The organism is Pseudomonas sp. P4_C4 (assembly GCF_056402055.1).
In genome coordinates this window covers 56,558-112,862 of the sequence record NZ_JBFUID010000011.1, presented here as the reverse complement: position 1 = coordinate 112,862, position 56,305 = coordinate 56,558, and the positions used below count along the sequence as shown (strand labels likewise).

Annotated in this window: 53 protein-coding genes (1 of these 53 only partly in view); 30 read left to right on the top strand and 23 right to left on the bottom strand. The window is 55.9% G+C overall.

Annotated elements, in window-relative coordinates:
* Positions 1–68: 68 nt before the first annotated feature.
* Positions 69–599 carry a transcription/translation regulatory transformer protein RfaH gene (gene rfaH, locus AC1DXW_RS08750; RefSeq protein ID WP_477756982.1) on the bottom strand — a complete coding sequence of 177 codons (531 nt, stop codon included), beginning with the start codon at positions 597–599 and terminating at the stop codon, positions 69–71.
* A 648-nt stretch (positions 600–1,247) separates the two neighbouring features.
* Here rfaH and AC1DXW_RS08745 point away from each other — a divergent pair.
* The 20 genes from AC1DXW_RS08745 to AC1DXW_RS08650 all read left to right on the top strand — a co-directional run bounded on the left by AC1DXW_RS08745 (position 1,248) and on the right by AC1DXW_RS08650 (position 22,520).
* Positions 1,248–1,688 (top strand): low molecular weight protein-tyrosine-phosphatase, encoded by a 441-nt coding sequence (locus tag AC1DXW_RS08745; protein WP_115947597.1) that lies wholly within the window; start codon positions 1,248–1,250, stop codon positions 1,686–1,688.
* A 37-nt stretch (positions 1,689–1,725) separates the two neighbouring features.
* Complete coding sequence (locus AC1DXW_RS08740) at positions 1,726–3,954, top strand: polysaccharide biosynthesis tyrosine autokinase (protein ID WP_477759944.1); 2,229 nt, start codon at positions 1,726–1,728, stop codon at positions 3,952–3,954.
* Positions 3,955–4,400: 446 nt separating this feature from the next.
* Positions 4,401–5,714: a UDP-N-acetyl-D-glucosamine 6-dehydrogenase gene (gene wbpA, locus AC1DXW_RS08735; RefSeq protein ID WP_477759943.1), complete on the top strand. Its 1,314-nt coding sequence runs from the start codon at positions 4,401–4,403 to the stop codon at positions 5,712–5,714.
* Between the two features lie 79 nt (positions 5,715–5,793).
* Positions 5,794–6,744 (top strand): UDP-N-acetyl-2-amino-2-deoxy-D-glucuronate oxidase, encoded by a 951-nt coding sequence (gene wbpB / locus AC1DXW_RS08730; protein WP_477759942.1) that lies wholly within the window; start codon positions 5,794–5,796, stop codon positions 6,742–6,744.
* 7 nt (positions 6,745–6,751) lie between these two features.
* Positions 6,752–7,333, top strand: a complete 582-nt coding sequence (gene wbpD, locus AC1DXW_RS08725; RefSeq protein WP_477756725.1) for a UDP-2-acetamido-3-amino-2,3-dideoxy-D-glucuronate N-acetyltransferase — start codon at positions 6,752–6,754, stop codon at positions 7,331–7,333.
* Between the two features lie 3 nt (positions 7,334–7,336).
* Complete coding sequence (locus tag AC1DXW_RS08720; RefSeq protein WP_115947592.1) at positions 7,337–8,467, top strand: DegT/DnrJ/EryC1/StrS aminotransferase family protein; 1,131 nt, start codon at positions 7,337–7,339, stop codon at positions 8,465–8,467.
* Positions 8,461–9,825 (top strand): oligosaccharide flippase family protein, encoded by a 1,365-nt coding sequence (locus AC1DXW_RS08715; protein WP_477759941.1) that lies wholly within the window; start codon positions 8,461–8,463, stop codon positions 9,823–9,825. The genes AC1DXW_RS08720 and AC1DXW_RS08715 overlap by 7 nt, the downstream gene beginning before the upstream one ends.
* Positions 9,826–10,013: 188 nt before the next feature.
* Positions 10,014–10,352 carry a hypothetical protein gene (locus AC1DXW_RS08710; protein ID WP_477756950.1) on the top strand — a complete coding sequence of 113 codons (339 nt, stop codon included), beginning with the start codon at positions 10,014–10,016 and terminating at the stop codon, positions 10,350–10,352.
* Positions 10,349–11,539, top strand: a complete 1,191-nt coding sequence (locus AC1DXW_RS08705; RefSeq protein WP_477759940.1) for an O-antigen ligase family protein — start codon at positions 10,349–10,351, stop codon at positions 11,537–11,539. The genes AC1DXW_RS08710 and AC1DXW_RS08705 overlap by 4 nt, the downstream gene beginning before the upstream one ends.
* A gap of 101 nt (positions 11,540–11,640) precedes the next feature.
* A complete protein-coding gene (locus AC1DXW_RS08700) occupies positions 11,641–12,717 on the top strand; it encodes a glycosyltransferase (protein WP_477759939.1) in 1,077 nt (358 codons plus the stop codon).
* Positions 12,718–12,738: 21 nt separating this feature from the next.
* Positions 12,739–13,845 (top strand): glycosyltransferase, encoded by a 1,107-nt coding sequence (locus AC1DXW_RS08695; protein WP_477759938.1) that lies wholly within the window; start codon positions 12,739–12,741, stop codon positions 13,843–13,845.
* A 67-nt stretch (positions 13,846–13,912) separates the two neighbouring features.
* Complete coding sequence (locus AC1DXW_RS08690; RefSeq protein ID WP_477756640.1) at positions 13,913–15,037, top strand: glycosyltransferase family 4 protein; 1,125 nt, start codon at positions 13,913–13,915, stop codon at positions 15,035–15,037.
* The gene (gene galE / locus AC1DXW_RS08685) at positions 15,034–16,056 is read left to right on the top strand and encodes a UDP-glucose 4-epimerase GalE (protein WP_477756639.1); all 1,023 of its coding nucleotides are present in this window, start codon (positions 15,034–15,036) and stop codon (positions 16,054–16,056) included. Before AC1DXW_RS08690 ends, galE begins: the two co-directional genes overlap by 4 nt.
* Positions 16,057–16,477: 421 nt before the next feature.
* Entirely contained in the window at positions 16,478–16,648 is a 171-nt protein-coding gene (locus AC1DXW_RS08680; protein WP_477759937.1) for a hypothetical protein, read from the top strand.
* Between the two features lie 88 nt (positions 16,649–16,736).
* The gene (locus AC1DXW_RS08675) at positions 16,737–17,849 is read left to right on the top strand and encodes a polysaccharide biosynthesis/export family protein (RefSeq protein WP_477759936.1); all 1,113 of its coding nucleotides are present in this window, start codon (positions 16,737–16,739) and stop codon (positions 17,847–17,849) included.
* Positions 17,850–17,862: 13 nt separating this feature from the next.
* Positions 17,863–18,522 carry a YjbF family lipoprotein gene (locus AC1DXW_RS08670; RefSeq protein ID WP_477759935.1) on the top strand — a complete coding sequence of 220 codons (660 nt, stop codon included), beginning with the start codon at positions 17,863–17,865 and terminating at the stop codon, positions 18,520–18,522.
* Positions 18,519–19,286 carry a capsule biosynthesis GfcC family protein gene (locus tag AC1DXW_RS08665; RefSeq protein ID WP_477756808.1) on the top strand — a complete coding sequence of 256 codons (768 nt, stop codon included), beginning with the start codon at positions 18,519–18,521 and terminating at the stop codon, positions 19,284–19,286. Before AC1DXW_RS08670 ends, AC1DXW_RS08665 begins: the two co-directional genes overlap by 4 nt.
* The gene (locus tag AC1DXW_RS08660) at positions 19,283–21,361 is read left to right on the top strand and encodes a YjbH domain-containing protein (protein WP_477759934.1); all 2,079 of its coding nucleotides are present in this window, start codon (positions 19,283–19,285) and stop codon (positions 21,359–21,361) included. The genes AC1DXW_RS08665 and AC1DXW_RS08660 overlap by 4 nt, the downstream gene beginning before the upstream one ends.
* Positions 21,358–21,747, top strand: coding sequence for a VanZ family protein (locus tag AC1DXW_RS08655; protein WP_477756828.1), 390 nt, complete (start codon positions 21,358–21,360; stop codon positions 21,745–21,747). The genes AC1DXW_RS08660 and AC1DXW_RS08655 overlap by 4 nt, the downstream gene beginning before the upstream one ends.
* Before the next feature lie 329 nt (positions 21,748–22,076).
* Complete coding sequence (locus AC1DXW_RS08650; protein WP_477759933.1) at positions 22,077–22,520, top strand: mannose-1-phosphate guanylyltransferase; 444 nt, start codon at positions 22,077–22,079, stop codon at positions 22,518–22,520.
* 51 nt (positions 22,521–22,571) lie between these two features.
* Here AC1DXW_RS08650 and AC1DXW_RS08645 read toward each other — a convergent pair whose 3' ends face one another.
* Together AC1DXW_RS08645 and AC1DXW_RS08640 are read right to left on the bottom strand one after the other, a co-directional pair.
* Positions 22,572–23,198, bottom strand: coding sequence for a hypothetical protein (locus AC1DXW_RS08645; protein WP_477759932.1), 627 nt, complete (start codon positions 23,196–23,198; stop codon positions 22,572–22,574).
* Between the two features lie 74 nt (positions 23,199–23,272).
* On the bottom strand, positions 23,273–23,647 hold the full coding sequence (locus AC1DXW_RS08640) for a hypothetical protein (RefSeq protein ID WP_477757162.1): 375 nt from the start codon (positions 23,645–23,647) through the stop codon (positions 23,273–23,275).
* Positions 23,648–24,116: 469 nt separating this feature from the next.
* On the opposite strand from AC1DXW_RS08640, the gene tal reads away from it, so the two are divergent.
* Entirely contained in the window at positions 24,117–25,043 is a 927-nt protein-coding gene (tal, locus tag AC1DXW_RS08635) for a transaldolase (RefSeq protein ID WP_477755958.1), read from the top strand.
* A gap of 122 nt (positions 25,044–25,165) precedes the next feature.
* Here tal and rssC read toward each other — a convergent pair whose 3' ends face one another.
* From rssC to AC1DXW_RS08620, 3 genes are all read right to left on the bottom strand, one after another.
* Positions 25,166–25,648, bottom strand: a complete 483-nt coding sequence (gene rssC / locus AC1DXW_RS08630) for an anti-sigma factor antagonist RssC (RefSeq protein WP_477755957.1) — start codon at positions 25,646–25,648, stop codon at positions 25,166–25,168.
* Complete coding sequence (gene rssB / locus AC1DXW_RS08625) at positions 25,648–26,829, bottom strand: two-component system response regulator RssB (protein ID WP_477755956.1); 1,182 nt, start codon at positions 26,827–26,829, stop codon at positions 25,648–25,650. The genes rssC and rssB overlap by 1 nt, the downstream gene beginning before the upstream one ends.
* A gap of 391 nt (positions 26,830–27,220) precedes the next feature.
* Positions 27,221–27,910: an MlaA family lipoprotein gene (locus tag AC1DXW_RS08620; protein ID WP_477759931.1), complete on the bottom strand. Its 690-nt coding sequence runs from the start codon at positions 27,908–27,910 to the stop codon at positions 27,221–27,223.
* A 199-nt stretch (positions 27,911–28,109) separates the two neighbouring features.
* Here AC1DXW_RS08620 and AC1DXW_RS08615 point away from each other — a divergent pair, with 199 nt between their 5' ends.
* Both AC1DXW_RS08615 and AC1DXW_RS08610 read left to right on the top strand, forming a co-directional pair.
* Complete coding sequence (locus AC1DXW_RS08615; protein WP_477755954.1) at positions 28,110–28,730, top strand: HAD family phosphatase; 621 nt, start codon at positions 28,110–28,112, stop codon at positions 28,728–28,730.
* Positions 28,731–28,842: 112 nt separating this feature from the next.
* Positions 28,843–29,106: a DUF4404 family protein gene (locus AC1DXW_RS08610; protein WP_477755953.1), complete on the top strand. Its 264-nt coding sequence runs from the start codon at positions 28,843–28,845 to the stop codon at positions 29,104–29,106.
* 353 nt (positions 29,107–29,459) lie between these two features.
* On the opposite strand, the gene queF is transcribed toward AC1DXW_RS08610, so the two are convergent.
* Both queF and copI read right to left on the bottom strand, forming a co-directional pair.
* Positions 29,460–30,290, bottom strand: coding sequence for an NADPH-dependent 7-cyano-7-deazaguanine reductase QueF (gene queF / locus AC1DXW_RS08605; protein WP_477755952.1), 831 nt, complete (start codon positions 30,288–30,290; stop codon positions 29,460–29,462).
* 61 nt (positions 30,291–30,351) lie between these two features.
* Positions 30,352–30,888 (bottom strand): copper-resistant cuproprotein CopI, encoded by a 537-nt coding sequence (gene copI / locus AC1DXW_RS08600; protein ID WP_477755951.1) that lies wholly within the window; start codon positions 30,886–30,888, stop codon positions 30,352–30,354.
* Between the two features lie 155 nt (positions 30,889–31,043).
* Between copI and AC1DXW_RS08595 the strand changes: the two genes are divergently transcribed.
* Positions 31,044–31,724 carry a heavy metal response regulator transcription factor gene (locus tag AC1DXW_RS08595; protein WP_007995297.1) on the top strand — a complete coding sequence of 227 codons (681 nt, stop codon included), beginning with the start codon at positions 31,044–31,046 and terminating at the stop codon, positions 31,722–31,724.
* A complete protein-coding gene (locus tag AC1DXW_RS08590) occupies positions 31,724–33,073 on the top strand; it encodes a heavy metal sensor histidine kinase (RefSeq protein WP_477756118.1) in 1,350 nt (449 codons plus the stop codon). The genes AC1DXW_RS08595 and AC1DXW_RS08590 overlap by 1 nt, the downstream gene beginning before the upstream one ends.
* Positions 33,074–33,137: 64 nt before the next feature.
* On the opposite strand, the gene AC1DXW_RS08585 is transcribed toward AC1DXW_RS08590, so the two are convergent.
* The 3 genes from AC1DXW_RS08585 to AC1DXW_RS08575 form a co-directional block, all read right to left on the bottom strand.
* A complete protein-coding gene (locus AC1DXW_RS08585; RefSeq protein WP_414873149.1) occupies positions 33,138–34,382 on the bottom strand; it encodes a lipoprotein-releasing ABC transporter permease subunit in 1,245 nt (414 codons plus the stop codon).
* Between the two features lie 63 nt (positions 34,383–34,445).
* Positions 34,446–35,129, bottom strand: a complete 684-nt coding sequence (lolD, locus tag AC1DXW_RS08580; protein WP_218428817.1) for a lipoprotein-releasing ABC transporter ATP-binding protein LolD — start codon at positions 35,127–35,129, stop codon at positions 34,446–34,448.
* Between the two features lie 7 nt (positions 35,130–35,136).
* Positions 35,137–36,387: a lipoprotein-releasing ABC transporter permease subunit gene (locus AC1DXW_RS08575; protein WP_477759930.1), complete on the bottom strand. Its 1,251-nt coding sequence runs from the start codon at positions 36,385–36,387 to the stop codon at positions 35,137–35,139.
* A 94-nt stretch (positions 36,388–36,481) separates the two neighbouring features.
* Between AC1DXW_RS08575 and AC1DXW_RS08570 the strand changes: the two genes are divergently transcribed.
* A complete protein-coding gene (locus tag AC1DXW_RS08570) occupies positions 36,482–37,063 on the top strand; it encodes a PilZ domain-containing protein (RefSeq protein ID WP_477759929.1) in 582 nt (193 codons plus the stop codon).
* 14 nt (positions 37,064–37,077) lie between these two features.
* On the top strand, positions 37,078–37,800 hold the full coding sequence (locus AC1DXW_RS08565; protein ID WP_477756820.1) for a glycerophosphodiester phosphodiesterase: 723 nt from the start codon (positions 37,078–37,080) through the stop codon (positions 37,798–37,800).
* Positions 37,801–37,842: 42 nt separating this feature from the next.
* Here AC1DXW_RS08565 and sthA read toward each other — a convergent pair whose 3' ends face one another.
* The 9 genes from sthA to AC1DXW_RS08520 form a co-directional block, all read right to left on the bottom strand.
* Complete coding sequence (gene sthA, locus AC1DXW_RS08560; protein WP_007984277.1) at positions 37,843–39,237, bottom strand: Si-specific NAD(P)(+) transhydrogenase; 1,395 nt, start codon at positions 39,235–39,237, stop codon at positions 37,843–37,845.
* A 207-nt stretch (positions 39,238–39,444) separates the two neighbouring features.
* On the bottom strand, positions 39,445–40,467 hold the full coding sequence (locus AC1DXW_RS08555) for an FAD:protein FMN transferase (RefSeq protein WP_477759928.1): 1,023 nt from the start codon (positions 40,465–40,467) through the stop codon (positions 39,445–39,447).
* Between the two features lie 197 nt (positions 40,468–40,664).
* Positions 40,665–41,081 carry a hypothetical protein gene (locus tag AC1DXW_RS08550; protein WP_477759927.1) on the bottom strand — a complete coding sequence of 139 codons (417 nt, stop codon included), beginning with the start codon at positions 41,079–41,081 and terminating at the stop codon, positions 40,665–40,667.
* Between the two features lie 154 nt (positions 41,082–41,235).
* Entirely contained in the window at positions 41,236–41,679 is a 444-nt protein-coding gene (locus AC1DXW_RS08545) for a hypothetical protein (RefSeq protein ID WP_477759926.1), read from the bottom strand.
* Positions 41,680–41,730: 51 nt separating this feature from the next.
* Entirely contained in the window at positions 41,731–42,174 is a 444-nt protein-coding gene (locus tag AC1DXW_RS08540) for a hypothetical protein (RefSeq protein WP_477757136.1), read from the bottom strand.
* A gap of 670 nt (positions 42,175–42,844) precedes the next feature.
* Positions 42,845–43,288, bottom strand: a complete 444-nt coding sequence (locus AC1DXW_RS08535) for a hypothetical protein (protein ID WP_477756679.1) — start codon at positions 43,286–43,288, stop codon at positions 42,845–42,847.
* Positions 43,269–44,381, bottom strand: a complete 1,113-nt coding sequence (locus AC1DXW_RS08530) for a polymorphic toxin type 44 domain-containing protein (RefSeq protein WP_477759925.1) — start codon at positions 44,379–44,381, stop codon at positions 43,269–43,271. Before AC1DXW_RS08530 ends, AC1DXW_RS08535 begins: the two co-directional genes overlap by 20 nt.
* 115 nt (positions 44,382–44,496) lie before the next feature.
* Positions 44,497–44,982, bottom strand: coding sequence for a hypothetical protein (locus tag AC1DXW_RS08525; protein ID WP_477759924.1), 486 nt, complete (start codon positions 44,980–44,982; stop codon positions 44,497–44,499).
* Between the two features lie 216 nt (positions 44,983–45,198).
* Positions 45,199–46,662 (bottom strand): glyceraldehyde-3-phosphate dehydrogenase, encoded by a 1,464-nt coding sequence (locus AC1DXW_RS08520; protein ID WP_477756617.1) that lies wholly within the window; start codon positions 46,660–46,662, stop codon positions 45,199–45,201.
* A gap of 363 nt (positions 46,663–47,025) precedes the next feature.
* On the opposite strand from AC1DXW_RS08520, the gene mfd reads away from it, so the two are divergent.
* From mfd to AC1DXW_RS08505, 3 genes are read left to right on the top strand one after another with little or no spacing between them, the layout of a single operon-like run.
* Positions 47,026–50,475 (top strand): transcription-repair coupling factor, encoded by a 3,450-nt coding sequence (gene mfd / locus AC1DXW_RS08515; RefSeq protein ID WP_477759923.1) that lies wholly within the window; start codon positions 47,026–47,028, stop codon positions 50,473–50,475.
* A gap of 10 nt (positions 50,476–50,485) precedes the next feature.
* Positions 50,486–51,064 (top strand): CsiV family protein, encoded by a 579-nt coding sequence (locus AC1DXW_RS08510; RefSeq protein WP_477755305.1) that lies wholly within the window; start codon positions 50,486–50,488, stop codon positions 51,062–51,064.
* Positions 51,065–51,070: 6 nt separating this feature from the next.
* Positions 51,071–53,764 carry an SNF2-related protein gene (locus AC1DXW_RS08505; RefSeq protein WP_477759922.1) on the top strand — a complete coding sequence of 898 codons (2,694 nt, stop codon included), beginning with the start codon at positions 51,071–51,073 and terminating at the stop codon, positions 53,762–53,764.
* A 138-nt stretch (positions 53,765–53,902) separates the two neighbouring features.
* On the opposite strand, the gene AC1DXW_RS08500 is transcribed toward AC1DXW_RS08505, so the two are convergent.
* The 3 genes from AC1DXW_RS08500 to AC1DXW_RS08490 all read right to left on the bottom strand — a co-directional run.
* Complete coding sequence (locus AC1DXW_RS08500) at positions 53,903–54,640, bottom strand: S-methyl-5'-thioinosine phosphorylase (RefSeq protein ID WP_477755307.1); 738 nt, start codon at positions 54,638–54,640, stop codon at positions 53,903–53,905.
* A 12-nt stretch (positions 54,641–54,652) separates the two neighbouring features.
* Positions 54,653–55,663: a beta-N-acetylhexosaminidase gene (nagZ, locus tag AC1DXW_RS08495; RefSeq protein ID WP_477759921.1), complete on the bottom strand. Its 1,011-nt coding sequence runs from the start codon at positions 55,661–55,663 to the stop codon at positions 54,653–54,655.
* Between the two features lie 158 nt (positions 55,664–55,821).
* On the bottom strand, positions 55,822–56,305 hold the 3' portion of the coding sequence (locus AC1DXW_RS08490; protein WP_477755309.1) for a TetR/AcrR family transcriptional regulator. The gene runs 224 nt beyond the window's last position; only the last 484 of its 708 coding nucleotides appear in the window; its start codon lies beyond the right edge, outside the window — the gene reads right to left on this strand; the stop codon is at positions 55,822–55,824.

Genomic DNA, 56,305 nt, shown 5'->3' with positions numbered 1-56,305 from the left:
GAGCAACTGACCTTGTTGCCAGAATGGTATCTGCTCGTTGATTGGCTGGCCGGGAGCAACGCGCCGTGTCAATGCTTACTGATATCAACCAGGGGGATGCTGATTCTTTGCTCACGTTGCAGCAGTGTCATCAGGAGCAACACACGCTGCTCTCCCTCCATCGCCAGGAAGATCGCTTCCACATCGGCAAAAGGCCCCTCATTGATACGCACCCTCTCGCCACAGGCAAACCGAGCCTCCACAGGGGCTGCGCTATCGTGCTCATGAAGTCGGGCGATCAAGTCATCACCTACGGGCAGCGGCTTGCCTCCAAAACTGACAATTCGCAATACACCGCGGGTAGAACGCAAAGGCGCCCAGCTCTCACCTGAGCCTAGCTGGATAAACAGATAACCCGGAAACAGCGATTCGCGAACAATCCTCCTGCGCCCCTGTAAATCACGTTCGCGCCGGTGCGTAGGGCGAAAACAGGTATACCCCTGGTTAACCAGATTGATCTCTGCACGCTCGTCCTGGCTCGCCTTGCATTGAACCAAATACCAGGCGCTAGCAGTGAGACTCTCAGGCAAGGTCGTTTGGACCGCCGAAACACTATGGATGGACACAATCAGCCCCTTCTACACCTATGTGGCCAAGTAGCTCCGTGGCTTTCTCCTCGACCTTGCGACGGATTTCTCCCAAGGATGGAAACGCACCTGAGAAACGGAATTGGCCGATCATGGAAACTGCGTCCTTTAAAAACACACGAAACTTATTGGCAATAAACGAATGCCAGAGAACGCTTTATCCAAAGCAACCCCCTACACTTATCATCAAACCGCACCTCACGCTATTTAACACAGCCCAATACTGGACAACACAAAAAATTCGGAAATGTTAAAATTTGTCCGATATTAGTCGGTAATGTTATTTTGAGGGCTATTGATGTTATTTAATATCTGACTTTATATATTGATATTTTTTTTCCGCACGCAATTAATAATCACGTGGCATTTAATGGTTGAGTTTGTCGTGGGTTGCCAGTTATGATTTTTAGCACAGCAACTGTCAAGCACGCTCCAAGTCGAGATTCCAGCAGATCTGAGTCTTCGCAGTGAAAAGTTTCATCCAGTACGGTAATTCCTCACGGAAAGAGGCACACACCCAATAGCTGCAAGCCGTCACAAAAGTGCCATTGAAGAAGAACAGAATTTCAGTCTTTCCAATTGCACCATCACCGCAAGTGTGGAATTTCCAGGGAGGTTGCCTTGTTTAACAAGATTCTCATCGTTTGCATTGGCAACATTTGCCGAAGCCCTACTGCAGAACATTTGTTGCGGGAAGCACTGGGCCGGTCCGGGATCGAAGTCAGCTCAGCGGGTCTTGGCGCGCTACAAGACCACCCTATCGAGCCCACCGCCCGGGTCGTACTGGAAGAGCATGGCCATCTTCCAAAAGAGCACAAAGCCAATCAACTGACCCCCGCCACCATCAGCGAATCGGATCTGATCCTGGTGATGGAGCAGTCCCACATAGACCGTGTTCTCAAGATCGCGCCTGAAGCGCGAGGAAAGGTCTTCTTGCTGGGCAAGTGGCAGAACAACCGCGAAATCAGCGACCCCTATCGTCAAGGCAAACCTGCCTTTGTGCATGCATACGCGTTGATTGAAGAAGCAGTAACCGCCTGGGCAAGGCGTCTCGCACGCTAAACCACTCCTTGAATACCTGTTAAAAAAGAACCCACTTATGCAGCAAACTCCAGCATTAACCTCGCATGACGATGATGATGAAATCGACTTGATGGGCCTACTCGGAACACTGGTCGATCATAAATGGTTGATTGCCGGGATCACTGCTGCCTCTATGGCCGTTGGCACGGCGTACGCGGTGTTGGCCACTCCTGTTTACCAGGCAACAGCCTTGATACAGGTGGAGGCCAAAAAAAATGACATGCTCGGTTTCTCCGATATCAACAGCATGTTGGGTAAAGAGTCGCCTTCAGCCACAGAAATCGAATTAATCAAGTCACGCGCCATTATCGGCAAAGTTGTCGACAATCTATCGCTCGATATCACTGTCGAGCCGAACCGTTTTCCGGTGATCGGCGACTTTATTGCTCGTCATTTCAAACCGGACGATGTTAATACGGTTGCGACGCCCTGGTTTGGCATGAACAGTTTTGCCTGGGGTGGCGAAACCCTGAAAATATTTCAGCTCGTGCTTCCGCAAGAACTCCTGAGTAAACAACTCACTTTGGTCAGTGGTGAAAACGGCCACTTCACGTTGCTGGATGAGGACAACAATGTCCTGGTCCAAAGCCAAGTGGGCCAGACCTATGACCAGGACGGCATCAAACTGCAGGTCGAAGCGTTGCAGGCCAATCCTGGCACAACGTTCAACATAGTGCGTGACCCACGCCTGACTAGTATCTTGAAGTACCAAAAGGTACTTGATGTAGCAGAACGTGGTAAAGAATCCGGCATAATCGGGCTTTCTCTTGAGAGCGAGGAACCGGCTGAAGCCATTCAAATCCTCAATGAAATCGCCAAGTTCTATGTACGGCAAAATGTTGAGCGGACGTCGGCCGAAGCCGCTCAAAGCCTGGAGTTTCTAAAAGATCAACTGCCCCAGGTCCGTAAAGACCTGGAAAAAGCCGAAAACGCCCTGAACAAGTATCAAATTCGCAGTAAATCCATCGATATCAGCCTGGAAGCCAAAGCCATTCTCGATCAGATCGTGGCGCTGGATACCAGCATCTCCGAACTGAAATTGCAGCAAGCGGAAATGGATCGCAAGTTTACCCGTCAGCATCCTGCCTATCGGGCCTTGCTCAGCCAATTAGGTGAGCTGACAGCCAAGCAGAATGGTTTGGCCAAAAAAGTCGAAGGCCTGCCTTCAACACAGCAAGAACTGCTTAGCCTCACCCGCGATGTAAAAGTCAGCACCGAAATTTATACCCAGCTCCTGAATAAATCCCAGGAACTGGATGTGATGCGTGCCGGCACCGTGGGCAACGTACGCTTGATCGATACCGCCGACGTGGATCGGCGATATCCGGTTAAACCCAAAAAAACCCTGATCGTACTTATCGCTACCCTGCTTGGAGCCTTCCTGGCTATTGCATTGGTGCTTTTTCGCAAAGCCCTTAACCGCGGCGTGGAAAATCCGGATCAAATAGAACAGCTGGGGTTGCCGGTGTATGCATCCATTCCTTTCAGCACACTGCAAAAAAGTGAAGAAAGCAAAACCCTCCGAAGTGGCCGAGGCCGCGCTAACCAGGCGGCCCCCATACTGGCCAGCAGTCACCCCACCGACCTGTCCATAGAGGGATTGCGCAGCCTGCGCACCAGTCTGCACTTCGCCATGCTCGAAGCCAGCAATAATCGCCTGATGATCTCCGGCCCGAGCCCTAAGGTAGGTAAAACGTTCATTTCCGCCAACCTCGCTGCCGTCATCGCTCAGACCGGCCAGCGTGTATTGCTGATCGACGTGGATATGCGCAAAGGGTATTTGCATAAAGTATTCGGCACACCCGCTGAAAACGGGCTTTCAGATTTGCTCGTCAAGCGCTGCGACCTGGCAACCGCGATCAATAAAACTGAATTCGAGCACCTTGACGTTATCGGCCGCGGACAAATACCGCCCAACCCTTCAGAACTGCTAATGCACGCGAACTTCAGTGCCTTTCTCGACGAAGTCAGCGCCCAGTACGACCTGGTGATTCTGGATACTCCACCATTGCTGGCGGTGACGGATGCGGCGATTGTCGGCCGCCAGTCGGGTACCAGCTTGATTGTGACGCGTTTTGCGCTTAACCCGGTTCGTGAAATTGAATTGACCATGCGTCGCTTTGCTCAAAATGGCATTGATTTGAAAGGCGCTATTTTCAATGGCGTTGAAAAACGCGCCTCCTCCAAATATGGCTATAGCGACTACGGTTATTACAACTACGAATATAAGTCAGAGAGCGTTTAATTTTCACCACCGCTTTTAATGATAGGCGAGCGCCCCTAAGCCCCTAAGGGCGTTCAGAGCACCGTACTTCCTGCACCTGCAACAAATGATACAGACATATTAATAGATGCAACCGCTTTCAGGGACTAGCAAAAAATCCTGGGGCGGTAGCGTGCCCAAACCTCAATATCGGCCACGGCAAATCCMTCCCTGCCATGGATAAGGGGAAAGCCAAGACCATCAACGGTCTGTACCAAAGGCAGAAACAGCAACTTACCCCAATAACTAGTCGTTGTGGCTGGATGTGGAAATTCTGATAAAGACGCCCTTCATACTGTTATCGAAAGATATCTATTAAAGGTCGCGACCGTCACCTATAGGAACGTTGCGCTGGCACGTAATAAACAAGCGCAGGCGATACGCCTACAAAACTCTTAACTTTACCCCTACCAATCCGAGTCTTTCTTATGTCCGAACACCAAGAAACCAGTATTGCAAAATTCAAAAGCAAGGAAGCTATCATCGGAATCGTTGGCCTCGGTTATGTAGGCCTGCCCTTGATGCTGCGTTACAACGCTATCGGCTTCCGAGTGCTGGGTATTGACATTGATGAAAGCAAAGTAATCAAGTTGAACTCGGGCCAGAGCTATATAGAACACATCCCGGCAAGCAAGATTACACTCGCGCGCGAGAGCGGCTTTAGCGCTACTACCGACTTCAGTCGTGTTAGCGAATGCGATGCTCTGATTCTCTGTGTACCGACTCCCCTTAACAAATATCGCGAGCCGGACATGAGCTTCGTGATCAACACCACTGATGCGCTTAAACCCTATTTACGCGCTGGCCAAGTGGTCTCGTTGGAAAGCACCACCTACCCCGGTACCACCGAGGAAGAACTGCTACCCCGCGTACAGGAAGGCGGTCTAACTGTCGGCAAGAACATTTTCCTGGTCTACTCGCCAGAGCGCGAAGACCCGGGCAACCCCAACTTTGAAACTCGCACTATCCCGAAAGTCATCGGCGGCCATACCCCCGCTTGCCTAGAAGTTGGTATTGCTCTGTATGAGCAGGCCATCGACCAAGTGGTACAGGTCAGCTCGACCAAAGCAGCGGAAATGACCAAGCTGCTGGAAAACATCCACCGCGCCGTCAACATCGGCTTGGTCAACGAAATGAAAATCGTCGCCGACCGCATGGGCATCGACATCTTCGAAGTTGTCGATGCAGCAGCCACCAAACCTTTCGGCTTCACTGCCTACTACCCTGGTCCTGGCCTCGGCGGTCACTGCATACCGATCGACCCCTTCTACCTGACCTGGAAGGCGCGCGAATATGGTCTGCATACCCGCTTTATCGAACTATCCGGTGAAGTCAACAAAGCCATGCCTGAGTACGTGCTTACCAAACTGATGGACGGCCTGAATGACAGCGGCAAAGCGCTCAATGGCAGCAAAGTCCTCGTACTCGGCATCGCCTACAAGAAGAACGTCGATGACATGCGCGAATCGCCATCAGTGGAAATCATGGAGTTGATTGAAGCCAAGGGCGGCATCGTCGGGTACAGCGATCCGCACGTACCAGTTTTTCCCAAAATGCGTGAACACCACTTCGAACTGAGCAGTGAAACACTGAGCGCTGATAATATTGCCAGCTTCGATGCGGTGGTGCTTGCTACCGACCACGATAAGTTCGATTACGAACTGATCAAGCAGCATGCACGTCTAATCGTCGACAGCCGTGGCAAGTACCGTGCCCCGGCAGAGCACATCATTAAGGCTTGATCACTTTCATTACTGTCGAAAACATCCGGCAAGGACAACAGTCGTCTTGCCGGGTTATCGTACTTCGCAAGGAATACCCATGAAAAACTTCGCCCTGATCGGTGCCGCCGGTTACATCGCGCCTCGTCACATGCGCGCCATCAAGGATACCGGCAACGTGCTGGTCTCCGCCTACGACATCAATGACTCGGTCGGCATCATCGACAGCATCTCGCCACAGAGCGAGTTTTTCACCCAGTTCGAGTGCTTTTACGAACACGCTTACCGTATCAAGCGGGACGCGGCGACTGCACTTGACTACGTCTCCATCTGTTCACCCAACTACCTTCATCATTCGCATATTGCTGCTGGCCTGCGCCTCGGTTGCGACGTAATTTGTGAAAAGCCGCTGGTGCCAACCCCGGAAATTCTCGATGAGCTGGCGCTGGTCGAACAGGAAACTGGTAAGAAGTTGTACAACATCCTCCAGTTGCGCCATCACAAGGCGATTCTCGACCTGAAGGACAAGGTCGCCCGCGAAGCCAGCGAGCACAAATACGATGTCGAGCTGACCTACATTACCTCGCGCGGCAAGTGGTACACGGAGAGCTGGAAAGGCGACCCGCGCAAGTCCTTCGGGATTGCCACCAACATCGGCGTGCATTTCTACGACATGCTGCATTTCATCTTCGGCAAACTGCAACGCAACGTCGTGCATTTCACTTCCGAGCACAAGGCCGCRGGCTACCTTGAATACGAGAAAGCCCGAGTACGCTGGTTCCTATCTATCGATGCCAACGACCTGCCCGCATCTGTAAAAGGCAAGAAGCCCACCTACCGCTCCATCACCGTCAACGGCGAAGAAATGGAGTTCTCCGAAGGCTTTACTGACCTGCACACCACCAGCTACCAGGAAATCCTCGCCGGCCGCGGATATGGCATCGAAGATGCCCGCCACTGCGTAGAAACCGTCAACACCATCCGCTCCGCCGCCATCGTCAGCGCGCAGAACGATGAAGGCCACCCTTTCCTCAACACCCTGAACCGCTGAGATCGCCATGTCCCACTACCAGCATCCCAGCGCCATCGTCGATGACGGCGCGCAGATCGGCGCAGATTCGCGCATCTGGCACTTCGTTCACGTCTGTAGCGGCGCACGCATTGGCCAGGGCGTATCCCTTGGCCAAAACGTGTTCGTCGGCAACCAGGTGGTGATCGGCGATCACTGCAAAGTGCAGAACAATGTCTCCGTCTACGACAACGTCACCCTCGAAGAAGGCGTGTTCTGTGGCCCAAGCATGGTCTTCACCAACGTCTACAACCCGCGCTCGCTGATCGAACGCAAAGACCAGTATCGCGACACCTTGGTGAAGAAAGGCGTCACCCTCGGCGCCAACTGCACCATCGTATGCGGCGTGACCATCGGTGAATACGCCTTCGTCGGCGCAGGTGCTGTAGTCAACAAGGATGTGCCGGCCTTCGCCCTGATGGTCGGCGTACCAGCCAGGCAGATCGGCTGGATGAGCGAGTTTGGCGAACAACTGGAGCTGCCGGTAACGGGTGATGGCGAAGTCGTCTGCCCGAACAGCGATACCCGCTATGTACTGAGCGGTAACACCCTAAGCAAAGTGGATGCATAGTAAATGATCGAATTTATCGACCTGAAAACCCAGCAAGTCCGCATCAAGGACAAGATCGACGCAGGCATTCAGCGCGTGCTTGCCCATGGCCAATACATCCTCGGCCCGGAAGTGGCTGAGCTGGAAGAAAAGCTCGCAGACTTCGTCGGAGCCAAATACTGCATCACCTGCGCCAACGGCACCGATGCGCTGCAAATCGCCCAGATGGCCTTTGGCATCGGTCCAGGCGATGAAGTCATAACCCCCGGCTTCACCTATATCGCTACAGCTGAAACCGTGGCCCTACTCGGTGCCAAGCCTGTGTATGTCGATATTGACCCACGAACCTACAACTTAGATCCACGACTTTTAGAAGCCGCCATCACCCCGCGCACCAAGGCAATCATCCCCGTATCGCTTTATGGTCAGTGTGCCGACTTCGACACCATCAATACCATTGCCACCAAATACGGCATTCCGGTGATCGAAGATGCAGCGCAGAGTTTCGGTGCCACCTACAAGGGCAAACGCTCCTGCAACCTGAGCACCGTCGCCTGCACCAGCTTCTTCCCCAGCAAACCGCTGGGTTGCTACGGCGATGGTGGTGCCATCTTCACCAACGACGAAGAACTGGCAAAGGTGCTGCGCCAGATCGCTCGCCATGGCCAAGACCGCCGGTATCACCATATCCGCGTCGGCGTGAACAGCCGCCTGGATACCCTGCAAGCCGCCATCCTCCTGCCCAAGCTAGAGATCTTTAATGAGGAGGTCGAACTGAGGCAACAAGTTGCGCAGATCTATGATCGAATGCTAAATGAAAACAGCTTTATATCCCCTCCTCATATAGAGCAGTTCAATATTAGCGCTTATGCACAGTACACCATCCTTGTAAAAAACAGAGAAGACACTCAATTAGCACTAAATAAAGCCGGCATACCCAGCGCTGTGCATTATCCAATTCCTCTTAATAAACAGCCAGCCGTCTTCGATAGCTCTGTTAATTTGCCCGAGGGTGACAGAATTGCTAATGAGGTGCTTAGCTTGCCTATGCACCCATATTTGATCGAAGAACAACAGCGTCAAATTTTGGCAGCCCTTAAAGAAAGCACGGACATGATAGATATGTTGACGAAGAAAGCCCTGCCGAAATGTTGACAAATAGAATCAATGAAATCAAAAAAAGCAACTATATCAAATCAATTTTAGTCCTTGTAAGCGGTACTGCTTGCGCGCAAGCTATTATGATTTTGGTATTACCACTACTTACACGGCTGTATGCACCGGAAGACTTCAGCATACTAGCCGTGTATGCGGCAATATTAGGAATTACTTCTGTATCTGCTTGCTTGCGTTTAGATATCGCAATTCCTATTCCGGAGCATGATACTGATGCTGCGAATCTTCTAGCAATATCTTTAATCAGTTCCGCCTCCATCTCTTTGCTTGCTGGAGTATTTGTCTTTTTATTTCCACATGAAATAGCTCGCTTAACCGCTCAACCTGAGCTTATTCATTATCTGTGGCTACTACYATTTGGGATTGCTCTATCAAGTTCCTACAGTGCATTACAGTTCTGGGCAACGCGAAAAAAGAGATTTTCAACAATAGCCAGTAGTCGTATGGAGCAGTCCATTTCCGGCGCGAGTACCCAGATTGGTTTTGGTTGGATAGGGTATACACCTTTGGGCTTAGTCTTGGGACAAATACTCAGCAGTGGCGCCGGCATCATTCGCCTAGGTAGAAGCGCATTTTCACAAGACCAGGTAACATTTAAGTCCATCAGTCTTAGTGAGATGCGCCGCCTCTTTAAGGCTTACGATAACTTCCCAAAGTACTCTACCTTGGATGCATTGGCCAATACGATAGGAATTCAACTCCCAATCATAATTATAGCCTCAGTTGCACTGGGCTCAGAAGCCGGGTGTTTAATGTTAGCTATGAAAGTACTCCAAGCACCACTAGGGCTTTTGGGGAGTGCTATTGCACAAGTTTACTTGGCACGCGGACCAAGTGAACATAGAGAAGGGAACCTAGCGGAATTCACTTCTAAAACACTGAATGGTCTTATCAAGAGTGGTGCCGGACCGCTTATATTCGCAGGGATTGTGGCTCCAGATATTTTTTCGCTTGTGTTTGGCGAAGAGTGGCGTCGTGCCGGCGTTCTAGCAGCATGGATGACTCCATGGATAGTCTTTCAGTTTATATCCTCGCCAATATCAATGGTTATGCACATAGTCAATCGCCAGCGCCTGATGCTTGGCTTGACATTGTGGGGGTTATTTCTTCGAGTCGGAAGTGTTGCGGCCGCGGTCTATCTGGACTCTGCTTATGTTTCTGAGTGTTATGCGCTGTCTGGCGCTGTTTTCTATATTGTGTGCTTTAGAGTGTTTACTGCTCAAGCAGGAGTCGGAGGCCTTAAATATATATCTACAATGAAGGGCTCCATCCCGTTGATCTGTGGCTGGGCCACACTTGGCATTACATTTTCATATATCTTTAACAAACTCAATTAATGCTATAAAAATTAAACCCATCCCAACTCGAGTCAAGCAAAAGCCTTATTTTTCGTCATGCGGAAATTTTATTTTATCGTCCTGAGCTGAGGTTCAAGCAACATCAATAATTCAGCATATAGGTTTCCTATTATGTGGATGAGCCAAGTCGTTATGGATTTGGCTCTGCCAAGGGAGTAGTACGTGGCATGGCTGGCCATGCAGCGCTCTGCTGGTGCCTTGGGCATGCTTCAACAGTCGCACAACTGCATCCAGTTGATCCAGTTAACACCTTCGACTGGATCAAGAATGCCTCCGAGTGTCATGGTTTGGTCAGTACTTCCTCTGTGGCCGCACCGCCCCCGAGTAAAGACGCTGACTATGAGCCTGAACACCCGGCAAACCGCAAACTGATGCGCCGTATTCACTCAAGTGGCCATGAGGTCGGTTTGCACCGCGGTCACAACACGTATCAAACCCCAGAGGCGATCATTGCAGAAGCCAAGCGCTACGCCTCGTTTGCAAAGAGAACGACGACCAACATATGATCAGGTTTATTTCCGCAGGTAGTTTAGTCTATATATTTTGCTTGGTATTCAGCCCCATTTATATCTATATGACACTAATAGGTACAATGCCCGAGGCTTACCTGTCTTTGCTTTTTGCAAGCACGCTGGCAGTGACCGTCTTTTCTGAAAAGGCAAGATATATAAAAAAAACAATATTCTCTAGGGAAAACAGAGCACCTGTAATAGTAATTGCTCTATTTCTTGCATACATCCTAATTACTCAGCTTGTTTATTTCTCTCTTGGCGACAGAAACGACAATCTTGGCAGAAGTTTATTTTTATTTAATTTTACATATTTCATTTATTACATTGTCTGGCTGATTTGCGGAATCTATATTGGCAAATTGATAATCAAACATGACAATGAAAGCCTCTTGACTGCAGCTTGGCTGGCAATAACCATCTTTCACCTATCGAACATCAGCCCTGATGGATTAAAAATAGATTTATCAAAAATTCCAAAGGAATCCATAGGCATTTACCTAGGACTTTCCGATGCATATGCAATAATTTCAATAATAGCTATTGGCTCTAGCAAAAATATTCTAAAATCAACTTCAATTCTAGCTGCCAGCCTCTTCATGCTATTCACACTACAATCAAGATCATCAATGGCGTGCACCCTATTTTCCGCAGTTTTAGGTTATACACTATACTCCCAGCCGAGCAAAAAAATCCTATACCTGATTATATTGGGAGTGTGTGCCTTTGTACTCGCGCCATTTGCAGCCGAGCTACTCTCAACAGATGAAAGAATGCAGGTATTGTTCACCAAAGACTACTCCTCTGACGGGTCCTATATTGAGCGAGGAATACAACTTAAATACGGACTTCAGCATATTCTTGACAATCCGATACTAGGGGGTTACGAAAAAATTGTTATAGACCTAGGAACGCATGGCGCATACATACACAATATACTATCCTTTTGGCAGGTTTATGGATTGCTCGGCTTTATATTAGCACTTTATTTTTTTATATTATTCCCAACAACAACACTTTTAAATCATGATTTAACCAAGCAAGCAAAAACAACGCTTACAATGCTAATAATATACATAGCTTTACAAATTGTTTTTTCCAGGTCTTATGTATATAACTACTCTTGGCTCATGGTTGGTTTTTCCCTATTGGTACGCATAAAGCCAGGCTGTCGTAAAAACTGAATTCAACTCCTTTGCAATTCAGCAAGGTGATTTTACCAGCAGTCGTGGGCACAGGCTTAACCACCAGCCCACATTTTATTAGCCGCTTCCAGAATATTTCCATGAAAAAAATAGACTATATTGTATATTTTGACGAGACCCTATATTTGGGCATATCAAAAAAAATAAAACAAACTGCTTTGGCTTTGCAAGAGAGTAATTTCAATGCAAGCGTAAAGTTGATCAAGCCTAATGGAATGAAGGGTGTTTGTTCTTTTATCTGGGAAATAATTCGCTCTGATGCAGATATCATAATTGTAAGATCCTTTCCATACTTGATGTCGATATTAGCGCCAGTGCTATTAGCAAAGCGTGTGCAGGGAAAAAAAATAGTTATCGACATTCCGACACCAAACACAACTATCCTTAATGAAATAAAGACGCGCACCGATATAGGTTTTACGCAAACAATATTGAGGCAAGCTATTGTACTGATGAGCTTTCCCTGGGCTTTGCTTCCAGCTAATCGGATAATCCAATATGCTCCTGAATCAAAATATTTCACATTTGGCGTTAAAAATAAGACCTTGCTTTCAGCCAACGGTATTCATGTGGCCAGCGTACCTATTTCTATGCTGCGCCCCTCTTGGCCTGCCGACGAGTTTGTCTTCATCGGCGTCGCCTCACTGGCAGACTGGCATGGCTTTGACCGCATAATTAGAGGAGTAGCCGATCACCTGAAAATAACAAACCAAAAAGCGAGATTCATAATCGTCGGTGATGGTGATGCTCGCAATCAACTGGCGCTTCTTGCAAAAGATTTGAACATAACCGACTTGATAGAATTCAAGGGTTTTTTGAGCGGAGTAGCACTCGATGCTGAGTTTGAAAGGGCGCATGTTGCGGTAGCATCCTTGGGCCTGTACCGAAAAGGGCTAGAAGCAGCCTCGGATTTAAAGTCCAGAGAGTACACGGCGCGAGGAATGCCTTTCGTTACGGCTGGATACGATCTGGATTTCGACCCAAAGCCAGATTTTGTTTTTGAAGTTAAAAACAATAATGAGACAGCGGAAGTTTTTAAGATAATCGATTGGTACGCCAAGCTCCAGAGCAAACAATGTCACCCTTCAAAAATCAGAGAATATGCCGAAAATCATTTGGACTTTTCAAATAAAATTAAATGCTTTTTGGTTGATTGAACTTAAAAAAGGAATTCAAAATTGAAATTGGCATTTATCATTACAGGCCTTGGATTAGGTGGCGCAGAAAAGCAAGTTTCCGCCCTAATTGACGAATTTAAAAGCCAAGACGATGAGATTATCCTGATTTCCTTGACCGGTGAAACCATAGTCACACCAAAAGATCAAACGATTAAAATATATAGCCTGATGATGAAAAAAAACCCTTGGTCGCAATTAGTTGCCGCATATACGATCATCAAAACTCTTAGGAACTTTAAACCAGATGTGATTCACAGCCATATGTTTCATGCCAATATCCTAGCTAGAATTTATCGATTATTTTGCCTTCCAAATGCACTAATTTGCACTGCCCACAACACCAACGAAGGTGGTTTCTTTCACGCATTAGCTTACCGAATTACTGACAGGCTCGCTTCAAAAACAACCAATGTCAGTCAGGAGGCGGTTGATGCTTTTGTACGGTTAAAGGCTGCGCCTGCCCATAGAATTTCAACAGTTCATAACGGCATCGACACACAACTCTTCCATTTTAACCTTGCAGATAGAAAATCTATAAGAGACTCATTGGGCCTGGATAAAGATACTAGTGTCTTTATTAATATTGGCAGATTCCATCCACAAAAAGACCATAAGAACCTCATCACAGCCTTCTCGCAATTAAAAGAAGAAAAAAGAATACTTCTTCTAGTGGGTGACGGTCCTCTTCGAAATGAAATTGAGTCAACAATTGCCGCGCTTGAAATGACAGACAAGATTAAACTTCTTGGCGCGAGAAATGACATTCCTGCTTTATTAAGTGCTTCAGATGTTTTCGTTTTGTCATCAGCATATGAAGGGTTTCCGTTAGTCGTAGGGGAAGCGATGGCGTGCGAAAGGGTCGTGGTCGCCACAAATTGCGGGGGGCCAAAAGAGTTTTTAGGTGACTGTGGATTCATTATTCCGCCTGCTGACGCTCAAGCTTTGGCCCGTGGCCTTGAACAGGCCATTTTACTATCTAAAGACGAAAAAGAAATAGCCGGTAAGGCGGCAAGACAAAGAGTTATTTCATATTTTTCATTAAACGCAGCCGTTGCTGAATGGAAAAAACTCTACCGGACTGTATCACTTAAGACCAAGAGCGCTTAATTTTATAAAACAGTTCAGCGGCAGCAAGAGAGTACCGAAARGCCATCATCAATATCGAGTTATTTAAATGCGCATAATACATATTACTGAAGCGCTTGGCGGCGGCGTCCTCAATATAATCCAGCAATTAGCTGCTCTCCAAACTGCCGATGGCCACGCAGTGACCATCATTCACTCTGTGCGTCCAGATACACCGACCTCATTGCAGCTAGCGGATTTATTTCTCGCTCCGATAGAGCGTTTTGAGTTGACGATGGTGACCAATATTTCACCATTCAAGGACATATTAGCGCTAATCAAAATATTTAAGCTAATACGTAAAATAAAGCCTGATGTAATTCACCTACACTCATCCAAGGCAGGTGTGCTAGGTCGTATTGCTTGCCGATTCGCAGGGAGATCAAACTCTTGCTTCTATACGCCTCACGGCTTTTCTTTCCTGCGAAAGGATATAAGTAAAAACAAACGCCATGTTTTCTCATTAATTGAAAGACTAAGCTCCTATTTTGGCGGCACAACAGTAGCCTGCTCTCAGAGCGAGCTTGAGCATGCTATAAAAGGTGCAGGGCAGAAAAAATCTTTATTGGTCGAGAACAGTATCCCCTTGGACCTCGTAAAGCATGCCACTGGTGGTGGTGGTGGTACCAGTTGTTTGATCAGCACCTCTGGTCGTCTGTGTTACCCGAAAAACCCATCCGCTTTTCGTGACCTTGCGCTGAAACTAAAAAACGACTCCGCACGCTTCCTTTGGATTGGCGGTGGTGAACTGGAAAATGAGTTACTCGTAGATGGAGTACTACCTGAAAATCTGAATGTCACCGGCTGGGTATCCAGGGATCAAGTTGCTGATTTTCTCAGAGCATCCGATTTATTTGTAATGACTTCATTATGGGAAGGCATGCCATTGTCTTTGATGGAGGCGCAAGCATCAGGTTTACCAGCTGTTGTCCCAGATGTTGAGGGATGCAGAGATGTTGTGGTTGATGGTGTAACCGGTTTTGTTTGTAAGACGGCAGACGATATGGCCAAAAAAACCCAACGGCTCATATCCGATATGGAATTACGAAAAAAAATGGGTAAAGCAGCCCGAGAGAAAGCCTTACAGCGTTTTGCCCCAGAGCGTATGCACAGTGAAATGCTACTGGCCTACACATCTACTCAAAATTCATTAGTTCGAGGCTCGGCGGCATGACTTACAAAATCTTGGTGACCGGCGGTGCCGGCTATATCGGCTCCCACACCACCTTGGCCCTGCTCGAGGCCGGCTACGAGGTGGTGGTGCTGGACAACCTTTGCAACAGCTCACCGGAGTCGCTGTCGCGGGTCGCACGGATTTGCGGCAAGGCGCCTTTGTTCATTCAGGGCGATATCCGTGACCACGCCTTGCTGGATGAGTTGTTCATCTCGCAGAGGATCAGCGCGGTATTACATTTCGCCGGTTTGAAATCGGTGGGGGAAAGTGTCCGCAAACCACTCGACTACTATGACAACAATGTCGCAGGCAGTGTCACCTTGTGCCAGGCAATGGCCAACGCCGGAGTTTACAATTTGGTGTTCAGCTCTTCCGCCACGGTGTATGGCGAGCCGACGCAGATGCCGATCCGGGAGGATTTCCCCACTGGCGTGCCGACCAATCCCTATGGTCGCTCCAAGCTGATGGTCGAGGATCTGTTGCAGGATCTGGCGAAATCGGACCCGCGGTGGAGCGTTGCCCTGCTCCGCTACTTTAACCCGGTGGGCGCGCACCAAAGCGGGCTGATTGGCGAAGATCCCAATGGCCTGCCGAATAACCTCCTGCCCTATGTTAGCCAGGTGGCCATTGGCAAGCTCAAGCAGCTATCCGTGTTCGGCGCCGATTATCCGACGCAGGATGGTACCGGGGTACGCGACTACATCCACGTGCAGGATCTGGCCGACGGGCATTTGAGTGCGCTACGGACAATCCTCCAAAAAACCGGGGTAAACATCTGGAACCTGGGCACCGGTATCGGTTACAGCGTGCTGGAAATGATTCGGGCATTCGAGCAGGCCAGTGACCGAGCCGTGCCTTACAAATTGGTTGAGCGTCGCCCCGGTGATATTGCCGAGTGCTGGGCCGACCCCACAAAAGCCGCCAATGAATTGAACTGGAAGGCCAAGCGCGGGTTGCCGGAAATGATGACCGACACTTGGCGTTGGCAAGCTGCTAACCCGCAAGGTTATGGCCAGTAGCATCGTTCGTATGGCGTAGCAATCAGGCGCGAACATGACATCCGCACCACATACCCAATAACAATTGTTAGAAACAGCGAGTGCGTTAGAAAACGTCAGACCTGTTAGACATCCTACACAGGTATTCTTGAGGCAATAATCGCAAGATAAATCTCACTGAGGAATGACCCAGAGGTCAACTCTCATCGAGTTCGAATCAATACTATCCTTAACGTTACTGGACGCTCAGAGTTTTTGGCCTCGCACGCTCGCTTCTTAGTTTCACCGCCAATACCGACGATGCATCAAAAAGGAATCTACCATGACCAAACTACTTGCTTCCGCCCTAATGCTTTCTTTAAGTGCCTCCGTTTTCGCCGCTGAGCCTTCCACAGGGTCTTCTGCTCCAGGCACACCTGCAAAACCCGCAGCAAACGCTCCTTTGAGTCTGAACACCCCTCTCGTGGGCAGCCTGACCACAGGGACTGCTCTGGGCATCGGCGCTGCGGTTATCGCCGGAGCCGCTGCGGTGTCATCCAGTGGTGGCGGAAGCAACAATGACGGCGGCACTACTGGCACTACCGGCACCACTGGCACCACCGGTACTCACTAAGCGCACCGCGAGGTCGATAGCCTTCTACCACCCGGAGCAATCCGGGTGGTTCCGTTCTGATGTGTTCCCTCCACAAGTGTCCTCAATCATGATTCGTAGTTTGTCGCTCGCTGTGCTTGCAGGTATTGCCCTGCAAGGCTGTATGTTCTCACCCGGTCAACACCTGGATACCAGCCAGATCGGCCGTGATGGCTCACCGGAAAGCAGTCGGATCGAGCTGATTCCGATAACGCCCAAACTGATTGCCCAGAACGCGGCGACAAAAGTGCAAGCCTCGGTGCCCGCCGAGTTGTTGGCGTTCAAGCCGGGGGCTTACCGGATTGGCGCCAATGATGTGTTGTACATCACCGTGTGGGACCATCCGGAGTTGACTGCACCATCGGGTGCGCAACAGCAAATTGATGCGAACGGTCGCCTGGTACGCCCGGACGGCACCATGTTTTACCCCTATATCGGCAATATTCATGCCGAAGGCAAAACCATCGAGGAGCTACGCGGTTTTATTGCCGAGCGCCTGACTCAATTCGTCGACAGCCCCCAGGTTGACTTGAGTGTTTTGCGCTTTGCCAGTCAAAAAGTCGTTATTTCCGGTGCCATTTTAAAAGCCGGTCAACAACCCATTACCACTTCGCCGCTCAGTGTCGTCGAAGCCATGGGCACTGCTACTGTCGATCCATTGAATGCCGACCTTGCCGGCCTGACACTGACCCGGGACGGACGTGAGTATCCACTCGACCTGGACTCGCTTAACAGCAAAGGCTCGCAGTTGCATAACGTCTATTTGAAAGACGGCGATCAGTTGTACCTGCCCTACAACGACCGGAAAAAGATCTACGTCATGGGTGAGGTCAGCCAGCCTCGGGCGCTCACGTTCAAAATCAACCGGATGAACCTGGCGGATGCGGTCGGAACGGTCGGTGGACTTAACCAGGCCACCTCCAACGGCAATGCGCTGTATGTCATTCGAGGTGCCGAGAACCTTGAAACCGAGCCGGCAAAAGTCTTTCAACTGGACGCCGAATCGCCTACCGCGTTTGCTATCGCCAGCCGCTTCGATCTGCAACCCCAGGACATTGTCTACGTCGGCCCTGCAGGCGTGACCCGCTGGAACCGCTTGATCAGCCAGTTGCTGCCATCTGCCGTTGTCCTGGGTACCGGAGCAGCGGCCACAAACAATCTCAGTGAAGCCAGCAGTCGATAAGGTTTGAGCCGCTTTGAAAACTTTGCGTAACAGCTCATGCCTGGCGGTGGGATTACTGCTGTGTGGCTGTAATCCGTTGATGCAGGCGTCCCTGGATACCTTTAAAGCCTCCACACTGGGCGCCCCGTCGCTGGAATTGACTGCGGCGCAAGTGGAGGCCGTGCCCTATGCGCAGATCAAGGTCACCACGGAGGAAAGCGACGGTGTGTTGGCCAAGCTACGCCAGCAGGGCGACCTGGAGTTCTGGGTCGCCTCCGGCAAACAGGTGTTGTTGATGCGCGACGGTCTGGTCGTGCGCAGCGTCGGCCTGGGCATCAATCTCGACGGCACGCGCTTCGACGGCGAGTCGCCGTTCAAGCTTGGCTTGCAGCGATTGCCCGATGGTTACAGCAGTACCCGCTGGATAGATGTCTATCAGGGGCCGCGGGTCGGGCTGGCGGTCAACAGTCGTTTCAGTCGACAGGCCATCGAAACCGTCACCATCCTGGACAAGGACTATGCGTTGCAGCGCATAGACGAACGCATCGACATACCCGAGCTGGGATTCAAGGCCACCAACCGTTTTTGGGTCAGGCCTGACGATGGCTTGATCCTGCAGAGCGAACAACATCTCACGCCGGAACTTTTCTTGAAGATTGTGCAATTGCGCCCTGACCGGGAGATGGCTCGGTGAGATATTCGAAAACGCTGTCGGCCTGCCTGTTGCTGGCCAGTTCTGCGATGACTCAGGCCGCTGTCACGGTCACGGGTGATGTGAAAAACGCCGGTTCCTTCGCGTTCGTGCCAGGTGCACGCTTGCTCGATGCCGTCAGCCAGGGACGCCCGAACGCCGAAAGTTACTGGCTGGCCGCCGCCTGGCTGCACCAGCCACTGGTGGAGCAGCAAATCCGCCTTAAAGCCGGTGTGCTGTTCGATCTGAAATTGCTGCAACGTGGGGCCTTGCTTGAAGAAAAAAGCAGCCTTGCAGCCTTGGCTGCGCGCCTGTTGGAAGAGGTCAGCCGACTGCCCGTTACCGGCCGCAGAGTCGCGGTGCTCGACCCCGTGGCGTTGGAGGTTGCGTTCGCCCGCAATTACTCGCTCAGTGACGGCGACCGGCTGACTTACCCTGTACGCCCGACTACGGTCACTGTGGTGGGCGCCGTTGAACAGCCCTGCGCACTGCCTTATCGCGCCCTGCAGCCCGTCCAGGAATATCTTGAAAGTTGTCTGCCGGTGACCGATGCAGATGCCGATTACCTGTGGCTGATTCAGCCCGATGGCCAGGTCAGGAGAGTCGGCAACGCCGCCTGGAACAACGAAGGCGGGGTGTTTGCCGCCGCAGGCAGCACGATTCTGGTGCCCGTGCGCAACGATGATCCGGACCTGCCCACACCCGACTTGAACGAGCAGCTTGCCCAGTTTCTCGCCACCCAACCGCTGCCCGAGGTGGCCCCTTGAAGTTACGTTTTGCCGCCGTAGTGTTGTTGCCCTACAGCCTGGCTCATGGAGAGCCGCGTTTTACCCAGAATGATTTCGGTGGCGTGGGTTTGCTGCAAACCCCCACCGCACGGATGGCGCCCGCCGGCGAATTCAGCCTGAACGCCAACCGGACCGACCCATATTCGCGCTATAGCATTTCAATACAGCCCCTTGATTGGCTGGAAGGCAGCTTTCGCTATACCGCTATCAGCGACCGTAAATACGGGCCCGAGTCATTAAGTGGCGACCAGAGCTATAAAGACAAGGCGGTCGATGCCAAAGCCCGCCTCTGGCGAGAAAGCCACTGGTTGCCCGAGGTCGCGCTCGGTTTTCGGGATATTGGGGGCACCGGCCTGTTCTCCAGCGAATACATTGTGGCGAACAAACGTTACTACGATCTGGATTTCAGCCTGGGCGTTGCCTGGGGCTACATCGGTAACCGCGGGGATTTCGAAAACCCGCTGGGGTACCTTGATGAGCGCTTTGATACACGCCCGGTAAACTCGGACACGGGCGACGTCAATACCAACTCGTATTTTCGAGGCTCGCCCGCGTTGTTTGGCGGCGTGGCCTATCAGACGCCCTGGTCGCCCTTGAGCTTGAAACTCGAGTTCGACGGTAACGACTACGAGCACGAGCCGCTGAAAAATAGCCTGAAGCAGGACTCGCCCATCAACATCGGGGCGGTGTTCAAGCTGAGTGACTCAGTCGATTTGAGCGCAGGTTGGGAGCGCGGCAACACCGCGTTGTTCGGTATTACTTTTCATACCAATTTCGCCAGCCGCAAGGCGCCAGCCAAGCGCTACGACCCCGCTGTCGAAGCGCTGCCGGCACGCGAGCCAACCACGCCGCTCGATCAGGTCGACTGGGCGGGGGTTTCCAAACGACTGGAAAACAACGCAGGTTATAAGGTCGAGCGTATTGCTCAGCGCGATTCCGAGCTGATTGTGTATGGCGAGCAGTCGCGCTATTTCTACTCCGCCAAAGGCGTGGGCCGGGCCAGCCGGATTCTGGACAACAGCGCGAATGACGAAATCGACTGGTTCACGATGGTGAACAAGCGTTACGACATGCCTGTGGTAGAAACCAGTGTGCCGCGCGACACCTTCCGGGCCGTGGTGAACAACCAACAAGACCTTACAGACCTGCACCGCACCACCGAATTGAACCGGGCCACGCCGCACATTGAAAACACGTTGTACACCCAGGCCCTCGAGCGTTTTACCTATGGTATCGGCTTGGGTTACAAGCAAAACATTGGCGGTCCCGACGGCATGCTGTACCAGCTGACCGCTGATGTGGACGCAGAATACCGCTTTACCCGCAGCACGTGGACGAGCGGGGTCATCAGCACCAATCTGCTGAACAACTTTGATAAGTTCACGTACGACGCACCGAGCAACCTGCCCCGAGTGCGGACCGATTTGCGCAAGTACGTCATCACCTCTGATGTAACGATGCCGACATTTCAGCTCAACCATGCCAAGCAGCTGGATCAAGACTTGTTTGGCATGGTGTATGGCGGTTATCTGGAGTCAATGTTCGCCGGGGTCGGGGGTGAATTGCTGTACCGCCCCATGGGCGAGYGCTGGGCCCTGGGTGCTGATTTGAACTATGTACGCCAGCGTGACTTTGACCAGGGTTTTGGTCTGCGCGATTACAAGACCGTGACCGGTCACATCACCACCTATACCGAACTGCCGTTCGATTTGCAGGCGGCGGTCAGTGTTGGGCGTTACCTGGCGCGCGATTGGGGTGCCACGTTTGATGTGTCGCATGAGTTCAGTAACGGTGTGAGGTTCGGTGGATGGGTCACCCGCACCACGGCCTCGGCAGAAGAGTTCGGCGAGGGTAGCTTCGACAAAGGTATCTATATCTCGGTCCCCTTCGACGAGTTGATGAGCGTTTCCACGATGCGTCGCGCCAATCTGGTCTGGGCTCCTTTGACCCGCGATGGTGGCGCGCGTCTTAACCGCCAATATTCGCTGTACACAATGACCAATGGCCGCGACAAAGATGCGTTCTATAAAAACTTTGAGAAAATCACCGAATGAGTTCGTTACTCCTGGGTTTCACACAACTGTCCCAAAGGATACGCACGCTGCTTTTCATCAGCGTTTGTCTGGTTTTGCTGACCGCCGCTTTGCGAGCGCAACCGATTCCCGAAGCCTTTGCCCAGGAAGACAAGCTGCATCACCTGGTTGGTTTTTTCGTGTTGGCTTTTAGTTGCCGGCTGGCCTTCCTGCGGGTCAAGGCGCACTGGATTGCCTTGGGCTGTCTGCTGACGGGGATCCTGATCGAATATGCACAAGCACTGATGCCGCTGCGCACGGCATCACCTTACGACGCCTTGGCCAATGCTGTCGGTGTGTTGCTCGGCTTGATTGCGTGGCGTTGGGTGCAGCCCGTCAAACAGTCCGCCGGGTTCCCTGGCACTTAAGACCATGGCTTCTGCGTGGGCATAGCGACAACACGCCTGAAAACATCAAGGCACTGAATCGACGCCACCCATTTCTGTTATGCGGTTTTGTATAAGAAAGGCCTGTAAACGTCACTCAGGCGAATGTAGTTCTCTGTAGGAGCCAGCTTGCTGGCGATGGACTCAAGTACGCCGCGTTTATCCGGTTCACACGCGTTATCGTTATCGACCATCGCTGCGATGCGGCGACCCGACAAGCCAGCTCCTACAAGGGAGCATGGCCACGCTTTTTTTTGCTCTTGGGTGCCGCATTTTTTGAGCGGCCATAAACTTTTTCAAGGCAGACCACTATGAACGCTTCCGGATCACCGATCGACTCTGTCTATAAATCGCTGGACCCTTTTGCACCGGGCAACATGGTTTTGGGGCAGAAGTTCACCGAGGGCAACAGTGGATTGATGGCCTGGTTGCGGACATACGAAAGTGCTCCCTCCACTATCACCCCACAGCCAAAGTTGTTGGTGGAGCGCATCGGGCTCTTTCCTTCCTCGGGTGATATTCGGCGCATGGTCGGCAATCCCATTGCGCTACTCGAGTACTTGCGGGCGCTGTATGCCAGTGAAGCACTGGATGTGGATGACAGTGACGGCCTGAGCCTGACGTTCACTGAATGGCGCTTCAAGATCTGCCCAGCGCAGAGCGAGATCCTGTTGAAGGTTGAGAGTCGTGGCGATATAGCACTGATGCAGAAAAAAACTGCAGAGCTGCTGGATCGGATCGAAGAGAAAAAATAGTAGTGAATTCTGGTGACGCCACTTCGCCAGAACTCACAATCGATGCAAAAGCTACAACCTTGACGATTCTCCGCGAGTGCGCCACTGAGGCTGCATGAATGCCTTTTCTGCCCCCGAAAGAGTGACGGCGAAAGAGTTCAAGAGCCTCTCGGCTGTATATTTTGGAAGACTCGTACTCAGCATGATAATCGCGAGCCCTAGCATGAGGGCCGTGCGGGGAATTTTGCGGATTTCCTTTCGCTCCAGCCTGAAAAGAAATACGCACGCCGCGATTGACCCCACAACCGCCCCGGCAATCGCTTCCGGCAGAGGATGAATCGTCTGACCGACATACTGGACGCTGAACCACCAGGTCGACAGCAGCCCGGCACCCAGTGCCAGCCATCGAAGGCGATGATCCAGTTGGCGCAATAGCAAACTCAGGACAACGGTCGACACCAGGCAGGCGTTCATTGCGTGGCCGCTGATGACCGCGATATTCAGGCTTTCCAGGCCGATTCCCCAGCCCTTGAACAGCACTTTACTCAGACCTACGACAAAATAGGCCACGAACAGTACGCCTAGCCATAAGAGCGCGAGCTTTCTGGATGCCATGCACCACAGCCAACCGACGACGACCATGGCCGCTGGAAGCATGACGGTGATGCCGGCGTATTGTGCGATGTACAGTTTTGACACCAATCTACTTCCTCACGCCTCGTGCAATTTTCCAGTGCAATGGACACTGGGTGCGTGTTCAGTAGATACAACGCTCATCGATCCGAAAAGCACTTCAGGCGATTCTCTACGACAACCACCGAATAGCTCGCGATGTGCATTGCCAGTCCGTCCTCTATCAGGGCTTCCAGCAAAGCAGCTTGTGCCGCGAAGCGCAGGTCGCGGTTGAGTTTTCGAGAGGCGTGCATCTGATCGATCAGGACATGCGTGACTTGATAAGGGGTGCTGCCTCTCAGACGCCCCAGCCAGACGGGGATTTTTTTTGCCGCTTTGGATTGTCTGATACCCAGCACGCACGTTGCCTTGTCCGAAGCGGTGTTTTTCGAAACCTCCTCGATTTCTTCAAACACGTCGGTCAATTTTTTTAGTGCGTAGCCAAGCATCAAATCATCAAACGCATCCAAAAACATATACCTCTTCACGTGGTGAAGTTATTTCTACAAACACATTTCCGATTATCACATTACACTTTATTCCATGTATGTACTGGACGTATTCTAACGATCAAAACATCTGCCAGATAACATTACAGTTGTTAGCGCGAAGACTAACTTGAGCAGAGTATTAAGTGACTTTTTATAACAATTATTGAGCCTGCAATCGAACTATATAGACTTCAACAATATCGGTAATTACACGTAAGGTGCGGCGAGCGTTATCAGAGGATTCAGCAGTCAGATGATCTGGTTGCAAGGCGTTAACCGTCAGATGAGTTGAACCTGTGAGCCCGCCTGGCATCCTATTTATCGACACCGCGCCCCACCTTTCAAACACCTGTCTTCAGGTTGTTGCCGCAGGGGCCATCGATACACGTACACGCCCTTGAGTGGCTGTCAGCGCTCGGGTAATGTCATCAGACCCATAGGACAGAGCACGCCCATGACTTCCAAGCTGGAACAACTTAAGCAAATGACCACCGTGGTTGCCGACACCGGCGACTTCGAAGCTATCGCTCGCGTTAAACCCGTGGACGCCACCACCAACCCTTCCCTGCTGCTCAAGGCCGCGGCCATTCCGGCGTATGCCGGGCTGCTGAACGCCAGCGTCAATGACTGCAAGGGCGATGTGGGCCTGGCCAGCGACCGTTTTGGCGTGGCCGTGGGGCAAGAAATCCTGAAAGTGATCCCGGGCCGTATTTCCACCGAAGTGGATGCACGCCTGTCGTTCGACACTGACGCCGTGTTGAAGCGTGCGCATCGCCTGATCGAGCTGTACGACAAGGCCGGTATTGGCCGCGACCGTGTGCTGATCAAGATCGCGTCCACCTGGGAAGGCATCCGCGCTGCCGAGATCCTGGAAAAGGAAGGCATCCAGACCAACCTGACCCTGCTGTTCTCCTTCGCCCAGGCAGCCGCTTGCGCCGATGCCGGGGTGTTCCTGATTTCGCCATTCGTAGGCCGCATCTACGACTGGTACAAGAAAGCCAACGGCAACGACTACACCGGCGCGGATGATCCGGGCGTGCAGTCGGTGACGCGCATCTACAACTACTACAAGGCCAATGACTACAAGACCGTGGTCATGGGGGCGAGCTTCCGCAATCTGGGCCAGATCGAGCATCTGGCCGGCTGCGACCGCCTGACTATCAGCCCGGACCTGATCGACAAGCTGGCGGCGGATACCGGCAAGCTGGAGCGCAAACTGGTGCCGGGCCATGCCGGTGAAGCGCGCCTGAGCCTCAACGAGGCGCAGTTCCGCTGGTTGTCCAACGAAGATGCGATGGCGACCGAGAAGCTGGCTGAGGGGATTCGTCAGTTCGCGCGGGATCAGGAGAAGCTTGAGGCGTTGTTGCAGGCCAAGCTGTGATCTGAGTGGGTGTGATGCAAAAAGGGCGAACCCTCACAGGTTCGCCCTTTTTTGTTGATGCGGGGTTCTTGCGGACGCCATCGTCGGAACGCCGCCCGGAGCAAGCTCGCTCCTACAGGGGATCAATGGCGTTCGAGCGCATTCACCAGATCATGGAACGCTTCACGATTGGTGTCGTTCAGGCCCATGAGGATTTTGTGCGCTTCAAGCACTTTGATCCGCACCACTTCTTCGGACTGATCCTGGTCTGGCAGGTCGTCCAGGCATTCCGGGCATGGCACCGGCTGGTCGACGATGTTGAACACCTGCTCGAAGCCCATGGACTGCAGCAGACGGGTGATGTCTTCGTGGGTGGTGACGACGGTCGGCAGCAGGCCGACCTGTTGCCGCGACAGGATCGACAGCTTGGCCAGCAGGCCCAGGGTGGTGCTGTCGATGCTGCGGGTTTCGGTCAAATCGATCACGATCGCGTTGAAATTCTTCGCGGTGAAGATTTTCTCTATAGTCGCATCCAACGCCGAACACAGGGTCAGGCGAACTTCACCGACGAACTTGAGGACGAAGGTGCCGTCCTGCTCGGCGAACTGGATTCTACCAGTACTCATCAAAGATTCCTGCTCAACACCAACAGGGCGATATCATCCGGCATCTCCCCTAGCGTGGCCAATCCAAAAACCTGCCGCAGCCCATCCAGGGTGCCGCCCGCAGCCTTGACCCGTTGGGGCAACGCCGCCTCTTTTTCTTTGAGTGTGGGTTCTGGCAAAAGGTCCAGAATACCGTCAGACATCAGCGTCAGGCTGAACGTCGGTGGCAGTTCCAGCACGTGGTCTTCGTAGGTGGCTTCGTTGAAGAGGCCCACCGGCAGGCCACGCCCTTCCAGATAACGAACACTGTCTGGCGTGTACAACACTGGCAACGGCAGATGACCGCCGATGCTATAGGTCAACAAACCGGTCTCCTCGTCGATGACTCCACCGACCATTGTGACGTGTTTACCCAGCTTACAACTGATCAGGCCCCGGTTGATATGACCAAGAACCTCTGAAGGCTTGAATTCCGGCAAGGTGCCGCTGCGCCGGGACTCGAACAGCAAGCGCGTGGTCATGAACTTCAACAGCACGGTGACGAAGGCTGAAGAGGCGCCATGACCGGAAACGTCCGCCAGGTAAAAGGCTACCCGGCGCTCGTCGACCCGGAAGTAGTCGACGAAATCACCCGACAGGTACAGCGACGGGATGATCTGGTGAGCGAATTTGAACTCGTTGATGGTCCAGGGGCTGACCGGCAGCATGTTCATCTGCACCTGGCGACCGGCATTCTGGTCCTCCTGGAGCAGGTTCAGGCTGGCTTCGAGCTCGCGATTGGCCTTTTCCAGCTTCTCGCGGTAGCGCTGGTTCTCCAGCAACAGGCGCGCACGATCCAGGGCCCGGCGCACAGAGTGCTCGAGCACGGCCAGATCTTCGAGAGGCTTGATCAGGTAGTCCGCTGCGCCCAAGCGCAGGGCTTCGACCGCGTCGTTCATCACGCCCGCACCCGAAACCACAATCACCGGCGTTTGCGGCGACAACCCGGTCACCTGGCGAATGAGTTCGAGTCCGCCCATCTGCGGCATGCGCAGATCGCAGATGACCAGGTCGGGCTTGTCTTGCTCGAATACCTGAAGGCCCTGCTGGCCATTGCTGGCCTGCAAGACACTGAAACCACTGTCTTCCAAATAGGCGGCGAGGCTCGCGCGCACTACTTCGTCATCATCGATTATCAGCAGCGTGGCACTGGTTTTTGGCATGTGGGCAAACGGCGCCAGAATTAGGTTGGCGTAGCAGGCGGGGACTTTGGCCCGGCGCTGACTACTGGATTCGCTTTCTAGCCTCTCTGTCGCACCGCTATCGGGCATTTGCCCTACACACTTGTACACCAGAGGTGCCCTTCTAAGGCGCAGACGGTACTCCCATCCGCGGGGCGTTTCAAGCTCACACCGATGGTCGCTTGACGTCTTTATTTGTCAAATCACCGAGAGTTATAAGAACAGGCAGATCCGTAACCCAATGGAAGGTTCGAACCCACGAGTCAAACCGGCCGGGACTACAGTGAAAAGCGTGATTACATCCGCATGCGGGTCATCACAGACAAAAAAGGCGGCCTGTTGATGGCCGCCTTTTTCAGTTTACCGGTCGAGATCAGAAATCGTCTTCAACCTGACCGTCTTTCACCTTGAACTCACGGTTCTGCAAGTACGCATTGCGGATGAAGGTGTACTTGTCGCCGGTGATCAGCCTCTCGCTCGACAGCAGGTTGGCGCGAGTATCGACGACATCCAGGGCAAAGAACGAGTTACGCACCGGAATGTCGTTTACGTAACGATAAGCGCCGGTGTAGCTGTCGACGTACCTGGACGGTGCATCACGCAAGGTGCTTGGCCCCAGGAATGGCAGCATCAAATAAGGGCCGCTGCCGACCCCCCAGTAACCCAGCGTCTGACCGAAGTCTTCGTCATTGCGCTGCAGGCCCATTCTGGTGCCGACATCAATGACGCCCAGCAAGCCGAAGGTGGTGTTGAAAATGATTCGTGCGGTATCGACGCCTGCGGCGCGAGGTTTGGCCTGCAGGATATCGTTGGCCAGGTTGCGCACATCGCCGATGTTGCGAAAGAAGTTGTGAACGCCGTCTTCGACAAACTGCGGCGTCACGTACTGGTAGCCCTGGGCCAGGGGTTTGAGCGCATAGGTGTCGATCACGTCGTTGAACTTGTAAATCGGGCGGTTGACGCTTTCCCAAGGATCCTCTTCCGTGGCTGCCTGGGCAACGAACGGAACCAGCATCACACTGGCGCACACACAAATCCTGGCTAGATGATTGCTCCAGCGCATAGAAAAACTCCTTGGTTTGTACTGGCTCGGGCACTTGGCCCGGGCAATAAGTTGCCAAGTATAAGACGTAAACGCTGTTTAAGGCACTTTGCACGAAATCCACATCGAAGGAATCGTGCAAAATGCGAGCGATTCACGTCCATGTCACTCAACTGTCACCGTCGCCCGCTAGCCTTCAGGCTATTTCAGGGACGTCCACATGCCGCTCGCCGAAGCCTTGCCCCAAACCGCACCCAGCCTGACCGCCGTACTGTTCGGTCTCAGTGGCTGCCTGGTGGATTTCGGCGCACACACGCGCCGGCACGGCAGCCACTCGGCCGAACACGCCGAGGCCACACCCGGCGCACTGGATAGCCTGCGCAGCTTGCAGCGCCGGCAAATCCCCTGCGCCTGGCTCGATGAGCTGCCCCCTGCCCTGAGCCAATCCCTGGCCGCTGCGTTGCCTGAATGGATCAAGCAATCGCAACATCTAGCAACAAATACCCCATGGCCCGCCCCGAACGCCTGCTGGCAAGCCTTGATGACCCTGAATGTCGAGCGACTCGACGGCTGCGTACTGGTGAGCGGCGAACCCCGCCTGCTGCAAGCGGGGCTCAATGCCGGGTTGTGGACCATCGGCCTGGCGTCCTGCGGCTCGCTGTGCGGATTGACGCCTCAGGAATGGCAAGCGCTGACCCCGCAGGGGCGTGACATCAAACGCGCCAGGGCCACGATACAACTGTTCGGCCTGGGCGTGCATTCGGTGATTGACCACCTCGGTGAACTCGACACCTGCCTGGCCGATATCAGCTTGCGTCGGCTCAAGGGCGAAAAGCCCTGACCGAGATCATGCAGGTTGCGCGCGAGTGGATTAATCTAAAGGTCAGGCATCGACCTTTGGCCTTCTGTCATGGTCTATGCCAGTGCCTATCGATTAAAGAAGGAAGAACGCCATGCCCGCCCGCGAACTGCAAGAACAGCTCAATGCCCTGCGCGAGCAATTGGAACAGAATCCTCCGCTTTCCGAAGCCGAGCGCGCTGACCTGCACGCGCTGATGGAACAGATCGAACTTGAACTTGAGCTGGAAACCAAAACCCAGGGATCCAGCCTCGCCGATGGCGTCAACCTGGCCGTGGAACGCTTCGAACTCGAACACCCTACCCTTGCCGGCACCCTGCGCAACATCGGGCAGGCCTTGGCCAACATGGGGATCTGAACCCTCCTGATGCAAAAAAGCCCTGCTGGCGATAGCAGGGCTTTTTCATTTCTGAAATTCGAAACTTGAACCTTGAACCTTGTAGGAGCTGGCTTGCCAGCGAAGGCAATCTACCAGTCRACTAAWATGTCGRCCGAACCRCCGCTTTCGCTGGCAAGCCAGCTCCTACAGYTTGATGTTACTGACGGACGATGCAAAAAAGCCCCGCTGGCGATAGCGGGGCTTTTTCATTTCTGAAATTTGAAACTTGAACCTTGTAGGAGCTGGCTTGCCAGCGAAGGCAATCTACCAGTCGACTAATATGTCGGCCGAACCRCCGCTTTCGCTGGCAAGCCAGCTCCTACAGYTTGATGTTACTGACGGACCAGGCGATGGTTCGGCAGCTGCACCTCTTCGGTGCTGCGGTACGGGTTGATATCCAGCCCGCCACGGCGTACATAACGCGCATACACCGTCAGTTTCTCCGGTTTGAGCAACCGCTGCAGGTCGAGGAAGATCCGCTCTACACACTGCTCATGGAAGTCCGAGTGCTGGCGGAAGCTGACGATGTATTCGAGCAGGCTCGCGTGATCCAGCGCCGCGCCACGGTACTCCACCGCCACGCTGCCCCAGTCCGGCTGGCTGGTGACCGGGCAGTTGGACTTGAGCAAATGGCTGTGCACGCTCTCCTCGACAATGCGCGAATCATCGCAACGCAGCAGTTCCGGCCGTGGATGCTCGTAGTTGCTGACGCTGATATCCAGCTCGTCGATGCACACGCCCGGCAAGGCCACGACGCCTTCGCTCTCGACATCCTTGAGACTGCGAATACGCACGCCCACCGGCTTGCCGGCAGCCGCCGACAAATCCTTGACCAACGTCGCCTCAAGGCTCGCGGTATCGGCAAACGGCGTCTGGTTCAGGGAGTTGAGGTACAGCTTGAACGACTTCGATTCGATGATGTTCGGCGAATCCGCCGGAATGCTGAATTCACCGATCGCCACCACCGGCTTGCCCGACGGCAGCAGCCAGGACAGCTCGAAGCAGTTCCAGAAGTCCACGCCTTTATACGGCAGGGTTTCAGCCGTCAGGCCCAGTTCCGCCCACTTCGCGGTGCGCGGGATCGGGAACAGCAAGGACGGCGTGTAGGTGGCGATGTATTCGCTGGACTTGCCCAGCGGCGAGTGTTCGGCTGCGGGATGCATGGCGGAAACCTGACTGAAGAATCAGCGGATTCTATCAGCCTTTGCTCCCGCCTTTGAGTGCTTACTGACTGACAGTCAATTTGCCGACCATGCCAGCCTCGTAATGACCGGGGATGTTACAGGCAAATTCGAGGCTGGTGGCCTTGCTGAAGGTCCAGGTCAGCTCGGCGGTCTTGCCCGGCTCCACCAGCACGCTGTTCGGGTCGTCATGCTTCATGCCGTGGTCCATCGAACCGTGATCCATACCGGCCATGTTGCCGTGGTCCATTACCTTCATGCCGGTGGGCGTCAGCATGCCGCTCTGCTGCATCTGCAACATTTCCTGCTGGTGTCTGGCGTGCATCGCCGCATCCCCCAGGTTGAACTCATGCAACAACTGGCCTTTATTGACCAGCACGAAGCGCACGGTTTCCCCGGCCTTGATGTCGATGGCCTGCGGCGTGAAGGACATGTCCTCCATCACCACCTCGATGCTGCGGGTCGCCTTGGCCGCCGGGGCCGGCTGACCGAAATCGTAGCTATGCCCGGCGTCCGCCCACACCGGTGAACTCAGCGCCAGCAAACACAGGATGTGCGCCACGGACTTGCGTAAAAACATCGTCATACTCCAACAAGATAAGGCTCAGCATGGGGAAAACTCTAAACTGCTGCCACTGCCCGCAACCTGACAGCCAGATTACAACTTTGTCAGGTTGACCTGTATGAACGCTGCCCACGGTATAAAGCGTTCGTTCCATCTGCCAAGAGCTGCCCATGAAACTGCTGATCGTCGAAGACCAACCGAAAACCGGCCATTACCTGCGCCAGGGCCTGGCCGAGGCCGGGTTCAACACGGAACTGGTGGCCGACGGCAACACCGGCCAGCAATTGGCCCTCAGCGGCGAATATGCCCTGCTGATTCTCGATGTGATGCTGCCCGGTCGTGACGGCTGGCAGATTCTGCAAGCGGTGCGCAGCGCTGGCCTGGACACGCCGGTACTGTTTCTGACAGCACGTGACGCCGTGGAGGACAGGGTTCACGGCCTCGAACTGGGCGCCGATGACTATCTGGTCAAGCCGTTTGCCTTCTCCGAACTGCTGGCGCGAGTGCGCAGCCTGTTGCGTCGCGGCAGTGCCACGCCGCAGGAGACCAGCCTGCAACTGGCCGATTTGCGCCTGGACCTGATCCGTCGCCGGGTCGAACGCAGCGGCCAGCGTATCGACCTGACCGCCAAGGAATTCGCCCTGCTGGAAATGCTCCTGCGCCGCCAGGGTGAAGTCCTGCCCAAGTCGCTGATTGCGTCCCAGGTCTGGGACATGAATTTCGACAGCGACACCAATGTCATCGAGGTGGCGATCCGTCGTCTGCGCCTGAAGATCGACGATGAATTCCCCAACAAACTGATCCACACCGTGCGCGGCATGGGTTACGTCCTCGAAGAGCGCCCCGCCTGATGCGCCGGCTGTCCTTGAGCAGCCGCCTGGCGCTGTTGTTTGCCGCCTGCACCGCCGTGGTGTCGTTGTTCGCCGGGGTGCTGTTCAGCCGCGCCAGCGAGGCGCACTTCATTGAGCTCGACCAGCAACTGCTGGACGGCAAACTGATTGGCTTGCGTCGGGCCTTGCACGACTTCCCGTCGAGTGACAGCGAAACGAAGCTGGCGGAGGAATTGAGCCGGCAGGCTGGCCTGCCCCTGCGAATCACCGGCAGCGACGGCCAGCGCTGGTATGACAGCTCGACCAACATTCCCCAGGTATTGCCGCGCCAGCCCGGATTGTCGACGGTAAGCCATGACGGCATGGATTACCGCGTCCTGAATGCACCGCTTTTCGCGGACAAACCCGAGTCACCGCAACTGACCTTGCTGCTGGACATCACCCACCACCAGCACTTCCTGCAACGCATGCAGCATTTGATCTGGCTGACCGTCGGCCTGTCGGCCCTGGCTACCGCCCTGCTTGGCGCCTGGGCGGCACGCAGCGGTTTGCGCCCGTTGCGGCGGATCAGTGCGGTGGCCAGCGGTGTTTCCGCGCAATCGCTGAACGCGCGGTTGCCTGAAGAAAACATGCCGCCGGAACTGGCGGAAATGGCCCACAACTTCAACGCCATGCTCGGACGCCTCGACGACTCGTTTCAGCGCCTGTCCGCGTTCTCCGCCGACATTGCCCATGAACTGCGCACGCCATTGTCGAACCTGCTGACCCACACCCAGGTCACCCTCACCCGCCCTCGCCCCCTCGAGGACTATCGCGAGGCCCTGCACAGCAACCTCGAAGAATTGCAATGGATGGCGCAACTGGTCAATGACATGCTCTATCTGGCCAAGGCTGACCATGGGTTGTTGATGCCCAAGCGCGAAGCGCTGGAACTGGCCGAAGAAGCAGACCTGCTGCTGGAGTTTTTTGCGCCACTGGCGGAAGACGCGCGGGTGACGCTCGCACGGGAAGGTCATGGGAGTCTGGAAGGCGACCGCAGTATGTTGAGGCGAGCATTGTCCAACTTGCTGGATAACGCGCTACGTTTTACCCCCGCCGACGGCGAGGTTCGGGTAAATATCGTCGAGCAAGCGAATGGCCTGAGATTGAGCGTCGAAAACACCGGGAGCGGGATAGACGCACAGTTACTGCCGAAGCTGTTTGACCGTTTCTACCGTGCAGACCCGGCACGCCGCGAAGGCAGCAGTGAACATGCGGGATTGGGATTAGCGATCACCCAGTCGATCATCCGCGCCCATGGCGGGCAGATTCGTTGTGAATCGGAGAATGGGTGGACGCGGTTTGTGATCGAGTTGCCAAGGGGGGATTGAGGCTGGCAGGACCGGCCTCTTCGCTGGCAAGCCAGCTCCTACGAAGAGCTGGCGGTGTCAGGTCTTACGAATAGCGCAAAGCGTGAGCCGGCTCGATCTTCGCTGCCCGCCACGCCGGGTAAACCGTGGCCAGGAAGCTCATGACGAAGCCCGCCGTGCAGATCAGCGCCACATCCGCGCCTTGCAGCTCGGACGGCAGGTTGCTGACGAAATACACGTCGGAACTGAAGATATGCTGCCCGCTGACCCGCTCGATCCAGCCCACGATCTGGCTGACGTTCAGCGCGGCAATCACGCCCAACACACCGCCAATCAGGGTGCCGACGATACCGATCACCGTGCCCTGCACCATGAAGATCGCCATGATCTGCCGTGGCGTGGCGCCGATGGTGCGCAGGATCGCGATGTCCGCACCCTTGTCGTTCACCACCATGATCAGGGTCGCGATGATGTTGAACGCCGCCACCGCGACGATCATCAGCAACAGCAGGCCGATCATGGTTTTTTCCATTTTCATTGCGCTGAACAGGCTGCCCTGGGTGTGGGTCCAGTCGTCTGCCTTGTAGGCGGCGCCCAGCCCCGTGGCGATGTCGCTCGACACTTGCGGCGCGGCATACAGGTCCTTCACCGCCAGGCGCACGCTCTGCACCTGATTCGGCTCCCAGTGCTGCATCTGCGCGGCATCGGCCATGTGGATCAGCGCCATGGTGCCGTCCAGCTCCGCACCGACCTTGAACACGCCGACCACATTCAGCCGCTGCATGCGCGGGGTAATGCCGCCCGGCGCATTGCTGACTTCCGGCACGATCAGGGTGATCTTGTCGCCAACGTTCAAGCGGAAGCGGCGCGCCGTGATCTCGCCGATCACCACGCCGAATTCGCCCGGCTTCAGGGCTTCGAGACTGCCCTGGACAATGTGCTTGGCGACGATGGATACCTGGCCTTCCAGCGCCGGGTCGACACCGCTGACCTGGATTGGCTGCATCGTGCCCTTGTAGGACAGCATGCCCTCCATCTCGGTGAACGGCACTGCCGCCGTCACTTCCGGGTTTTTCATCGCCGCCGCTGCCACGGGTTTCCAGTCATCAATCGGATTGACGCCGACGATGGTGGCGTGCGGCACCATGCCGAGGATGCGCGAGCTCATTTCGCGCTGGAAGCCGTTCATCACCGACAACACCACGATCATCGCCAGAACGCCGAGGGCGAGGCCGATCATCGACGTCATCGAGATGAAGGAAACAAAGCGATTGCGGCGCTTGGCGCGGGTATAGCGCGTGCCGATAAAGATCGATAACGGTCTGAACATTCGCTGGGGCACCGTATGGAAATAATAGACCCGACGCCTTTCCAGACATCGGGTTTCAGCCAATCAGATGGGAGTGAGACAGCCTTCCTGCAGGTGCAGGACGCGGTCCATCTGGCGGGCCAGGTTCATGTCGTGGGTCACCACCAGGAACGCCGTGCGCATCGAGGTGCTGAGTTCCAGCATCAAGTCCTGAATGCCCTGGGCGGTATGGGAGTCGAGGTTGCCGGTTGGCTCGTCGAGCATCACCAGGCCCGGTGTGTTCACCAGGGCGCGGGCGATGGCCACGCGCTGACGCTCACCACCGGACAATTCGGCCGGCTTGTGCTCCAGGCGATGGCCCAGCCCTACCCGCTCCAGCAACGCCGTGGCACGCTGGCGCGCTTCGGGGATCGCGGTCTTGCCGATCAGCAGCGGCATGCAGACGTTTTCCAGCGCGGTGAATTCCGGCAGCAGGTGGTGGAACTGGTACACGAAGCCGAGGGCACGATTACGCAGCAGGCCGCGTTTCTTCTCGCTCAACGCCGACAGCTCCTCGCCGTCGAGCCAGACGCTGCCCTTGGTCGGCGTATCGAGGCCGCCCAGCAGATTGAGCAAGGTACTTTTGCCCGAGCCCGACTTGCCGACGATCGCCACGCGCTCGCCCGGGTGCAACTCCAGTTGCAGGTCGGCCAACACTTCCACCGACTCCGGACCTTCCTCGTAGGACTTGCCCAGGCTGCGGCAGCTCAAGATTGCTTTATCACTCATGCCCGACTCACTCATAACGTAGCGCCTCCGCAGGCTGGGTGCGCGCGGCACGCCAGGCTGGATACAGGGTGGCGAGGAAACTCAGGACCAACGCCGCAGAGCAGACCATCACCACGTCCTGGCTCTGCACTTGCGATGGCAGGTAATCAATGAAGTACACGTCGGCGTTGAGGAACTTGTGGCCGATCAGGCCTTCGAGGGCCGCAATCGCGGCACTGACATTCAGCGCCGCGAAGATCCCGACCACGGCGCCGATCACGGTACCGACCACGCCAATGACCGTGCCTTGCACCATGAACGTGCGCATGATCGTGCCCGGCGTGGCGCCCAGCGTACGCAGGATCGCGATGTCGCCCTTCTTGTCGTTCACCACCATCACCAGCGTGGATATGATGTTGAACGCCGCGACCGCGACGATCAGCAGCAGCAACAGGCCGATCATGGCTTTTTCCATGCGGATCGCCTGGTACAGGTTGCCGTGGGTGCGGGTCCAGTCGCGGGCGTAGTAGCGGTCTTCACCGAGATCGCGGGCGATGCTCCACGCGGTGCGCGGTGCCTGGAACAGGTCGTCGAACTTCAGGCGCAGGCCCTGGACCTGATCCGGCTTCCAGCGGTGCAGCCGGGCCAGATCCTGCAGGTTGGTGACGCCCAGGTAGCCATCGAGCTCGCCGGCGCCGACATGGAAGATGCCGACCACGGTAAAGCGCTTCATGCGCGGGAACATCCCGGCCGGGGTCACGGTGACTTCCGGTGCGACGAAGGTCAGCTTGTCGCCGATCACGGCTCCGAGCTTGGTCGCAGCCTTGTCGCCGATGACGATGCCGAACTCACCCGGCACCAGATCGTCGAGTTTTCCCTGGGTCATGAAGTGATCGATGATCGACACCTGGCGCTCTTGCGCCGGGTCGATGGCATTGAGCAGGACTTTCGAGACCTTGCCGTTATTGGTCAGCAAGCCTTGCATTTGCGTAAACGGCGCCACGGCCGTCACCTGCGGGTTCTGCTTGACCTTGGCCGCCAGGCTTTGCCAATCGCTGATCGGCTCACCGGACTCGATGGTCGCGTGGGGCACCATGCCCAGCACGCGGGTGCGCATCTCATGATCGAAGCCGTTCATCACCGAGAGCACCACGATCATCACGACCACGCCAAGGGCGAGCCCGATCATCGAAGTCAGGGAAATGAATGACACAAAATGATTGCGACGCTTTGCACGGGTGTAACGCGTGCCGATAAATACGAAGAGAGGTCTGAACATGTCGGGGCTTGTTCGGAGGGAAAAGGAACGTCCTTGTGGCGGGGGTCGATAACCAGCTTTACACTCAGACCACCGCCGCTACCATGGGTTCGCCATGTCGACATTAGATGAAGAAGATCGCCGCGAATACTACCGTATCGAGGATACGATCGCACTGGAAATTCGGCCCCTGTCCGCTCGCGAAGCCGCAGGCCAAGAAGTGTTGCAGGATGCTTCCCCGCTCTTCAACTTGCYCAGCGAACTGCACCTGAGCGAATTCGAGTCGCAACACCTGTTGCGCCAGATCAGCGAACGCGACCGCACGACAGCCGCATTCCTCAAATCCCAGAACAAACGCATCGATTTGCTGAGTCAGGTCGTCGCTCTGACAGTGCTCGGGCAGATCGGCGAACCGCGGCCGGTGATCATTTCCGAAGGCGGCATCGACTTTCAGCATCCACATCCCATCGCCGCCGGCGCACGCCTGTCGGTCAAGCTGGTGCTGATGCCGCAGGCCCTGGGCCTGCAGCTGCGCGCTCGCGTCACCCACTGCGACCGCAAGGGAGATGGCTATGACGTCGGCACCGAGTTCGAACACCCGACCGACGCCCAGCGCCAACTGCTGGCCCGCCACATCTTGCAAAAGCAGGCCCAGGAACGACGCCAGGCCCGCGAACAGCTCGAATCAGGCAATTAATTTAAGGAAGAACCGTGACCCTCATCTACGGCCATCGCGGCGCCAAGGGCGAAGCACCGGAAAACACCCTGACCAGCTTTCAGGAATGTCTCAAGCACGGCGTGCGTCGCTGTGAACTGGACCTGCACCTGTCCATGGACGGCGAGTTGATGGTCATCCACGACCCGACCCTCAAGCGCACCACGGACCGTCGCGGCAAGGTCGTCGAACACACGGCGGCCGAGCTGGTGACGTATGACGCACGCAAGGGCGGCCCGGACTGGATCAAGCCGTGCCCGATTCCGACGCTGGAAGAACTGTTCGAGAAATGCGACTTCGATCACTGGCAGTTGGAAGTCAAAAGCGCATCGAGGATGCGTGCCGCGACCACCGTGCTGGCGATTCGCGAAATGGTCCAGCGTCATGGGCTGATGGACAAGGTGACCATCACCTCGAGTTCCCGGGAAGTGCTGAAGGCCGCGCTGGAACTGGTGCCGGACGTATCCCGCGGGCTGGTGGCCGAGTACGCCTGGCTCGACCCGCTGAAGGTCGCGGCCAGCTATGGCTGTGAGATCCTGGCGCTGAACTGGACACTGTGCACGCCGGAACGCCTGCAAAGGGCGCAGCGTCAGGGGCTGCATGTGTCGGTGTGGACCGTCAACGAGCCTGCGCTGATGCGCAGACTCGCCGACTTCGGCGTTGACAGCCTGATTACAGACTTTCCCGGTTTGGCCACCGCCACCCTCGAGAATTGCTGAAATCGGTCTCCCCGGCCGGCTCAGGCCACCGGCCGGAGCCGCTCAAAAAAGCCGGTTGAGGCCGTCGTACGCGGCTACCCGATAGGCTTCGGCCATGGTCGGGTAGTTGAACGTGGTGTTGACGAAATACTTCAGCGTGTTCAGTTCGCCCGGCTGGTTCATGATCGCCTGACCGATGTGCACGATCTCCGACGCCTGATAACCGAAGCAGTGAACGCCCAGGACTTCCAGGGTTTCACGGTGGAACAGGATCTTCAGCATGCCTTGCGGCTCGCCGGCGATCTGCGCCCGCGCCATGCTCTTGAAGAACGCCTTGCCGACTTCGTACGGCACCTTGGCCTGGGTCAGCTCCTGCTCATTCTTGCCGATCGAGCTGATCTCCGGAATGGTGTAGATGCCGGTCGGCACGTCATTCACGAAACGCCAGCTACCGTTATCGACGATGCTGCCAGCGGCCGAACGACCCTGGTCATGGGCCGCACTGGCCAGGCTCGGCCAGCCGATCACGTCACCGGCGCCGTAGATGTTCGGCACGCAGGTGCGGTACGCCTCGTCGACTTCGATCTGACCACGGCTGTTGACCTTCACGCCGATGTTTTCCAGACCCAGCTGATCGGTGTTGCCGGTACGACCATTGCACCAGAGCAAGGCGTCGGCCTTGATCTTCTTGCCGGACTTGAGGTGCAGGATCACGCCGTTGTCCACGCCTTCGACGCGGTCGTAGTCTTCGTTATGGCGAACCGTGATGTTGTTGTTGCTGAAGTGATAACTCAGGGCCTGGGAAATTTCCGAGTCGAGGAAGCTCAGCAACTGACCACGGTTGTCCACCAGCTCCACCAGCACACCCAGACCGCTGAAGATCGAGGCGTATTCGCAACCGATCACGCCGGCGCCATAAACGATGAGTTTGCGCGGGGTGTGGCCGAGGCTGAGGATGGTGTCGCTATCGTAGATACGCGGGTGGTGGAAATCGATGTCCGCCGGGCGATAAGGGCGCGAACCGGTGGCGATGATGATGTGCTTGGCCACCAGTTTTTCGACCACGCCGTTGGCGCAGACCACTTCGATGGTTTGCTCGTCGGCGAAGCTGCCGGTGCCGAAGAACACGTCGACGCGGTTACGGGCGTAGTAGCCGGTACGCGAAGCGACTTGTTTGGAGATGACTTTCTCGGCGCTTTTCAACACGTCCGGGAACGAGAACCAGCGCGGCTCACCAATGGCCCGGAACATCGGGTTGGTGTTGAATTGCATGATCTGCCGCACCGAGTGACGCAGTGCCTTGGACGGGATGGTGCCCAAGTGAGTGCAGTTGCCGCCGACCTGGCGACGGCTATCGACCATCGCCACCTTGCGCCCTGCCTTGGCGGCGTTCATTGCCGCGCCTTCTCCCGCCGGGCCGGAACCCAACACCACCACGTCGTAGTTGTAGACAGCCATGCGTACTCCTCAGAACAGGCCGCGGCACCCTCGGCACCTGCGGCTAAATCACGCCAATGCGTGGCATGAAGGAACAATTTGGGGCCAGTGCAGAACCCGGACACAGTCTATAGAAGCGTCAACGCCGCGCACATTAACCCTTGGTCGCGTCGTAGGCTACTTTTGCCTGCGCTACAACGCCAGTTTTCAATGCTCAAATTGCCGAAATCATTCGGTTTTTTCGCCACTGAGGCGTTCAAAAGCGTGACTGCTGCGTGTGACGAAACCTGTATCGGCACGAATCACAAAAAATGCGCCGATATCGTGTTTTTCTGCGTAGTCCCAACCGCGCTCCGGACCAAGAATCAACAACAGCGTCGATAAGCCATCGGCCATCAACGCTGAAGGATGAATCACCGTGACCGATGCCAGACGGTGTGAGACCGGCGCACCGGTGCGCGCATCGAAGGTGTGGGAAAAACGCTGGCCGTTCTGCTCGAAATAATTACGATAGTCGCCGGAAGTGGACAGGCCATAACCGTCGACAACAATGACGCGCTCGGCCACTTGCCGGTCATCCCGCGGCTCTTCCAGTGCAATGCGCCATGGCGAACCGTCAGCCTTCCTGCCGGACGCCTTGAGCTCCCCCGTCGCTTCGGCGAGATAATCGCGAATGCCCATCGCCTCGAGTCTTGCGGCAATCGTGTCCACCGCATAACCGGCGGCGATGCTGTTGAAGTCGACCTCGACGGCGGCGTCCTTGCACAACTGGTCGCCCTCGATGCGCAAGTGTTCATGGCCGACGCGCTGGCGGGTTTCGGCGAGCGCTTCGGCAGTCGGGACTTTTTCCCCGCGGGCCTGCGGACCAAATCCCCAGAGATTGAGCAACGGCTCCACCGTCAGATCGTAGGAACCTTCACTTTGCGCTGACAATTGCTCGCCCACGCGAACCAATTCGAGGATCGACGCCGGCATTGCCTGACAACGGTTGGCCGGTAATGCATTGAAGCGCTCGATGTCCGAGTCGCTGCGGTAGGTCGACATTTGCCGGTCAATGTCAGCGAGGATCTGCTCGACCTGGACGCGGACTTCGTCCGGCGCCGGAAGGTTGGCGTGGCGCACATATTTGATCGAATAGGTGCTGCCCATGGTGGGACCGCCGAAGGTTTCGAGGGAGTCACTGCTGCCACAACCAGACAACAGGACGATCAACACAAAGCACCATATCCGCCAGATCAACAAATCCTGCATCCCCTGAAGAACACCCTGATACACCATCGAGGCTCGCCATTATGCGATAGAAACTGTGGGAGCGAGCTCGCTCGCGATGGTCGTCAACGATAACGCGTGCTTACCAGTTAAACGCAGCGTTCTTAGCTGCATCATAGGAACGCCGCCCGGAGCAAGCTCTCTCCTTGTATGTTGGCCCTGATTCCAACGGGGTCTTTTCATGGAGTCGCGGTATCGGTGACGCATTGTTTTAGTCGATGCGAATCCGTGCCACTGCCTTCGCTGCGATCAATATCGCCGTTGGCATCAAGGTAAATATGCGTATTAGGCCACCTAGGGCTTACGTTGACGCAGTGTCGTAGCGCTCCATCGTCCCACCAAGAAATCTCCATGAAAAATTTCTCATCTGGAAACAATAATCCATAATCACGTGTACCGCCCCCAGGCTGCATCCGCCCTTTGAATATTCGGTGTTGTACGTTCCAGATGTATTTAAGTTCTTCTTTAGCATCTTTGGAGTAATGAATAGTCACAGTAGGTAACCCAATATCCCATTGGGTGATGACCAGAAAAACAACTGGGATCCATAGCCATCGCTTGTGCGATCTTCGCGGTTTACTTACAGACGTGGACACGCCTCCCCCCCCAGTTCGCCGGTTCAATGGCAAGCACTTCATTCATGACCATCTTCGCGGTGACCCCACCTTTGGAGTGTTGATTAGCGAGAGGCATGCCGATACGGATCGCTTTATATCGTGTTAAGTCGTTTTTCTCATATTTTTGCGACTTTCAGGGGCTCGCTGTATCCGTAATACATTGCTTCAAGCGATCCGAATCCGTGCCGCTGCCTTCGCTGAGATCAATATCGCCGTTGGCATCGAGGTAGATATGCGTGTTGGCCCACGTCGGGGTTATGTTGATGCAATGCGCACGAATGTTCTTGCTCCACCAGGAAATCTCCATGAAAAACTTCTCATCAGGAAACAAAAAACCATGATCGCGTGTGCTGCTGCCAGGGGGCATGCCACCTTTATATATCCGGTGTTGTACATTCCAGATGAACCGCAATTCGTCTTCGCCATTCTTGGAGTAATGAACTGTCGCGGCGGGCAGCACAATAATTTGCCAGAGGGCGATCAGCAGAAGAACCAGCAATGGCAGCAATAGCGGTATCAACGGAATCCATAGCCACCGAATGTAACGGAACCGAGGTTTATTTGCAGGAATGGACACGAGCTCCATCTCCCAGAATCGCACTGCATATCGCTTTGATCCCTTGGCTCTTCATGGGCTCGCTGTATCAGTGATGCATTGTTTTAGTCGATGCGAATCCGTGCCGCTGCCTTCGCTGCGATCAATATCGCCATTGGCATCGAGGTAGATGTGCGTATTGGACCATGTCGGGGTGATATTTACRCAGTGTCGGAGATCTTTATCGTTCCACCAAGAGACCTCCATGAAAAACTTCTCATCTGGAAACAAGAACCCATGATCTCGTGTGCTGCCGCCTGGAGGGAGGCCTCCTTTGTAAATCCGGTGTTGCACATTCCAGATGAACCGCAGTTCGTCAACGCCGTTCTTGGAGTAATGGACGATTGCGGTAGGCAACACAATAATTCGCCAGAGGACAATCAGCAAAAGCACCAGCAGGGGCAGTAATAGCGGTAGCAACGGAATCCATAGCCACTTAATGTAACGTGTTCTTGGTTTATTTACAGACGTGGACACGGACTCCATCCCCCCAGTTCTCTTATGGAACTGCCAGCACTTTATTCATGATCATCTACGCCGTCATCCCACCTTCAGGGTGCTGACTGGCGAGCTTTATACCGATGTTTATCGACACTTTATCACCCAATGTTCACAATTCAGTCCAAGGGCCGGCCGTAGAATGAGTGTCGGAGCATTTTATTTTTTTGATGTTGTACTCATTGCCGAGGGCATTCCGTTAATCGATCTGAATCGGTTGCACTAGTGTGACCGCTATCGAGAGCTCCATCTGCTCCAATATATATACGGGTCGTTGGCCACTTAGGACTTATCCTTACGCAATGACTTTTCCCTGAGACAGTCCAGTCGAACTGCATAAAGAAATTATCATCTTTAAAAATATGGCCAGGACCTCCTGTAGATTGGCCAGGGGAGATTCGCCCTCGAAATATATCGTGCTGAGTATTTAGAACAAAACTCAACTTCCCGACCCCCGCCTCTGAGAAATAGACTTTCACCCTCGGCACGGAGACATACCAGACAAAATACATCAGAAGCAATATTGCTAGCGGTCTACCCTTAAACAAAAGCAGCACCATTTACTTGCATTTGTGCCCCCCCCCAACCCGGAGTAAATCGCTAGCATTTCGTTAATCAAACCAATACCGACTTTTAATCTTGACGCATGTTAGGGCTTCACCAAATCCCATTGACACTCTTTCAGCCTATCCACATCTGCACCACTCCCTTTGCGCATATCAATGTTGCCGTCGGCGTCGAGAAAAATATGCATGTTGGGCCACTTCGGTGTGATGCTGATGCAGTGCCAACGCCCGTTCTCGGCTGCCCAAGAAAACTCCATGAAAAATTCGGTATCCGGAAATAGATATCCGTGGTCGCTGGTGGCACCTCCTGGGGACATCCGCCCCCTGTATATCCGGTCTTGAACGTTCCAGGTGTACCGCAATCCGCGCTCGGCATCCTTGGAATAATTGACGGTTGCACTGGGTAGAACATAAACATTCCAGAGGGCCATCAACTGCAGTACCAGCAGTGGCAGCAGCAGTGGTAAAAACGGAATCCATAGCCACCGTAAGTAACGAGATCGGGGGTTATTTACAGACGTGGACACGGACTCCATCTCCCCAGTTCTCTGGTGGAACTGCCAACACCTTATTCATGATCATCTGCGCTGTTATCCCGCCTTCAGGGTGCTGATTGGCGAGCTTTATACCGATGCTTATCGACACTCTATCAGCTACATCATCCCATGATCGCAATTCAGTCCAAGGGCTAGCTGTAGGACGAGGGCCAAGGAGCTCTCTATCCTCTTTGGGCGTTGTTCGTAACTCTTCGGCTTTGCGCAGGGTATCTGAGGCGATTTGCTCGGCCCCTGCTCCGTCTAGCAGTAAGCTTTCTGAAAGTCCACCTATGATTCCGACATAACCGTAGTGGATGTTCGACCAAATGTCGTAGTAGTAGAGATACTTCCCTTGCTTGTGTCGTACCCCGGGAAACAGCTCCCGAAGCTTCGGCTTGTGATCCCACTCCATGTTTTGACCCACTTGTTTAGTCCAGATCGCCATCGCCTCTAGCTTATTCATCAATGCAATTCCGTTGAAATTCGGTGGTCCCGCCAGTCTGGCGTACCAGGGTAACGCCCGAAATTTCCTGGCTTCCGCGCTGCTGTCGTAGCTCATCAGCTCTTTCATTTTCAACACGGACGGATGCTTGATGTTCCTATTCATCTCACCTGCGATGTAGCTGGCAAGCTCTTCCATCTGGTCTGGATGGTTACAGGCTTCGCTTCCACCAAGGTCGCCGGGTGGTGCAGAGATTTTATCTGCCAGCTTCAGATCAACCACATTAGGCTTGGCTGTAAAGCTGTTTTCAGCCGGAGCCGCCGATGAGCCCGCAGCCCTGGTGGCCGGCTGTGCAGGGCTTGCGTTGCTTTGATACGTGGCCGTCATTACGGAGGGGATCAGTCGAGCTTTACAGGGGCAATTGCTGTAACTGTCCAGCGTACCAGCCATGGGTTTTCCATGACTGATCATGTACGAAATGCCACCGACGATCCGATACGTCTTCCCGTCTTTTCCACAGGTGACCCGATCACCATCGCAGGCGTGGGCAACGCCATACATCATGATCCGGGTGTCACCATCCAGAACTTTGCCACCACAGGTGGTTCGGTCATTCAGACCGATGAAATGTCCTTCTTTCATTGAATTTCTTCTCCGTTACTTCCGGCCGAGTCCAGAAAGTTTTCGACCATCAGCTGCGTGAGCATTTAAGCAACGCAGCACTGAGACAGCCTTGGGCAGCGCCAGACTTCGTCACTCAGTCCGCGACCGATGACAAAAAATCCTCGCCCATCGACACACCTTCGCGCGCAATAAACACGTAGCCGCCTTGCGGTGTATTGATGATTTCGTCGCCATTGCTGAGCATGCTGCCGACCAGCGCCACATCATTGTTGTCTTGCCCTGCGCCGGTGATGATTTGCGCTGTACTGCCATCGGCATACAGGACGTAGTCGCCTGTTCGCGCTACGCGCACCGACCGTCCATTTTCCAACTTGAACTCCAGCGGCCCTGTCCCTTGCTGGATCACCCCGCCGTTACGGGTCTGGCTGCCCTCGGTTGCGCACCGGAAGATGGCGATAGCAGGATGAGTGTCGATGTAAGCCTGCTGTTGACGCACAACCACTTGGGCGTGCTCATGGAATTGCGCAATTTGCTGCTCAGTGAAGTGTGGATTGTCCAGACTGCGCAGATACTCTGGGGAAACATCGTTGGTATACAAAGGTTGCAAGGGTGCATTCATTTCAAAATCCTTATCCTTGGTAGGGTGTTCAGAAATAATGCGGCGGACGCTAACAGCGGCGCGACTCTCACGGCAGGGTCAAAAGAATGATTCAGAAATTTCGCCAAAAGAAACGATCCTTTTCCTACAGGATTGTTTCTAAAGCGTATTTATTGCGGAGCGCCCAAACAAAAACGCCCCGACCAAAGTCGGGGCGCTTCATGTGCCGCTAAAGGCTTAGCGCGGGAAGGCTGGCGGGTTTACACCGGCCATGTCTTCCATCACGCGAACCACCTGGCAGCTGTAACCGAACTCGTTGTCGTACCAAACGTACAGAACAACGCGGTTATCCTGGGTGATGGTCGCTTCCGCGTCCACTACGCCTGCGTGGCGCGAGCCAACGAAGTCGGTGGAAACCACTTCCTGGGAGCTCACGTAGTCGATCTGCTTGTGCAGATCCGAGTGCATGGCCATCTGGCGCAGGTACTCGTTGATCTCTTCGCGAGTGGTGGCCTTTTCCAGGTTCAGGTTCAGGATGGCCATCGACACGTTCGGCGTAGGAACGCGAATCGCGTTGCCGGTCAGCTTGCCCTTGAGCACTGGCAGCGCCTTGGCGGCTGCGGTGGCGGCACCGGTCTCGGTGATAACCATGTTCAGCGGCGCGGCGCGACCACGACGGCTGCCCTTGTGGAAGTTGTCGATCAGGTTCTGGTCGTTGGTGAACGAGTGAACGGTTTCGACGTGGCCGTTGATGATGCCGTACTTGTCGTTGACTGCCTTGAGCACCGGCACGATGGCGTTGGTGGTGCAGGAAGCCGCCGAGATGATCTTGTCGTCAGGGCTGATATCGCCATGGTTGATGCCATGCACGATGTTCTTCAGCGCGCCCTTGCCAGGTGCGGTGAGGATCACGCGGGCAGCGCCCGGGCAGGCCAGGTGCTGGCCCAGACCGTCAGCGTCACGCCATACACCGGTGTTGTCGACGATCAGAGCGTTTTCGATGCCGTACTGGGTGTAGTCGACTTCGGCCGGGCTCTTGGCGTAGATCACCTGGATCAGGTTGCCGTTGGCGGTGATGGTGTTGTTGGCTTCATCGATGGTGATGGTGCCATCGAACGGGCCATGGACCGAGTCGCGGCGCAGCAGGCTGGCACGCTTGACCAGGTCGTTCTCGGCGCCCTTGCGGACAACGATGGCGCGCAGGCGCAGGCCGTCGCCACCACCGGTTTTCTCGATCAGGATGCGCGCCAGCAGACGGCCGATACGACCGAAGCCGTAGAGGACAACGTCGGTGCCTTTGCGGGCGGATACGTTTTGCTGGCCAACCACGTCAGCCAGTTCTTCACGGACGAACTGCTCGGCAGTACGGCCATTGCCTTCGGCCTTGAATTTGGCCGCCAGCTTGCCCAGGTCCACCGAAGCGGCGCCGAGCTTGAGCTCGCTCATCGCCTTGATCAGCGGGAATGTTTCGTGGACGGACAGCTCGCTTTCGTCGGACTGACGGTGACGAGCAAAGCGGTGAGCTTTGAGAATCGCAATGACTGAACGATTGATCAGGCTGCGGCCATAGATCGAGCTCACCACGTTGTTATTGCGGTAGAGCTGACCGATAAGCGGAATCATCGCTTCTGCGAGTGCTTCACGGTCGATCCATTCACCAAGACACTGGTCGGGCTTCTGAGTCACGGGAACCTTCCACATGTAGGGGCAGAAAAAAGGGGCTACATTATGCCGCCGAGTGACCGCCGTAGCAATGCGCGCCCGTCGTGCTTTACGTAACAAATCGTCGTTCAAAAAACTTACGCATCGCGCCAGCCCAATAAAACCGGGGCTTGCAGCGCAGTCAATTTTTTGGAGGTCACGCCTCGTTATCCGTAACCCTCCGTAACACTCGTTGTTTTTGCCACTACATATTCAGTAATTTCTGGCAAAAAACCGCCGAATTTTGTCTTTACCACTACATTTCACCAAACCCGTGCTTTAGACGCAGTCAGCAACTGACAGGCGGCATCGTAGACCGCTACAATTACCGACTTTGTCGCAACGCTTGGAGCTCAACCTTCCGTGCCCGTTCTGCGTCTACCGCTTCTCCCTGCCGCGGCAGGTAAACAGCACTGGGGCAACCTGCCCGGTGCCGCCCTGAGCCTGGCCATTGCCGAGGCCGCCAGCGCTGCCAAGCGCTTTACCCTGCTGCTGACCGCCGACAGCCAAAGTGCCGAACGGCTGGAACAGGAGCTGGGTTTCTTCGCCCCGGATTTGCCCGTATTGCACTTTCCCGACTGGGAAACCCTGCCCTACGACCTGTTCTCGCCGCACCAGGACATCATTTCCCAGCGCATCGCCAGCCTGTACCGGCTGCCGGAGCTGAGCCATGGCGTGCTGGTGGTGCCGATCACGACCGCCCTGCATCGCCTCGCGCCGACCAAGTTCCTGCTCGGCAGCAGCCTGGTACTGGATATCGGCCAGAAGCTCGACGTCGAGCAAATGCGCACCCGGCTTGAAGCCACGGGTTATCGCTACGTCGATACGGTGTATGAACACGGCGAGTTCACCGTTCGCGGTTCGCTGATCGATCTGTTCCCGATGGGCAGCAAGCTGCCGTATCGCATCGATCTGTTCGACGACGAAATCGAAACCCTGCGCACCTTCGACCCGGAGAACCAGCGCTCCATCGACAAGGTCGACTCGGTCAAGCTGTTGCCGGCCAAGGAGTTTCCGCTACAGAAAGAAGCGGTCACCCGCTTCAAGGCGCGGTTTCGCGAGCGTTTTGACGTCGACTTCCGCCGCTGCCCGATCTTTCAGGACCTGAGCAGCGGGATTACCCCGGCCGGTATCGAGTACTACCTGCCGCTGTTCTTCGAAGAAACCTCGACCCTGTTCGATTACTTGCCCCAGGACACGCAAGTGTTCTCGCTGCCCGGTATCGAACAGGCCGCGGAAAACTTCTGGAACGACGTGCGCAATCGTTATGAAGAACGCCGCGTCGACCCGTCCCGTCCTTTATTACCACCCGCCGAACTGTTCCTGCCGGTGGAAGACTGCTTCGCGCGCCTGAAGAACTGGCCGCGCGTGGTGGCCAGTCAACAGGACGTGGAAAGCGGTAGCGGTCGCGAGCGCTTCCCCGCTCGGGAGCTGCCGAACCTGGCCATCGAAGCCAAGGCCACCCAGCCAATGGCAGCGCTGGCCGAATTCCTCGACCAGTTCCCCGGTCGCGTGCTGTTTACCGCCGAATCCGCAGGCCGCCGCGAAGTGTTGCTGGAGCTGCTGGAACGTCTGAAGCTGCGACCGAAAACCGTCGACAGCTGGCCGGACTTTGTCGCTGGCAAGGATCGCCTGGCGATCACCATCGCCCCGCTCGACGAAGGCTTGCTGCTCGACGACCCGGCCCTGGCCCTCGTCGCGGAAAGCCCGCTGTTCGGCCAGCGCGTGATGCAGCGCCGTCGCCGCGAAAAGCGCGCCGATGCCAACAACGATGCCGTGATCAAGAACCTCACCGAGCTGCGTGAAGGTGCGCCGGTGGTGCACATCGACCACGGTGTCGGTCGCTACCTGGGCCTGGCAACCCTGGAAATCGATAGCCAGACCGCTGAATTCCTCGCCCTGGAGTACGCCGAAGGCGCCAAGCTTTACGTGCCGGTGGCCAACCTGCACCTGATCGCCCGCTACACCGGCAGCGACGACGCCCTGGCCCCGCTGCACCGCCTCGGTTCCGAGACCTGGCAGAAAGCCAAGCGCAAAGCCGCCGAACAGGTGCGTGACGTGGCCGCCGAGTTGCTCGACATCTATGCCCGTCGTGCCGCCCGCGAAGGCTACGCTTTCGCCGATCCGAAAGCCGACTACGCCACCTTCAGCGCCGGCTTCCCGTTCGAAGAAACCCCGGACCAGCAAACCACCATCGAAGCGGTGCGCGAAGACATGCTCGCGCCCAAGCCAATGGATCGCCTGGTGTGCGGCGACGTCGGCTTCGGCAAGACCGAAGTGGCGATGCGCGCCGCGTTCATTGCCGTGCATGGCGGTCGCCAGGTGGCGATCCTGGTGCCGACCACCCTGCTCGCCCAGCAGCATTACAACAGCTTCCGCGACCGCTTCGCCGACTGGCCGGTGACTGTGGAAGTGATGAGCCGCTTCAAGTCGGCCAAGGAAGTGAATGCGGCGGTCGCGGACCTGGCCGAAGGCAAGATCGACATCGTCATCGGCACGCACAAGTTGCTGCAGGACGACGTGAAGATCAAAAACCTCGGCCTGGTGATTATCGACGAAGAACACCGTTTCGGCGTACGCCAGAAAGAACAGCTCAAGGCGCTGCGCAGTGAAGTCGACATCCTGACCCTGACCGCTACGCCGATTCCGCGCACGCTGAACATGGCGGTGTCGGGCATGCGCGATCTGTCGATCATCGCCACGCCGCCGGCTCGTCGTCTGTCGGTACGCACCTTCGTCATGGAGCAGAACAAGAGCACGGTCAAAGAGGCCTTGCTGCGTGAGTTGCTGCGTGGCGGTCAGGTCTATTACTTGCACAACGACGTGAAGACCATCGAGAAATGTGCCGCCGACCTCGCCGAGCTGGTACCGGAAGCACGGATCGCTATCGGTCATGGGCAGATGCGCGAACGCGATCTCGAACAGGTGATGAGCGACTTCTACCACAAGCGCTTCAACGTGCTGATCGCCTCGACCATCATCGAGACCGGCATCGACGTGCCGAGCGCCAACACCATCATCATCGAGCGTGCCGACAAGTTCGGCCTGGCACAGTTGCACCAGTTGCGCGGCCGGGTCGGACGCAGCCACCACCAGGCCTACGCCTACCTGCTGACGCCGCCACGCCAGCAAATCACCCCGGACGCGGAAAAGCGCCTGGAAGCGATTGCCAACACCCAGGACCTCGGCGCGGGCTTCGTGCTCGCCACCAACGACCTGGAAATCCGTGGCGCCGGCGAACTGCTCGGCGACGGCCAGAGCGGGCAGATCCAGGCCGTCGGCTTCACGCTGTACATGGAAATGCTCGAGCGCGCAGTAAAGTCGATCCGCAAGGGCGAGCAGCCGAACCTCGACCAACCGCTCGGCGGTGGTCCGGAAGTCAACTTGCGCGTGCCGGCGTTGATTCCCGAGGACTACCTGCCGGACGTTCACGCCCGCCTGATTCTCTACAAGCGCATCGCCTCGGCCACCGATGAGGACGGCCTCAAGGATTTGCAGGTGGAGATGATTGACCGTTTCGGCCTGTTGCCGGAACCGACCAAGAACCTGATCCGCATCACTGCATTGAAATTGCAGGCCGAGCAACTGGGCATCAAGAAAGTCGATGGCGGCCCCCAAGGCGGTCGCGTCGAGTTCGCCGCACAGACGCCGGTCGACCCGCTGACCCTGATCAAACTGATCCAGAGCCAGCCAAAACGCTACAAATTCGAAGGCGCCACGATGTTCAAGTTCATGGTTCCGATGGAGCGCCCGGAAGAGCGCTTTAATACTGTAGAGGCGCTGTTCGAGCGCCTCGTTCCGAAAACTGCTTGAAGGACGCCGCATGCGCCTGTTTCGCTCACTGACCTTGCTGACCCTGTTGATGCCAGCACTGGTTGCACCCACGGCATTTGCCGATGACCTGTATCAGGTCGAAATGATTCTGGTCCGTCAAAACGCCGTGCCGGCGATTGTCAGCCGCGCCGCACCGGAAGACTGGGCCGCTGGCGCCCAACCCGTCAGCCCCGACAGCCTGCGTACACCAAGCCTGAATGGCGAGGTGGAAAAACTCACCAGCAGCGCCGACTACACGGTGTTGCTGCACAAGGCCTGGCAACAGACTCTCGGCGAAAACGCCAGCAAAGTGGCGATCAGCGACGGCAAGGAACAATATGGTCAGTTCCCGATCGAGGGCACGCTGAACATGACGCTGGGACGCTTTACCGACGTCGACGCCGATTTCTGGGTCAATCAGATCGATGCCAATGGCATGGTGACCGCCAGCGAGCGCCTGAAACAGGAAAGCCACACCAAGAACGGCCAGTTGAACTTCCTCGACAACGGCCACCTCGGCCTGCTGATCAAGATCACCTCGCTGACCGCTCCCGCACCCCGAGCAGCTCCCGAAGAAATTCCGGACTGATTCCCTATGTCCGCGACCCTGAGCAAACCCCTGGCACCATCCTGGGTCAGCCGATTCAAGGAACAGAGCCTGGAGCGTGGTCGCCGTTACGCGCTGGAGAATCGTGTCAGGATCGTCGAGGCCGGTGACGCCACGATCATTGCCGCCTGCGAAGGCTCTGGCAGTAACGTTTACCGTCAGACCATTCGCCTGCGCGAGTCAGCCAAGGGCACGCTGCTGATGGTCGACGCCACCTGCTCCTGCCCGGTCCACATCAACTGCAAACATTGCGCAGCGGTGCTCCTGCAAGTGCAGGAAACCCTCGACTACCCCGCTGCCGCCAAAGACGCCGAACTTCTGGAAAAACTCCAGGCAGTCCTGGAAAACCGCAGCCCGAAAGCCCCGCCGCAAGTGCTGGTGGACAATGTGCAGCCCGTCCCGCGCCTGTGGCTGGCCAGCATCGAGTTCAGCGCGTTCGAACCGCGCAACGGCCGAATGCAGCGGTACATTCAGCATCGGGCGGCGCTGTCTTTCAGCTACCTGGACGAGTACGTGTCCGGGCAGAGAAACTCCGACATCCTGATTCGTCAGGAAACCCAGACGCTGCGGATAAAACGCCACCCGGAAGTGGAACAGTCCTACCGGGAACAGCTGCGAATCCTCGGTTTCAAAGTCGCCACCCGGCAAAGCAAGGCCTTGCCGGAAAGTGCCGGCGAGCTGTTCGAGATGGTCAATGACAGCGCCTGGCTGACCTTTACCCTCAATGAACTGCCGAAGTTGCGCACCCAGGGCTGGGAATTGCAGATCGACGAGGACTTCGGTTTCGACCTGACGGTGGTAGACGACTGGTACGCAACGGTCGAACAGGCACCGGAGCGCGACTGGTTCGACCTGGAACTGGGGATCATCGTCAACGGCGAACGCCTGAGCCTGTTGCCGATCCTGCTCAACCTGATGCGCTCCCACACCGAAATCCTCAACCCGGAACGCCTGGCCCGACGCCGCGACGACGAGCTGATCCTGGTCAACATCCCCAATCGCCCGAACTCCGAGTACGGCCCGCTGCAAGTCGCCCTGCCCTTCGGCCGCTTGAAGCCGGTGCTGGCCACCCTCGGCGAGTTCTACCTGCAGGAGCCCGGCGACACCACGCTGCGCCTGAGCAAGGCCGATGCCACGCGCCTGAACCCGCTGGAAGACATGCCACTACTGTGGGAGGGTGGCGAACAGATCCGCACCCTTGCCCAGCGGCTGCGCGACATCAAGGACCACACGGCCACCGCCCCGGACGGCCTGAATGCGACGCTGCGTCCGTATCAGCTCGAAGGCTTGAGCTGGATGCAGTCGCTGCGACAACTGGAAGTGGGTGGAATTCTCGCGGACGACATGGGCCTGGGCAAAACCCTGCAGACACTGGCGCATGTTCTGAGCGAGAAAAACGCCGGCCGCCTCGATCGGCCGTGCATGGTCGTAATGCCGACCAGCCTGATTCCCAACTGGCTCGACGAAGCGGCGCACTTTACGCCGCAGCTCAAGGTACTGGCGCTATACGGTGCCAGCCGCAAAAAGCACTTCGACAAGCTGGCTGACTACGATCTGATCCTGACCACCTATGCGCTGCTGCCCAAGGATGTCGAACGCCTGGCGGCGCAGCCCTTGCACATACTGGTGCTGGACGAAGCGCAATACATCAAGAACCCGAGCAGCAAGGCCGCCCAGGCTGCCCGTGAGCTCAATGCCCGGCAACGCCTGTGCCTGAGCGGCACGCCGCTGGAAAACCATCTGGGCGAGCTGTGGTCGCTGTTTCACTTCCTCTTGCCCGGCTGGTTGGGCGACGTCAAAAGCTTCAACCGCGATTACCGCGTGCCGATTGAAAAACGCACCAGCGAGGTCAGGCTCCAGCACCTCAACGGCCGGATCAAACCTTTCCTGCTGCGCCGCACCAAGGAACAGGTGGCCACCGAGTTGCCACCGAAAACCGAGATCATCCACTGGGTCGAACTCAACGAGGCCCAACGCGACGTGTACGAAACCATGCGCCTGGCCATGGACAAGAAAGTCCGCGACGAGATCACCCGCAAAGGCGTGGCCCGCAGCCAGATCATCATTCTCGAAGCGCTGCTGAAACTGCGCCAGGTGTGCTGCGATTTGCGCCTGGTCAACGAGGCGACCCTGCCAAGCCGTGGCAGCACGTCAGGCAAGCTCGACAGCCTGATGGAAATGCTCGAGGAATTGTTCGAAGAAGGTCGACGGATCCTCCTGTTCTCGCAGTTCACTTCAATGCTGTCGCTGATCGAAGACGAACTGAACAAACGCGGCGTGGCCTACGCCCTGCTGACCGGCCAGACCCGCGACCGCCGCACGCCGGTGAAGGAATTCCAGAGCGGCAAGCGTCAGATATTTCTGATCAGCCTGAAGGCCGGTGGCGTTGGCCTGAACCTGACCGAAGCGGACACGGTGATTCATTACGATCCGTGGTGGAACCCGGCGACGGAAAACCAGGCGACTGACCGGGCGTATCGCATCGGCCAGGAGAAGCCGGTGTTCGTTTATAAACTGATTGCGCGCGGCACGGTGGAAGAAAAGATTCAGCACCTGCAAAAGGAAAAATCCGACCTCGCGGCCGGCGTGCTGGATGGGCGCAAGGCCGGGGACTGGAAACTGCAGGGCGATGATATCGAAGCGCTGTTTGCGCCGCTGCCGGAAAACCTCGAAAAACGCTGAGATTTGCGGCGCCTGAACCGGCCTCTTCGCTGGCAAGCCAGCTCCCACAGGTTCAGTGGCGTTCGTAGAATTTGTATTCGACGCGACACTGTAGGAGCTGGCTTGCCAGCGAAGGAAGCCACTCGGTGTCGAGTGAACTCAGCCCTTGAGCACCCGCGCCAATGTCGATTTCACCTTGCCCATGCCGTCATGCAACGCCTGCTCGATTTCGGCCATGGTGATCACCGCCGTCGACTTGCCCGCCGCCGGGTTCACCACCAGCGCCAGACAGGCGTAATCCAGTTCCAGTTCCCGGGCCAGGGCGGCCTCCGGCATACCGGTCATGCCGACGATGTCGCAGCCATCGCGCTCCAGCCGGGCGATTTCAGCCACTGTCTCCAGGCGCGGCCCTTGAGTGCACGCATACACGCCATGACTGCTGTAGCCCACACCTTCCGCCGCCAATGCCGCGATCAGTTGCTGGCGCAACGGTTCGCTGTAGGGGTAGCTGAAGTCGATATGGGTGACCTGCTCCAGGTCATCGGCAAAGTAGGTGTGCTCACGACCGCTGGTGTAGTCGATCAACTGATGCGGCACGCAGAAATGCCCTGTGCCCATGGCTGAGTGAATTCCACCCACGGCATTGACTGCGAGAATCGCTTGCGCCCCTGCCTGCTTCAGCGCCCAGAGGTTGGCGCGGTAGTTGACCTGATGCGGCGGAAAACGATGGGGATGACCGTGACGCGCGAGAAAAAGCACTTCCTTGCCGGCATACTCGCCGATCTGAATGTCGGCCGAAGGTGCACCATAAGGCGTGTCCACTGCCAGTGACTGGCGAATGCTCAGGCCTTCGAGTTGAGTCAGGCCAGTGCCACCGATAATCGCGTAAACCGTCATAACGAACAGTCCTTAATCAATCAATTGAGCTTCTTTGAGCGCGCCGACAGCGGCCAGCCAGCGCGGGTCCTGACGGTATTCGGTGCTGGCGAACGACTGGCCGCGCATCCGCGCAATGCGCTCGGAAGGCTTGACCTTCAGACGCTGGGCAGCGCTCAGGGCGAGCTCGGCAGCCGCACGGTCGTTGCACACCAGGCCCATGTCGCAACCGGCAGTCAGCGCCGCTTCGATACGGCTGGCGGCATCGCCGACCACGTGGGCGCCCGCCATGGACAGGTCGTCACTGAAGATCACCCCGTCGAACTGCAACTCGCCACGCAGGATGTCCTGCAACCAGCGGCGGGAGAAACCAGCGGGCTGGGTATCGACTTGTGGATAAATAACGTGGGCCGGCATGACCGCGGCCAGCTGCTTGCTCAATTTGGCAAACGGCACCAGGTCGTTGGCACGGATCTCGTCGAGGCTGCGCTCATCATTCGGGATCGCGACGTGGGAATCCGCTTCCGCCCAGCCGTGACCGGGGAAATGCTTGCCGGTGGCCGCCATGCCTGCGCTGTTCATCCCGCGGATGAATGCACCGGCCAATTGAGCGGCGCGCTCCGGGTTACCCTCGAACGAACGGGTACCCACCACCGCACTGCGCTGGTAATCGAGGTCGAGCACCGGGGCGAAGCTCAGGTCCAGGCCGACGGCCAGCACTTCGGTCGCCATGATCCAGCCGCACTGCTCGGCCAGGTACTCGGCGTTCGGGTTGTCGGCGATGGCGCGCATGGCGGGCAAGCGCACGAAACCCTGGCGCAGGCGCTGCACACGACCGCCCTCCTGGTCCACAGCCAGCAACAAGTCGGGACGGACGGCTCTGATCGCCGCACTCAATTCACGCACCTGGCGTGGGTGCTCGATGTTACGGGCAAAGATGATCAGGCCGCCCACTTCGGGCTGGCGCAACAATTGGCGATCTTCAGCCGTCAGCCAGGTACCGGCGACGTCCACCATCAACGAGCCTTGCAAGCCAGCAGTCATAAAAATTCCTTGATAACAGAAAACCCGGCCCACACGAATTCGCCGCCGGGCGCTGTGCCCGGCAGGTCGGCGATATCAATGGAAAACGGGTTCAGAACGAGAGTCGGCATGGGCGGCTAGCTTAGCGGATGTCGGCTGCCGCGCCCACCCGTGTGCGGTTAAACCTTGGCGGCAACCGGTGTCGATTTGCTGCGTGGACGCAACTGGGCAGTGGCCATGGCCGCGTCCGTCACACCGGATTCGGCACGCATGCCGGCGGCCAGGAATGGCACCATCAGACGCATGACCTGCTCGATCGAGGTATTCACGCCGAAGTCGGTTTCAGCAATCGCCCGCAAGGCCTTGATACCGGACATGCTGAACGCCGCAGCACCGAGCATGAAGTGCACGCGCCAGAACAGCTCGATGGGCGGAATACGCGGTGCCGCGTCGTTGACCAGTATCATGTAGCGGCGGAACACCTTGCCGTACATGTCTTCCAGATAACGACGCAAGTGCCCCTGGCTCTGACTGAACGCCAGTCCCAGCAAACGCATGAAGATAGACAGGTCGTTGCCACTGCGCGGCTGCACCACCAGAGCCTGCTCGACGAGGATTTCCAGCAACTCTTCGAGTGTCGGCCTGATTTCAGGTTTGGCCAGG

Coding starts and splice junctions, on each gene's coding strand:
- AC1DXW_RS08740 (WP_477759944.1), top strand. CDS start 1,726: ATGCAGCAAACTCCAGCATTAACCTCGCATGACGATGATGATGAAATC.
- wbpA (WP_477759943.1), top strand. CDS start 4,401: ATGTCCGAACACCAAGAAACCAGTATTGCAAAATTCAAAAGCAAGGAA.
- wbpD (WP_477756725.1), top strand. CDS start 6,752: ATGTCCCACTACCAGCATCCCAGCGCCATCGTCGATGACGGCGCGCAG.
- AC1DXW_RS08720 (WP_115947592.1), top strand. CDS start 7,337: ATGATCGAATTTATCGACCTGAAAACCCAGCAAGTCCGCATCAAGGAC.
- AC1DXW_RS08710 (WP_477756950.1), top strand. CDS start 10,014: ATGGCTGGCCATGCAGCGCTCTGCTGGTGCCTTGGGCATGCTTCAACA.
- AC1DXW_RS08705 (WP_477759940.1), top strand. CDS start 10,349: ATGATCAGGTTTATTTCCGCAGGTAGTTTAGTCTATATATTTTGCTTG.
- AC1DXW_RS08700 (WP_477759939.1), top strand. CDS start 11,641: ATGAAAAAAATAGACTATATTGTATATTTTGACGAGACCCTATATTTG.
- AC1DXW_RS08690 (WP_477756640.1), top strand. CDS start 13,913: ATGCGCATAATACATATTACTGAAGCGCTTGGCGGCGGCGTCCTCAAT.
- galE (WP_477756639.1), top strand. CDS start 15,034: ATGACTTACAAAATCTTGGTGACCGGCGGTGCCGGCTATATCGGCTCC.
- AC1DXW_RS08675 (WP_477759936.1), top strand. CDS start 16,737: ATGATTCGTAGTTTGTCGCTCGCTGTGCTTGCAGGTATTGCCCTGCAA.
- AC1DXW_RS08655 (WP_477756828.1), top strand. CDS start 21,358: ATGAGTTCGTTACTCCTGGGTTTCACACAACTGTCCCAAAGGATACGC.
- AC1DXW_RS08650 (WP_477759933.1), top strand. CDS start 22,077: ATGAACGCTTCCGGATCACCGATCGACTCTGTCTATAAATCGCTGGAC.
- AC1DXW_RS08640 (WP_477757162.1), bottom strand. CDS start 23,647: ATGTTTTTGGATGCGTTTGATGATTTGATGCTTGGCTACGCACTAAAA.
- tal (WP_477755958.1), top strand. CDS start 24,117: ATGACTTCCAAGCTGGAACAACTTAAGCAAATGACCACCGTGGTTGCC.
- rssC (WP_477755957.1), bottom strand. CDS start 25,648: ATGAGTACTGGTAGAATCCAGTTCGCCGAGCAGGACGGCACCTTCGTC.
- rssB (WP_477755956.1), bottom strand. CDS start 26,829: ATGCCAAAAACCAGTGCCACGCTGCTGATAATCGATGATGACGAAGTA.
- AC1DXW_RS08620 (WP_477759931.1), bottom strand. CDS start 27,910: ATGCGCTGGAGCAATCATCTAGCCAGGATTTGTGTGTGCGCCAGTGTG.
- AC1DXW_RS08615 (WP_477755954.1), top strand. CDS start 28,110: ATGCCGCTCGCCGAAGCCTTGCCCCAAACCGCACCCAGCCTGACCGCC.
- AC1DXW_RS08610 (WP_477755953.1), top strand. CDS start 28,843: ATGCCCGCCCGCGAACTGCAAGAACAGCTCAATGCCCTGCGCGAGCAA.
- queF (WP_477755952.1), bottom strand. CDS start 30,290: ATGCATCCCGCAGCCGAACACTCGCCGCTGGGCAAGTCCAGCGAATAC.
- copI (WP_477755951.1), bottom strand. CDS start 30,888: ATGTTTTTACGCAAGTCCGTGGCGCACATCCTGTGTTTGCTGGCGCTG.
- AC1DXW_RS08595 (WP_007995297.1), top strand. CDS start 31,044: ATGAAACTGCTGATCGTCGAAGACCAACCGAAAACCGGCCATTACCTG.
- AC1DXW_RS08590 (WP_477756118.1), top strand. CDS start 31,724: ATGCGCCGGCTGTCCTTGAGCAGCCGCCTGGCGCTGTTGTTTGCCGCC.
- AC1DXW_RS08585 (WP_414873149.1), bottom strand. CDS start 34,382: ATGTTCAGACCGTTATCGATCTTTATCGGCACGCGCTATACCCGCGCC.
- lolD (WP_218428817.1), bottom strand. CDS start 35,129: ATGAGTGATAAAGCAATCTTGAGCTGCCGCAGCCTGGGCAAGTCCTAC.
- AC1DXW_RS08575 (WP_477759930.1), bottom strand. CDS start 36,387: ATGTTCAGACCTCTCTTCGTATTTATCGGCACGCGTTACACCCGTGCA.
- sthA (WP_007984277.1), bottom strand. CDS start 39,237: ATGGCTGTCTACAACTACGACGTGGTGGTGTTGGGTTCCGGCCCGGCG.
- AC1DXW_RS08555 (WP_477759928.1), bottom strand. CDS start 40,467: ATGCAGGATTTGTTGATCTGGCGGATATGGTGCTTTGTGTTGATCGTC.
- AC1DXW_RS08530 (WP_477759925.1), bottom strand. CDS start 44,381: ATGAAAGAAGGACATTTCATCGGTCTGAATGACCGAACCACCTGTGGT.
- AC1DXW_RS08525 (WP_477759924.1), bottom strand. CDS start 44,982: ATGAATGCACCCTTGCAACCTTTGTATACCAACGATGTTTCCCCAGAG.
- AC1DXW_RS08520 (WP_477756617.1), bottom strand. CDS start 46,662: ATGTGGAAGGTTCCCGTGACTCAGAAGCCCGACCAGTGTCTTGGTGAA.
- AC1DXW_RS08510 (WP_477755305.1), top strand. CDS start 50,486: ATGCGCCTGTTTCGCTCACTGACCTTGCTGACCCTGTTGATGCCAGCA.
- AC1DXW_RS08505 (WP_477759922.1), top strand. CDS start 51,071: ATGTCCGCGACCCTGAGCAAACCCCTGGCACCATCCTGGGTCAGCCGA.
- AC1DXW_RS08500 (WP_477755307.1), bottom strand. CDS start 54,640: ATGACGGTTTACGCGATTATCGGTGGCACTGGCCTGACTCAACTCGAA.
- nagZ (WP_477759921.1), bottom strand. CDS start 55,663: ATGACTGCTGGCTTGCAAGGCTCGTTGATGGTGGACGTCGCCGGTACC.